At 53.8% G+C, this 55,868-nt stretch carries 63 protein-coding genes (1 of these 63 running past the window's edge); 32 read left to right on the top strand and 31 right to left on the bottom strand.

All coding sequences use genetic code 11. The features are described from left to right. Positions 1-52: 52 nt before the first annotated feature. The 8 genes from lnt to AC0VXT_RS20615 form a co-directional block, all read right to left on the bottom strand. A complete protein-coding gene (lnt, locus tag AC0VXT_RS20650) occupies positions 53-1,627 on the bottom strand; it encodes an apolipoprotein N-acyltransferase (RefSeq protein WP_475546904.1) in 1,575 nt (524 codons plus the stop codon). Then, positions 1,620-2,558 (bottom strand): hemolysin family protein, encoded by a 939-nt coding sequence (locus AC0VXT_RS20645; RefSeq protein WP_475548608.1) that lies wholly within the window; start codon positions 2,556-2,558, stop codon positions 1,620-1,622. The genes lnt and AC0VXT_RS20645 overlap by 8 nt, the downstream gene beginning before the upstream one ends. A gap of 76 nt (positions 2,559-2,634) precedes the next feature. Beyond that, positions 2,635-3,225, bottom strand: a complete 591-nt coding sequence (gene ybeY / locus AC0VXT_RS20640) for an rRNA maturation RNase YbeY (protein WP_475546903.1) — start codon at positions 3,223-3,225, stop codon at positions 2,635-2,637. Then, the gene (locus tag AC0VXT_RS20635; RefSeq protein WP_101301749.1) at positions 3,209-4,294 is read right to left on the bottom strand and encodes a PhoH family protein; all 1,086 of its coding nucleotides are present in this window, start codon (positions 4,292-4,294) and stop codon (positions 3,209-3,211) included. The genes ybeY and AC0VXT_RS20635 overlap by 17 nt, the downstream gene beginning before the upstream one ends. 50 nt (positions 4,295-4,344) lie before the next feature. Beyond that, the gene (gene miaB, locus AC0VXT_RS20630) at positions 4,345-5,742 is read right to left on the bottom strand and encodes a tRNA (N6-isopentenyl adenosine(37)-C2)-methylthiotransferase MiaB (RefSeq protein WP_475546902.1); all 1,398 of its coding nucleotides are present in this window, start codon (positions 5,740-5,742) and stop codon (positions 4,345-4,347) included. 310 nt (positions 5,743-6,052) lie between these two features. After that, positions 6,053-6,958, bottom strand: coding sequence for a lysophospholipid acyltransferase family protein (locus tag AC0VXT_RS20625; protein WP_475546901.1), 906 nt, complete (start codon positions 6,956-6,958; stop codon positions 6,053-6,055). After that, positions 6,955-7,749: a GNAT family N-acetyltransferase gene (locus AC0VXT_RS20620; RefSeq protein ID WP_475546900.1), complete on the bottom strand. Its 795-nt coding sequence runs from the start codon at positions 7,747-7,749 to the stop codon at positions 6,955-6,957. Before AC0VXT_RS20620 ends, AC0VXT_RS20625 begins: the two co-directional genes overlap by 4 nt. Before the next feature lie 162 nt (positions 7,750-7,911). Beyond that, complete coding sequence (locus AC0VXT_RS20615) at positions 7,912-8,334, bottom strand: Fur family transcriptional regulator (protein ID WP_022733735.1); 423 nt, start codon at positions 8,332-8,334, stop codon at positions 7,912-7,914. A 192-nt stretch (positions 8,335-8,526) separates the two neighbouring features. Here AC0VXT_RS20615 and AC0VXT_RS20610 point away from each other — a divergent pair, with 192 nt between their 5' ends. Beyond that, positions 8,527-8,772 carry a sulfurtransferase TusA family protein gene (locus AC0VXT_RS20610; RefSeq protein ID WP_475546899.1) on the top strand — a complete coding sequence of 82 codons (246 nt, stop codon included), beginning with the start codon at positions 8,527-8,529 and terminating at the stop codon, positions 8,770-8,772. Between the two features lie 263 nt (positions 8,773-9,035). Here the strand turns inward: AC0VXT_RS20610 and AC0VXT_RS20605 are convergent, their stop codons facing one another. Together AC0VXT_RS20605 and tsaB are read right to left on the bottom strand one after the other, a co-directional pair. Further along, positions 9,036-9,620 carry a GNAT family N-acetyltransferase gene (locus tag AC0VXT_RS20605; RefSeq protein ID WP_475546898.1) on the bottom strand — a complete coding sequence of 195 codons (585 nt, stop codon included), beginning with the start codon at positions 9,618-9,620 and terminating at the stop codon, positions 9,036-9,038. Beyond that, on the bottom strand, positions 9,617-10,417 hold the full coding sequence (tsaB, locus tag AC0VXT_RS20600) for a tRNA (adenosine(37)-N6)-threonylcarbamoyltransferase complex dimerization subunit type 1 TsaB (protein ID WP_475546897.1): 801 nt from the start codon (positions 10,415-10,417) through the stop codon (positions 9,617-9,619). Before tsaB ends, AC0VXT_RS20605 begins: the two co-directional genes overlap by 4 nt. A 19-nt stretch (positions 10,418-10,436) precedes the next feature. Here tsaB and ddpX point away from each other — a divergent pair, with 19 nt between their 5' ends. After that, positions 10,437-10,997, top strand: coding sequence for a D-alanyl-D-alanine dipeptidase (gene ddpX, locus AC0VXT_RS20595; protein WP_022733730.1), 561 nt, complete (start codon positions 10,437-10,439; stop codon positions 10,995-10,997). Positions 10,998-11,029: 32 nt separating this feature from the next. Here ddpX and AC0VXT_RS20590 read toward each other — a convergent pair whose 3' ends face one another. From AC0VXT_RS20590 to AC0VXT_RS20575, 4 genes are all read right to left on the bottom strand, one after another. Next, on the bottom strand, positions 11,030-12,109 hold the full coding sequence (locus AC0VXT_RS20590) for an ABC transporter ATP-binding protein (protein ID WP_475546896.1): 1,080 nt from the start codon (positions 12,107-12,109) through the stop codon (positions 11,030-11,032). A 5-nt stretch (positions 12,110-12,114) separates the two neighbouring features. After that, on the bottom strand, positions 12,115-12,969 hold the full coding sequence (locus AC0VXT_RS20585) for a carbohydrate ABC transporter permease (protein WP_051146036.1): 855 nt from the start codon (positions 12,967-12,969) through the stop codon (positions 12,115-12,117). Positions 12,970-12,971: 2 nt separating this feature from the next. After that, positions 12,972-13,928 (bottom strand): carbohydrate ABC transporter permease, encoded by a 957-nt coding sequence (locus AC0VXT_RS20580; protein ID WP_022733727.1) that lies wholly within the window; start codon positions 13,926-13,928, stop codon positions 12,972-12,974. 87 nt (positions 13,929-14,015) lie between these two features. After that, positions 14,016-15,260 (bottom strand): ABC transporter substrate-binding protein, encoded by a 1,245-nt coding sequence (locus AC0VXT_RS20575; protein WP_475546895.1) that lies wholly within the window; start codon positions 15,258-15,260, stop codon positions 14,016-14,018. Between the two features lie 230 nt (positions 15,261-15,490). Here AC0VXT_RS20575 and AC0VXT_RS20570 point away from each other — a divergent pair, with 230 nt between their 5' ends. Further along, the gene (locus AC0VXT_RS20570) at positions 15,491-16,822 is read left to right on the top strand and encodes a GH1 family beta-glucosidase (RefSeq protein WP_475546894.1); all 1,332 of its coding nucleotides are present in this window, start codon (positions 15,491-15,493) and stop codon (positions 16,820-16,822) included. A gap of 67 nt (positions 16,823-16,889) precedes the next feature. Further along, complete coding sequence (locus tag AC0VXT_RS20565; RefSeq protein ID WP_475546893.1) at positions 16,890-17,930, top strand: LacI family DNA-binding transcriptional regulator; 1,041 nt, start codon at positions 16,890-16,892, stop codon at positions 17,928-17,930. A gap of 24 nt (positions 17,931-17,954) precedes the next feature. Here AC0VXT_RS20565 and AC0VXT_RS20560 read toward each other — a convergent pair whose 3' ends face one another. Together AC0VXT_RS20560 and AC0VXT_RS20555 are read right to left on the bottom strand one after the other, a co-directional pair. After that, positions 17,955-18,470 (bottom strand): MgtC/SapB family protein, encoded by a 516-nt coding sequence (locus AC0VXT_RS20560; RefSeq protein WP_033369133.1) that lies wholly within the window; start codon positions 18,468-18,470, stop codon positions 17,955-17,957. A 91-nt stretch (positions 18,471-18,561) separates the two neighbouring features. Continuing rightward, entirely contained in the window at positions 18,562-19,506 is a 945-nt protein-coding gene (locus AC0VXT_RS20555) for a LysR substrate-binding domain-containing protein (RefSeq protein ID WP_475546892.1), read from the bottom strand. Positions 19,507-19,600: 94 nt separating this feature from the next. Between AC0VXT_RS20555 and AC0VXT_RS20550 the strand changes: the two genes are divergently transcribed. Continuing rightward, on the top strand, positions 19,601-20,302 hold the full coding sequence (locus AC0VXT_RS20550; protein WP_475546891.1) for a LysE family translocator: 702 nt from the start codon (positions 19,601-19,603) through the stop codon (positions 20,300-20,302). 2 nt (positions 20,303-20,304) lie between these two features. On the opposite strand, the gene AC0VXT_RS20545 is transcribed toward AC0VXT_RS20550, so the two are convergent. Together AC0VXT_RS20545 and AC0VXT_RS20540 are read right to left on the bottom strand one after the other, a co-directional pair. Further along, positions 20,305-20,736, bottom strand: coding sequence for a DsrE family protein (locus tag AC0VXT_RS20545; protein ID WP_022733719.1), 432 nt, complete (start codon positions 20,734-20,736; stop codon positions 20,305-20,307). Next, on the bottom strand, positions 20,726-21,529 hold the full coding sequence (locus AC0VXT_RS20540) for a HesA/MoeB/ThiF family protein (protein WP_475546890.1): 804 nt from the start codon (positions 21,527-21,529) through the stop codon (positions 20,726-20,728). Before AC0VXT_RS20540 ends, AC0VXT_RS20545 begins: the two co-directional genes overlap by 11 nt. Positions 21,530-21,591: 62 nt before the next feature. Here AC0VXT_RS20540 and AC0VXT_RS20535 point away from each other — a divergent pair, with 62 nt between their 5' ends. Continuing rightward, positions 21,592-22,095 (top strand): ArsR/SmtB family transcription factor, encoded by a 504-nt coding sequence (locus tag AC0VXT_RS20535; RefSeq protein ID WP_475546889.1) that lies wholly within the window; start codon positions 21,592-21,594, stop codon positions 22,093-22,095. Further along, positions 22,070-22,558: an SRPBCC family protein gene (locus AC0VXT_RS20530; RefSeq protein ID WP_475546888.1), complete on the top strand. Its 489-nt coding sequence runs from the start codon at positions 22,070-22,072 to the stop codon at positions 22,556-22,558. Before AC0VXT_RS20535 ends, AC0VXT_RS20530 begins: the two co-directional genes overlap by 26 nt. A gap of 106 nt (positions 22,559-22,664) precedes the next feature. On the opposite strand, the gene cysK is transcribed toward AC0VXT_RS20530, so the two are convergent. The 5 genes from cysK to AC0VXT_RS20505 all read right to left on the bottom strand — a co-directional run bounded on the left by cysK (position 22,665) and on the right by AC0VXT_RS20505 (position 27,454). Next, entirely contained in the window at positions 22,665-23,615 is a 951-nt protein-coding gene (gene cysK, locus AC0VXT_RS20525) for a cysteine synthase A (protein WP_475546887.1), read from the bottom strand. A gap of 202 nt (positions 23,616-23,817) precedes the next feature. Next, positions 23,818-24,273 carry an RrF2 family transcriptional regulator gene (locus tag AC0VXT_RS20520; RefSeq protein ID WP_022733714.1) on the bottom strand — a complete coding sequence of 152 codons (456 nt, stop codon included), beginning with the start codon at positions 24,271-24,273 and terminating at the stop codon, positions 23,818-23,820. Between the two features lie 105 nt (positions 24,274-24,378). Continuing rightward, entirely contained in the window at positions 24,379-24,846 is a 468-nt protein-coding gene (gene dut, locus AC0VXT_RS20515) for a dUTP diphosphatase (protein WP_101301339.1), read from the bottom strand. 79 nt (positions 24,847-24,925) lie between these two features. Continuing rightward, on the bottom strand, positions 24,926-26,152 hold the full coding sequence (coaBC, locus tag AC0VXT_RS20510) for a bifunctional phosphopantothenoylcysteine decarboxylase/phosphopantothenate--cysteine ligase CoaBC (RefSeq protein WP_475546886.1): 1,227 nt from the start codon (positions 26,150-26,152) through the stop codon (positions 24,926-24,928). Positions 26,153-26,299: 147 nt separating this feature from the next. Then, entirely contained in the window at positions 26,300-27,454 is a 1,155-nt protein-coding gene (locus AC0VXT_RS20505) for a polysaccharide deacetylase family protein (RefSeq protein ID WP_475546885.1), read from the bottom strand. Positions 27,455-27,758: 304 nt separating this feature from the next. Here AC0VXT_RS20505 and AC0VXT_RS20500 point away from each other — a divergent pair, with 304 nt between their 5' ends. After that, entirely contained in the window at positions 27,759-28,340 is a 582-nt protein-coding gene (locus AC0VXT_RS20500; RefSeq protein WP_475546884.1) for a malonic semialdehyde reductase, read from the top strand. 216 nt (positions 28,341-28,556) lie between these two features. Continuing rightward, positions 28,557-29,966, top strand: coding sequence for an ATP-binding protein (locus tag AC0VXT_RS20495; protein ID WP_022733709.1), 1,410 nt, complete (start codon positions 28,557-28,559; stop codon positions 29,964-29,966). A 71-nt stretch (positions 29,967-30,037) separates the two neighbouring features. Here the strand turns inward: AC0VXT_RS20495 and hslU are convergent, their stop codons facing one another. Both hslU and hslV read right to left on the bottom strand, forming a co-directional pair. After that, the gene (gene hslU, locus AC0VXT_RS20490; RefSeq protein WP_475546883.1) at positions 30,038-31,348 is read right to left on the bottom strand and encodes an ATP-dependent protease ATPase subunit HslU; all 1,311 of its coding nucleotides are present in this window, start codon (positions 31,346-31,348) and stop codon (positions 30,038-30,040) included. A gap of 61 nt (positions 31,349-31,409) precedes the next feature. Beyond that, entirely contained in the window at positions 31,410-31,964 is a 555-nt protein-coding gene (gene hslV, locus AC0VXT_RS20485; RefSeq protein ID WP_022733707.1) for an ATP-dependent protease subunit HslV, read from the bottom strand. Between the two features lie 207 nt (positions 31,965-32,171). On the opposite strand from hslV, the gene ade reads away from it, so the two are divergent. The 10 genes from ade (at position 32,172) to AC0VXT_RS20435 (ending at position 40,024) form a co-directional block, all read left to right on the top strand. Next, the gene (gene ade, locus AC0VXT_RS20480) at positions 32,172-33,902 is read left to right on the top strand and encodes an adenine deaminase (RefSeq protein WP_475546882.1); all 1,731 of its coding nucleotides are present in this window, start codon (positions 32,172-32,174) and stop codon (positions 33,900-33,902) included. A gap of 105 nt (positions 33,903-34,007) precedes the next feature. Continuing rightward, the gene (locus AC0VXT_RS20475) at positions 34,008-35,123 is read left to right on the top strand and encodes a Fic family protein (RefSeq protein WP_475546881.1); all 1,116 of its coding nucleotides are present in this window, start codon (positions 34,008-34,010) and stop codon (positions 35,121-35,123) included. Positions 35,124-35,232: 109 nt separating this feature from the next. Beyond that, positions 35,233-35,832 (top strand): imidazoleglycerol-phosphate dehydratase HisB, encoded by a 600-nt coding sequence (gene hisB, locus AC0VXT_RS20470; protein WP_475546880.1) that lies wholly within the window; start codon positions 35,233-35,235, stop codon positions 35,830-35,832. 81 nt (positions 35,833-35,913) lie between these two features. After that, positions 35,914-36,381, top strand: a complete 468-nt coding sequence (locus tag AC0VXT_RS20465; protein WP_475546879.1) for a DUF2628 domain-containing protein — start codon at positions 35,914-35,916, stop codon at positions 36,379-36,381. Next, positions 36,378-37,028 (top strand): imidazole glycerol phosphate synthase subunit HisH, encoded by a 651-nt coding sequence (hisH, locus tag AC0VXT_RS20460; RefSeq protein ID WP_475546878.1) that lies wholly within the window; start codon positions 36,378-36,380, stop codon positions 37,026-37,028. Before AC0VXT_RS20465 ends, hisH begins: the two co-directional genes overlap by 4 nt. Next, a complete protein-coding gene (locus AC0VXT_RS20455) occupies positions 37,025-37,579 on the top strand; it encodes a GNAT family N-acetyltransferase (RefSeq protein ID WP_430471600.1) in 555 nt (184 codons plus the stop codon). The genes hisH and AC0VXT_RS20455 overlap by 4 nt, the downstream gene beginning before the upstream one ends. Continuing rightward, on the top strand, positions 37,576-38,304 hold the full coding sequence (gene hisA / locus AC0VXT_RS20450; protein ID WP_475546877.1) for a 1-(5-phosphoribosyl)-5-[(5-phosphoribosylamino)methylideneamino]imidazole-4-carboxamide isomerase: 729 nt from the start codon (positions 37,576-37,578) through the stop codon (positions 38,302-38,304). Before AC0VXT_RS20455 ends, hisA begins: the two co-directional genes overlap by 4 nt. A 22-nt stretch (positions 38,305-38,326) precedes the next feature. Then, a complete protein-coding gene (gene hisF, locus AC0VXT_RS20445) occupies positions 38,327-39,088 on the top strand; it encodes an imidazole glycerol phosphate synthase subunit HisF (RefSeq protein ID WP_167445582.1) in 762 nt (253 codons plus the stop codon). Between the two features lie 9 nt (positions 39,089-39,097). Beyond that, positions 39,098-39,430, top strand: a complete 333-nt coding sequence (locus AC0VXT_RS20440) for a phosphoribosyl-ATP diphosphatase (protein WP_475546876.1) — start codon at positions 39,098-39,100, stop codon at positions 39,428-39,430. Positions 39,431-39,652: 222 nt separating this feature from the next. Then, positions 39,653-40,024: a histidine triad nucleotide-binding protein gene (locus AC0VXT_RS20435; protein WP_475546875.1), complete on the top strand. Its 372-nt coding sequence runs from the start codon at positions 39,653-39,655 to the stop codon at positions 40,022-40,024. Positions 40,025-40,084: 60 nt separating this feature from the next. Here the strand turns inward: AC0VXT_RS20435 and dcd are convergent, their stop codons facing one another. Genes dcd through AC0VXT_RS20415 form a run of 4 tightly spaced genes read right to left on the bottom strand, consistent with a single transcriptional unit; the run spans position 40,085 to position 42,990 of the window. Next, positions 40,085-40,681, bottom strand: coding sequence for a dCTP deaminase (gene dcd, locus AC0VXT_RS20430; RefSeq protein ID WP_475546874.1), 597 nt, complete (start codon positions 40,679-40,681; stop codon positions 40,085-40,087). 32 nt (positions 40,682-40,713) lie between these two features. Then, complete coding sequence (locus AC0VXT_RS20425; protein WP_475546873.1) at positions 40,714-42,120, bottom strand: hypothetical protein; 1,407 nt, start codon at positions 42,118-42,120, stop codon at positions 40,714-40,716. Further along, complete coding sequence (locus tag AC0VXT_RS20420) at positions 42,120-42,563, bottom strand: hypothetical protein (RefSeq protein WP_475546872.1); 444 nt, start codon at positions 42,561-42,563, stop codon at positions 42,120-42,122. The genes AC0VXT_RS20425 and AC0VXT_RS20420 overlap by 1 nt, the downstream gene beginning before the upstream one ends. A 49-nt stretch (positions 42,564-42,612) precedes the next feature. After that, positions 42,613-42,990, bottom strand: coding sequence for a MerR family transcriptional regulator (locus tag AC0VXT_RS20415; RefSeq protein ID WP_475548607.1), 378 nt, complete (start codon positions 42,988-42,990; stop codon positions 42,613-42,615). A 252-nt stretch (positions 42,991-43,242) separates the two neighbouring features. Between AC0VXT_RS20415 and AC0VXT_RS20410 the strand changes: the two genes are divergently transcribed. Continuing rightward, positions 43,243-43,707 carry a DUF6314 family protein gene (locus tag AC0VXT_RS20410; protein ID WP_475546871.1) on the top strand — a complete coding sequence of 155 codons (465 nt, stop codon included), beginning with the start codon at positions 43,243-43,245 and terminating at the stop codon, positions 43,705-43,707. Between the two features lie 29 nt (positions 43,708-43,736). Here the strand turns inward: AC0VXT_RS20410 and AC0VXT_RS20405 are convergent, their stop codons facing one another. Continuing rightward, positions 43,737-44,663: a LysR substrate-binding domain-containing protein gene (locus tag AC0VXT_RS20405; protein WP_475546870.1), complete on the bottom strand. Its 927-nt coding sequence runs from the start codon at positions 44,661-44,663 to the stop codon at positions 43,737-43,739. A gap of 110 nt (positions 44,664-44,773) precedes the next feature. On the opposite strand from AC0VXT_RS20405, the gene AC0VXT_RS20400 reads away from it, so the two are divergent. The 3 genes from AC0VXT_RS20400 to AC0VXT_RS20390 all read left to right on the top strand — a co-directional run bounded on the left by AC0VXT_RS20400 (position 44,774) and on the right by AC0VXT_RS20390 (position 46,921). Further along, entirely contained in the window at positions 44,774-45,193 is a 420-nt protein-coding gene (locus AC0VXT_RS20400) for a VOC family protein (RefSeq protein ID WP_475546869.1), read from the top strand. A 182-nt stretch (positions 45,194-45,375) separates the two neighbouring features. Then, a complete protein-coding gene (locus AC0VXT_RS20395) occupies positions 45,376-46,323 on the top strand; it encodes a 2-hydroxyacid dehydrogenase (protein ID WP_475546868.1) in 948 nt (315 codons plus the stop codon). 88 nt (positions 46,324-46,411) lie between these two features. Then, on the top strand, positions 46,412-46,921 hold the full coding sequence (locus AC0VXT_RS20390; protein ID WP_475546867.1) for an SRPBCC domain-containing protein: 510 nt from the start codon (positions 46,412-46,414) through the stop codon (positions 46,919-46,921). A gap of 10 nt (positions 46,922-46,931) precedes the next feature. Here the strand turns inward: AC0VXT_RS20390 and AC0VXT_RS20385 are convergent, their stop codons facing one another. Further along, positions 46,932-47,831: a LysR family transcriptional regulator gene (locus AC0VXT_RS20385; protein ID WP_475546866.1), complete on the bottom strand. Its 900-nt coding sequence runs from the start codon at positions 47,829-47,831 to the stop codon at positions 46,932-46,934. A 124-nt stretch (positions 47,832-47,955) separates the two neighbouring features. Between AC0VXT_RS20385 and AC0VXT_RS20380 the strand changes: the two genes are divergently transcribed. From AC0VXT_RS20380 to AC0VXT_RS20340, 9 genes are all read left to right on the top strand, one after another. Next, complete coding sequence (locus tag AC0VXT_RS20380) at positions 47,956-48,696, top strand: SDR family oxidoreductase (RefSeq protein WP_475546865.1); 741 nt, start codon at positions 47,956-47,958, stop codon at positions 48,694-48,696. A 281-nt stretch (positions 48,697-48,977) separates the two neighbouring features. Further along, a complete protein-coding gene (locus AC0VXT_RS20375) occupies positions 48,978-49,481 on the top strand; it encodes a GNAT family N-acetyltransferase (protein WP_475546864.1) in 504 nt (167 codons plus the stop codon). 110 nt (positions 49,482-49,591) lie between these two features. Then, a complete protein-coding gene (locus AC0VXT_RS20370; RefSeq protein WP_475546863.1) occupies positions 49,592-49,885 on the top strand; it encodes a phosphoribosylpyrophosphate synthetase in 294 nt (97 codons plus the stop codon). A gap of 68 nt (positions 49,886-49,953) precedes the next feature. Beyond that, entirely contained in the window at positions 49,954-50,259 is a 306-nt protein-coding gene (locus AC0VXT_RS20365) for a hypothetical protein (protein ID WP_022733686.1), read from the top strand. A gap of 436 nt (positions 50,260-50,695) precedes the next feature. Then, positions 50,696-51,283: a class I SAM-dependent methyltransferase gene (locus AC0VXT_RS20360; RefSeq protein WP_475546862.1), complete on the top strand. Its 588-nt coding sequence runs from the start codon at positions 50,696-50,698 to the stop codon at positions 51,281-51,283. Between the two features lie 176 nt (positions 51,284-51,459). Continuing rightward, the gene (locus tag AC0VXT_RS20355; protein WP_102783574.1) at positions 51,460-52,674 is read left to right on the top strand and encodes an ROK family transcriptional regulator; all 1,215 of its coding nucleotides are present in this window, start codon (positions 51,460-51,462) and stop codon (positions 52,672-52,674) included. After that, on the top strand, positions 52,671-53,945 hold the full coding sequence (locus AC0VXT_RS20350; RefSeq protein WP_475546861.1) for a M20 family metallopeptidase: 1,275 nt from the start codon (positions 52,671-52,673) through the stop codon (positions 53,943-53,945). Before AC0VXT_RS20355 ends, AC0VXT_RS20350 begins: the two co-directional genes overlap by 4 nt. A 66-nt stretch (positions 53,946-54,011) precedes the next feature. Next, complete coding sequence (locus AC0VXT_RS20345) at positions 54,012-55,073, top strand: substrate-binding domain-containing protein (RefSeq protein WP_475546860.1); 1,062 nt, start codon at positions 54,012-54,014, stop codon at positions 55,071-55,073. A 112-nt stretch (positions 55,074-55,185) separates the two neighbouring features. Continuing rightward, a protein-coding gene (locus AC0VXT_RS20340) for an ABC transporter permease (RefSeq protein WP_101301384.1) crosses the window boundary here: on the top strand, positions 55,186-55,868 show its 5' portion. 319 nt of this gene lie beyond the right edge of the window; only the first 683 of its 1,002 coding nucleotides appear in the window; the start codon lies at positions 55,186-55,188; the stop codon falls past the right edge of the window.

Below are 55,868 nucleotides of genomic sequence, written 5' to 3'. Positions count from 1 at the left end.
TCTTTATTTAGATGGGACAATCTCTAGACGGTTCGGTGCTTTAGACAGCCGCTTAAAGGGATTTTAAAAACCGATTATATCCCATAACGAGAACGGCGAGGAAGGCAACAATACCGTAAAATAGAATATCACGCCACAAAGAATATACTGTTGTATGGTTTTGATTGCTCAAAAGGGGGTGCACCAAGATATTACTTGTACTTAAGGGCAGTTCCGCAAGTTTTCGACCATAAGGATCATACATAATCGATACGCCAGTATAGGCCGCCCGGATCAGTGGCAGGCCTTCTTCGACGGATCTAAAGCGCGCTGCCGCCAGATGTTGATAGGGACCGGCACTCTTTCCGAACCAACCATCATTGGTGACATTCAAAAGCCATTCTGGGCGATTTGCATCATCCACAACCGCACCGGGGAAAATCACCTCATAACAAATCAAGGGTGAAAAACTCGGAATCCCCGGCACTTCGAGTGTTTTAGGCCCCGGACCAGCGGAGAAATCTGTCCGTCCAGCGGTTAATTTGGGAAATGGCAGGATGGACCGAAACGGCACATATTCGCCAAAGGGCACAAGGTGGAACTTATCGAAACTGGCTACGATCTCACCACTGGAATCAACAACCTGAACTGCGTTCCAGACCTTGTATTCGTCTGTATCGCGCGGATAGGTCCGCGGTGCACCGGTAATCAGGATATCATCCGGCCCCAAGACATCGGCCATTTGCGACCGTGCCACGGGTTGGTCTTCAACAAAAAATGTCGCCGCCGTTTCTGGCCAGATCACAATACGCTTTTGCGCCGGATCCATGCCTGCAGGCCTGCGTGACATATCAATTAGTTTGGTAAAATGCTGGCGCTGCAAATCAGACCGCCATTTATCGCGCTGCGCGATATTGGGCTGAACAATCTGAACCACCGGCACATTCGGATCAATCTGCGCTATTTTATCTGTTTGGGTAGGCCCGACCATTGAAAGACGTAAGGCACCACCACCCCAAAGGGCAACTGCAAGCAAAACCCCGGCAAGGGCGGCCAGTCTTCCGCGTTTTCCGGCAATGACAGCCGCAGGTAAAGTCGCAAAAAGCGCGGTTACCACCGATAGGCCATACACACCGATAATTGACGCAAATTGCATTGGTGCCGGATCGAACGCCCAAATATGCGCCAGCAGATTCCACGGAAAACCGGTCAGGATATGGCCGCGCAGATACTCCGCCACCGCCCAGAAAACGGCCAAAAGCACAGCACGGCGCACCAATCCGTCGGTCAAACGCCAACTGGCCCAAACAGCCAGCATCGGGAAAACCGCAAGCCCACCGCCAAGCCCCAACAGAGCAAACGGGATCATCCAGCCATAAATTTCCGGCTGAACCAGAAAGGCATGGCTGACCCAGTAAAAACCAGCAGCAAAATGCCCTGTTCCAAACCACCAACCCGCTGACAGTGCCCCCTTGTTGCACCGAACCCCTTCAAGGCTCCAGAGCAGCACGGCAAAACAAACCGGCAATACCGGGATCACAAAAAAGGGCGGCAGCGCCAATACCGCAACCGCCCCGGATATCAACCAGACAAAACGCCTGCGCCAGCCAGACAAGCCAGCAAGGCGTGCCGCCACAGTGTTAATCATCCGTTTTTTCCTGATTAGAAGTGCAATCACCGGGCACAAGCGTGTCACGACGCACCATATGAATGCGCAATCTGCGAATGCGGCGCGGATCAGCTTCAAGCACTTCGAACTGAATTCCAGTGGGATGTTCAATTAACTCGCCGCGCGCCGGAACCCGACCCGCCAGAGAGAACACAAGCCCGCCAAGGGTGTCGATATCTTCGTCTTCTTCATCATCAAGCAACCCGAAGCCCAGCTTTTCTTCAAGGTCTTCGACCTCAAACCGGGCATCGGCGATATAGCACCCGTCAGACAGGCGGATCAGCTTTGGCGCCTGATCAACGTCATGTTCATCATCAATCTCACCGACGATTTCTTCGACAAGGTCTTCAATCGTAATCAGGCCATCAATGCCGCCAAACTCGTCAACCACCAACGCCATATGCGTGCGCGACAGCCGCATTTCCGACAACAGATCAAGCACACGAATGGCGGGGGATACAAACAACACCCGACGGACGAGGGCATTCAGGCTGTATTCACGCCCAGCTGCAACACAGCCCAGCACATCCTTGATATGCACCATGCCGGCAATTTCATCGAGTGTATCGCCATAAACCGGCAGACGCGAATGCGCCTTTTTGACCATCACTTCAACCAGCGCATCAAGCGTGATGGTCTTCGATACGGCAACGATATCGGCACGCGGGATCATAACATCCTCGGCCGTCATATCGCGCAATGCGATGATATTTTCAAACAGGGACCGTTCATGAAGCGAGACGGGCTCGTCATCTTCTTCGGTCCGCTCGGCCAGCTCTTCGAGCGTATCGCTCAAAGATGCCTCGCCGTTGCGTGGCTTACGCTTCAACCCAAGGGCCGAGGCCACATTCCCCCACAAGGAGCCGCCGTCGGCTTCCTGACTGATCTCCTCGCCGATGCGAGGGCGCATACTCTCGTGGTCGTCGTCGCGTTGACTACTGTCGTTCATTGGTCGGGTTCGAAATCCTTTAAATCAAACAAGCTGTTCAAACAGGTTCATCTTCAATCGGTTCATAGGGATCATCAATGCCAAGTCGGGCAAGAATTTGACGTTCAAGTTCTTCCATCTCTTCGGCTTCATCATCAACCATATGATCGTAGCCGACAAGATGCAGCGTACCGTGAACGGCAAGATGAACCAGATGATTTTTCAGGGACTTTTTTTGCTCGATCGCTTCGCGCGCGCATGTTTCGCGCGCAATGACAATATCCCCAAGCAAAAGCGGCATATCAGGCGCCATCATAAACGCCGCCGCCTCATCCGCACTTTCAAGAGCAGCAAAGGACAAAACGTTGGTTGGCTTGTCCTTATCACGATAATCGCGGTTCAAAATACGCACTGCGGCATCATCGGACAGACGCACACCAATCTCTACCATCGAAGCAACCGACAATAAGGACGCCCCGTCGCCTTCATCGGGGGTACCATCCGTTGCAACGGCCTCATCGTCCCATAGCACACCATCGGCCAACGCCCCATCAAGGGCGGCAATAATCGCCGCTTCAATCGCGTCAATTTCGGCCTTTTCCCAAGCACCGGCCTCAACGTCGAGATCAAGATCAAGCGGTGCTGTCATTTTCCGCGCCCTTGTCTGCACCATCCTTGTTGCCGCGATAGCCTTTTTTCAGCCGGTCGCGCAGAGCATCCATCTCGTCATAGGCCTGGACGATCTTGGTCACCAGATGGTGGCGCACAACGTCGCGCTGATCGAACTTGATCGTCGCGACCCCTTTGACGTCACCAATGGTTTCAAGCGCATCACGCAAACCCGATTTTGTGCCATCAGGCAAATCGACCTGCGTCATATCACCGGTCACCACCATGCGCGATCCTTCACCCAAACGTGTCAGAAACATCTTCATCTGCATCGGGGTGGTGTTTTGTGCTTCGTCAAGAATGACAAAGGCATTCCCAAGTGTACGACCGCGCATAAAGGCCAGCGGAGCGACTTCAATCTCGCCACTTTCCATACGCTTGACCACAACATCGCCCGGAAGCGTGTCGTGCAAGGCGTCATACAGCGGACGCAGATACGGATCGACCTTGTCTTTCAAATCACCTGGTAAAAAGCCAAGACGTTCGCCCGCCTCAACTGCGGGACGCGACAAGATGATGCGATCCACCTGACCAAGGATAAAGGCCTGAACCGCCATCGCCACCGCCAGATAGGTCTTACCCGTACCGGCCGGACCGATGCCAAAGATCAGTTCGTTATCAAGGATCGCCTCGACATAGTCTTTCTGACGTTTCGACCGTGGTGAAATGCGGCGTTTCTTGGTCTGAATGGTCAGACGCGATCCGCCAAACATATCCTTTGTCTGGCCGTTCCACGGATCTGTATCATCAGGCTCGGACAAACGAATGGCACCATCGACGGTTTCAACATCAATCAAATCAACTTCCTTGTCGCGCAGACGGGCATACAGCTGAGCCAGCACCTTTTTGGCCTGAGCAACTTTTTGCGCGTCCCCGACCAGCGTCACGACCAAGCCACGGCTCGATACCTGCACCCCTGTACCTTCGGAAAGGCGGGTCAGGTTTTCTGCCTGTGATCCATAGAGCAACTGCGCAAGCGCGTTGTCTGAAAACTCAATCTGGTCCTGGTCTTTGGTCGGGGTCTTTTTGGGTGCCGCTTTTTTGGTCACCGTCTTTTTAGCTGCGACTTTAGGTTTGGTGGTTTTAGCCGAGGTGCCACTCACGCAACGTTCCTTTCAGAATCCTGATCTTTGCCCGTAACTGGGGTATCGACCAGCTCACCGCCCAGTGAATTGGGCCGTGCTTCAGTAATTTTCAATCGAACGATCTGGCCCAGTGCTGTCTCTGGCAAACCACTGACATGGACCGGCTGCATATAGGGGCTTTTGCCCACCAGCTGACCATCCAGCTTGCCAAACCGTTCCAGCAGAACGTCCATTTCCTTGCCAACACAGTTGTGGTTAAAGGCAAGTTGCTGTTCGGCCAGCAACGCCTGTAACCGCATGATGCGTTCGGTTTTGACCTTTTCAGGGACTTGCAATTCCATCGCCGATGCCGGGGTTCCCGGTCGTGGGCTGTATTTGAAACTGAAGGCCTGAATAAAGGTAATTTCGCGCACAATATCCATCGTGTCTTCGAAATCCTTGTCCGATTCGCCGGGGAATCCAACAATAAAGTCCGATGATAACGCCAAATCCGGGCAGGCGTCTTTGAGCCGCGCCACAACGTCGCGATAGTCGGCAACATCATGCTTGCGGTTCATGGCCTGCAACACGCGGTCCGATCCCGCCTGTACTGGCAAATGCAAGAACGGCATCACTTTTGGTAGATCACGGTGGGCCGAAATCAGGTCTTCATCAACATCACGCGGATGCGATGTGGTGTAGCGAATGCGATCAAGACCGTCGATGTCAGACAGTTCACGCAACAATCGCCCAAGTGTCCATTCCCCGCCATCGGGTGCGGCACCATGATAGGCGTTCACATTTTGGCCCAACAGCGTGATTTCACGTGTGCCTTGCGCCGCAATCTGGCGGGCTTCATTAATCACATCCATGCCCGGGCGCGAATATTCCGCCCCACGGGTATAGGGCACGACACAAAACGTGCAGAATTTATCGCAGCCTTCCTGAATGGCCAGAAATGCAGAATAGCCATGCTTGGAAACCTGTTCGGGCAGATGGTCAAACTTTTCCTCAGCCGGGAAATCGGTATCTATGATGCGATCGCGCCCCTTGGCACGGTTCGCACGTGCGACCATTTCGGGCAACCGATGATAAGTCTGCGGACCAAACACCATATCGACAATGGGTTCGCGGCGCATAAGCTCGGCCCCTTCGGCCTGCGCGACACAGCCCGCCACCGCGACAATCATCTTGTCGCCGCCATTGGCTTCCTTGGCTTCTTTGTGTTTGCGCACACGCCCCAGATCGGAAAAGACCTTTTCAGCCGCCTTTTCACGGATATGGCAGGTGTTGAGGATCACCATGTCGGCGTCCTTTGCACTGTCAACCGACTGGTATCCCAGTGGCGCCAAGACATCCTGCATGCGCTGACTGTCATAGACATTCATCTGACAGCCATAGGTTTTTACAAAAAGTTTCTTCGGTTCAGTCACGCCAGATCCGTTTCGCTCTCTCAAACGCCAAAAAGCGGCGTGACGAAGTCACACCGCAAAGGGTTCGGACTTGTTACCAAGACCGCAATGATAGATCAGATGTATTTAGAGACCCGACGCCAAATCGCAAGGTGCGTAAAATCAGTCCGTTCTGCGACACAGCAGGCCATGCCAGTCTGATCCATTAACGAACATTCGATACCACGGCGACATGCTGAGTCAAACACATCAAACAAACTCACCGTGTTTTTTAGAAGTTTTCTTAAATATTCCGGCAATATCGACGGCTATAGCCGCCTTGGCGAAACACTCAGGAACCAAACTGTCGGTCTGGACCAAACAGACGAAAATCTTCGCAAATAATCGCCAGCGGTGAAAACCCAACCAGCTCACCAGACAGATCACTGTCAATTAACTGGACCGGTACTCCTTGATGGATACCGCGCAATGCAGCCTGATGTCCTTGGGCAACCTTGGCTTCGCACATCCGGGCCAGTTCCTTGCGCGATCCGGCGGCATCTGCAAGCGTCACCGGCGGATGCACCACAATTTCAACCGTCACCTTGCCAAGAGCCATAAACTGCCACAGGTGCGGTGCCAGATCCATATCCCCATACCAGGAATAGAAAGCCCGTAAATCACGACCGATTGGCGCACCGTCAAGACGGGTTGCGGCGATTGAAACCGGTTGGAATTTTACCTGTGATCCATCCGGAAGAGTGCGCTCAGCCGCCGCAAACAAAGTGGATTTAAACGGCAGAACCCGGTTGCCATCATTGCTGGTTCCTTCGGGAAACAGGATCAGCTTATCGCCATTATTTAACCGTTCGCTGAGCTGGTCGTTCTGGTCACGTGATCGTACGGCCCGCCGTTCAACAAAGGTTGAGCGCGACAGTTTGGCCAACAGGCCAAATACCGGCCAGCTGGCCACTTCGGTTTTGGCAATGAAGCTTGCCCGGGTCAGGGCCCCCAAAACCGGGATATCAAGGTATGATGCATGGTTGGCAACAATCACGCCCGGCCCATCCATCAAATCACCGCCCGATACCCGAACCTCGATATGAAGGATTCTAAGGCACAGCGCGTGATAAAAGCGCGGCAATTGTTCTGCCAATCGCATGCTACATGCGATGGCCACCATCTGTACTGGCAGTAACACCAGTGTCAAAAGCACATAGGCCGTCAGCCGGATAGCGGCACACACATAGCAGTTCACGATACCCTCGCGGTGCGTTCGTAATGCTTGTAATAGCGATCGGTTACCTTTTCGGTTGGCAACACGATGCAGATGTCGGTGGTGTTGAACTGGTGATCAACGACTGCGCCGTCCCCAACGAAGCCGCCAAGACGCAGATACCCCTTGATCAACGGCGGCAAGTCACGCAGCGCCTGACGCTGATCGATACCACCGATTTCGGCACGCATCATCGTTTCATAACGTTCTTCAATCGCCCGGGGGCGCATGCCTTCAGGGGCGAGGTGATTGTGATGCAGATAGGTCAGCACATCGCTAAAGGCGTCCGGGTCGGTCCCGTGGAAGGATGCACAGCCAAACATCAATTTGATATCGTACTTAAACACATAGGCGGCAATGCCCTGCCAAAGAAGCTGCAACGTCGGCATAGTGCGGTAATCGGCCTCAACGCAAGATCTTCCCAGCTCCATGATTTCGCCGGCTTCCTTAACCGCATTGAGCATGCTTTCGATGTGGTATTCATCCGCACTGTAAAAACCGCCATGTTCGTTGGCAACCGACTGGCGCAACAAACGATACGTTCCAACAACCGCGTCAGTACCCGCACCACGACCATGATCAAGAACCAGCAGGTGATCGCACAACGGATCGTAATGATCAAAATCACGCTGTTGTGCTGCCATTTCATCGCTTGGCTGCGCACCGCGCTCTTCATAGAAAACCTTGTAACGAAGTTTCTGGCTGGCAAGAATTTCGTCTGCATTCTCGGCGAGGCGTACCTCAAGCCGCTGAGGCTGTCTTTCGTCGCGCATTGCAACACCCTTTCGTTCATCTGCGCGGATTTTGCGCAAGATTTGCGTGAAGGGCGAGTGAAGGGTTTGTGAATAAAGCGTAACAAAAATATGAAGGCCATCTGCTCGAATTGAACAGATGGCCAAAATTTTGTCTTTGTTAAGCGCAGTTGAACTTAACTTTTATTTATCGTCTTTCGAAGGAACACCATAAAGTTCAAGACGATGACCGACCAGTCGGTAGCCAAGCTCGTTGGCAATCTCTTCCTGAAGCTTTTCAATTTTGTCGTTCGAAAACTCGATAACATCACCCGACCGCATGTCGATCAGATGATCGTGATGCTCTTCGGTCAGTTCTTCATACCGCGCACGACCATCACCGAAATCATGTTTTTCGAGGATATTCGCCTCTTCAAAAAGACGAACGGTACGGTAAACAGTGGCAATCGAAATCTTCGGATCAATCTCGGTCGCACGGCGATAGACCAACTCCACATCGGGGTGGTCTTCGGACTCTGACAGCACACGGGCGATAACCCGGCGTTGGCCTGTCATTTTAAGGCCCGAGTCGATGCATTTTTGCTCGATGGTTGATTCTGCAAGCATTGTCTTGTTCTCGTTTCCGGTTCCGCCTGTCCCCAAGCCGGGATGTCCCAGCCTTTGCTCTCATTGGGCTAAATATCGAGAAAACTGTCATATATCGCAAGACGCAAATCGCGATATTTTGTTCTCTCCTGCTTGCCTCCTGCCCAATGAAACGCTACTTCACGTTTCCGGGGCCCGCTCAGGAGACAGCATATGGACGACTTAACGCCCGACCATAAGATCGACATCACCAATGATATCTGCCCAATGACGTTTGTTCGCACCCGGCTGAAACTTGAAACCATGACACAGGGTCAAATTCTCGAAGTAACGCTGGGCGCTGGCGAACCGCTTAAAAACGTTCCGCGTTCGGTCACCGAAATGGGCGACACTGTCATCAATCTGGTCGAACTTCCCAACGCGCCGGAAACATACTGCTTAACCATTCGGAAAAGCTGATGGTGATCCCACCCGTCGTCATCTGGGCTTAGACTATAACAGCTTGGCAGTCAAAACCACATTTTTGATGTGGATATAGCCAATTAGAATAAATCCAAAGTCTGTGTGCGATTTAATCAATAAAATAATGCTGAAACCGCCGGAATATGCACAAAACTTTCAGATAGTCGGCACTACTCCCAATCATGAGAACATGCAGCAGATGATCTTTGGTTCTACCGCCAGCTTCTTATCGTAAGGTCCAAAATCGATCAAAGCGTGTCTTAATCACCCCAGCCCAAAACACAGCGGCCAAGCTCGCGTTCCATGACAAGTGCATCGACCTCGCGACCAGACTTCCGACGATAATAATTTTTGCGTCGTCCTATTTCGATAAATCCGCAGTGCCGATACAACGCGATCGCCGGTGCATTATCTTCGGCAACTTCGAGCAAAACCCGACCGACCTCGCTTTCACGCAGTCGATCAAAAGTTGTCGTTAGAAGTTTTCTGGCAACACCACATTGGCGGGCCTGCCTGGCAACCACAATCGTATTGATTTCTGCCTCATCCAGAACGGTTTGCACCATCACAAACCCCATTGGGATGTCTGCGCGATTCTGCGCACAGTCACCAGGCTGGAATGCCAACAATCCAAATGCTCCCGGCACGTCGAGTAACCGCGTGATCGCATCCGCGTCCCAGCAATCATCAAACCCCTGTTTGTGCAAAGCCGCCGCAACCTGCGCAAAAGCACCGGTCAAAGCCACCAACTCGATGGCTTTTGGTTTTTTTGAGGGGGAGGAATTATTGGCATGATCCGATCCCGCACGACCCGGTGCTGGACCGTTTGGTGATGTGCGGGTCATTTCTTTTTCTGCGGTCCCTGATCTTCGATCCGGCGTGCATCGGGTGCGCGCAAATACATCGGAACGGGGGCAAGGTTTTCACCACTTTCCCAACGCGACGCGGCAATCAGTGCAACATTGCCTGCGCGCGGTAAACTATGGGCCGTGCAATCATAAAACGCATCTGGCGCATGGGCGGCGGCGGTTAACAAACGCGGTGTTGCGTCCCCGGCCAAAATCGTATCGCCGGGTGGTGCCATCATCAGGGCCTGACGCGGGGCAACGCATTCAGGCGTGCTCAACGGTCTTTTTTTGCCATCAAAGGCCTGCGCAAAAATCTCGTTCCGCTTGCTATCGAGCGCCACCAGAATATTGCGCCCCTGCTGATCACGTTCAGACACGCCGTATGCCACGGCTTCGAGCGAACTCACCCCGACCACGGGGATCTTGCGCGCAAGACCAAGGGCACGTGCGGTCGCCAGACCAATGCGCATTCCGGTAAAGGCGCCCGGACCAACCGTAACCGCGATGCCATCAACCGCGTCAAAGCCGATGCCCGCTTTTTCGAAGCTTTCGGCGATAAAGCTCATCAGGTGTTCTGCCTGTCCGCGCTCCATATTGGCAAAAAGTTCGCCTTTGACCTCACCATTGATCAAAACAGCCGTCGTCAGCGACGTTGAGGCAGTATCAATTGCCAAAAGCGTCGGGCCGGATTTCTCCGCTAATTGTGATGCGGTTTGCGATGCAGCGTGATCTGCGCTATCTGAAGAACGCGACTGACCCGTCAGCATCTTTTTTATGTAATCGGTGAACGACAAGAACAGGGGGCCTCCGGCGATGGCGCTGGTCGAAATTACGCCACAAGAATATGATGTCGAAATTGATATCGTCTATGCCACGGATCGCAATTTCACCGGGGCACCGATTTATACACGACCTGCCTGCTATCTTCATGCGGATGCGGCAAAATGCCTGAAAAAGGCATCGGCCATGGCACGTCGTCAGGGGTTGAAGCTTCGCATTCTTGATGCGTTCCGCCCTCAGGAAGCCCAACGCGCCCTGTGGAACCATTCGCCCAACCCCGATTTCGTCGCCAACCCGGATTTTGGATCGCCACATGGTCGTGGTGTTGCCATTGATCTAACCCTGATTGATCAAAACGGCAAGGAACTGGATATGGGGGCAGGGTTTGATGAAATGCATGACCGGTCCTATCACGGCTCGGATTTGATTTCCAAAACCGCCGAAGCCAACCGTTTTATCCTGCTGGGCATCATGGTCAGTGCCGGGTTCGAGTTTTATGACCACGAATGGTGGCACTATCAATTGCCCAACGCCGCATCGAAATACCCGGTGATGTCCGATAGCGCCCTTGGTAACCCCATGATGGCCCGCTAGGCCAATACAGGCGCGAAGTGCTTTCCGAGCGGTCAGGCCTGCAACAACGCCTGACCACTTTGTGGATCAAACAGCGACATCCGGGCCCCATCGATAAGAATTCTGGTATCCGAACCTGATCTGAAAACCTGTTCAGGACCGCATCTTGCCGTGATTTCCGATCCTGCAACGGCAAGTCGAACATACTGATCCGGCCCGGTCGGTTCGGCCAGCAGCACCCGCGATGCGATCCCGGCATCATCAAACAAAAGATGTTCGGGCCGGGCCCCCAGCGTTATTGGTTGCCCTATAAGGTTGCGTGCCTCGGTCGGGACGTCAACCAGCGGCAATTGGCCTGCTCCGCTGTCAAAGACGATATCCGAACCATCCTGTAACATTTTGCCAGAGATAAAATTCATCGTCGGAGCACCAACAAAGCTGGCGACAAAACGGTTGGCTGGTCGGCGATAGACGTTTTCAGGCGTGTCCGCCTGCTGAATTCTGCCCTTTTCAAGCACCACAACCTTGGTCGCAAGGGTCATCGCTTCGATCTGGTCGTGGGTGACATAGACAATCGTTCGTCCCAGTCGTTCATGCAGACGTTTCAGTTCAACGCGCATATCCGCACGCAGCTTGGCATCAAGGTTTGAAAGCGGCTCATCAAACAGAAACACCGACGGTTCGCGAACCAGTGCACGCCCGATCGCCACGCGCTGCTGCTGCCCGCCCGAAAGCTGAGATGGTTTGCGATCCAGAAGCGGCGTGATTTGAAGAAGTTCGCCAACATCGGCAACCCGCTTTTCAATTTCATCCTTGCGCATGCCGCCCATTTTAAGGCCAAAGCCGATATTCTTGCGCACCGACATGGTCGGATAAAGGGCATAGGACTGAAACACCATCGCGATATCGCGCTCATCCGGCTCCAGTTCGGTCACATTGCGCCCGCCAATATGAATTTCTCCACCCGTGGTCGGTTCCAACCCGGCAATCATGTTCAGCAATGTCGATTTGCCACACCCTGATGGCCCCAACAGCACCACAAAATCACCGTCCGTGATTTCAAGGTTGATGTTTTCCATCACCGTCAGTCCGGCATAGGCCTTGGTTACGTTGCGAAGTTCAACACCGTTCATTCTGGTTACCCTTTCACCGCACCTGCGGCAATTCCGCGCACAAACAGCCGCCCCGACAATAGATAAACCGCAAGCGTTGGTAGGGCTGTCAGCATGGTTGCAGCCATATCGACATTATATTCCTTCTCGCCGAACTGTGATCCGACAAGGTTGTTGAGTGCAACGGTCATCGGTTGACCCGATCGCCCGCCAAAGGTCAGACCCAACAGAAAATCATTCCAGATATAGGTGAACTGCAAAATCATCGCGACACCCAAAATAGGCAACGAAAGCGGCAACATCACGTGCCAGAACAATCGCCAGAATCCCGCCCCGTCGATCCGTGCTGCTTTCAGCAAATCCTCTGGAACGGTTTTAAAGAAGTTGCGAAACATCATGGTGGTAAAGGCAACCCCCCAGATGACATGCACCAATATCAATCCGGGTATGGACCCAAATATGCCAAGCTCGCGGATCATGATGATCAGGGGATAAAGGGTCACCTGCGGGGGAATGAACATACCAACCAGAAGGGCCGCAAACATCACATTGGCCCATTTCATTTTCCACGCCGCCAGCGCATAACCCGTAATGGCCCCAAGACCGACCGACAGGATCAAAGCCGGAATCACAATCTTGACCGAGGTAAGGAATGACGATGAAAGCCCGCCGCATTGATCACCAAGCGCCTGACTGCAATCGCCAAACCAAGCCTTGCCCCAAGCCGCAAATCCGGGATCGGCGGGCAGGGCGAAGATACTGCCATTACGGATCTCATCCATCGATTTTAACGACGTTGAAATCATGATGAAAACCGGCGCCATGATCATGATGGCGGCAAGAATGAGCAATCCATAAAGGGCAAGTCGATTATAACGCATGATCAATGCCCCCGCCCGCCGCGCTCTTTTTTGAGCTCGAAGTAAATATAGGGCGAAATAACCGCGATCACGGTACACAACAGGACAAACGCACCCGCCGCGCCAAGACCAAGTTCCTGCCGGTTAAGAATATGATCAACCACGAACCGCGCCGGCAAATCAGATGAAAATCCCGGCCCGCCACCGGTCAGGGCGACAACAAGATCAAACGCCTTCATGACAATCGCACTCATCAGGATAAATACCGTGAAGAAGACGGTGCGCAGCATCGGGGTAATGATGTGCAGATAGACCCGCCATACCGGAATGCCATCAACACGCGATGCCTTCCAGATGTTCGGATCGATATTTCGAAGCCCGGCAAGAAACAGTGCCATGCACAATCCAACCTGTTGCCAGATACCAGCAATCGCCAGCGTATAGATCGCGCGGTCCGGCCGGACGATCCAGTTGAACTCGAAACTGTCCCAACCCAACGCACGTACGGCTTCCTGCAAACCCAGTCCCGGGTTCATCACCCATTGCCAGATCACACCCGTCACGATGAATGACATCGAAAGAGGCAACATGAAAATGGTGCGGTACATGCCTTCGGCCTTGACCCGGCGATCAATCAAGATCGCCAGCAAATAGCCAAACACCATGCAGCCACCAATGAACAGAAACCCGTGGATCGCCAGATTCTGCATCGACGTCCACCAGCGTTCATTGGCAAACAATCGAACATATTGGTCAAACCCGGTAAATTTATAGACCGGCAACAAACGTGACCGCGTCAGCGAAATCACAAAAGTCCAGATAATGAATCCGTAAAAACAGACAATCGTAATGGTCATGGCAGGGATAAGCGCCATTCTGGCGGTCCATTGCGGACGCCAGCGCCGCCTGCCTGTCTTCTGGATCGCATCGTTCTCAACTGAACGCTGCAACACACCTTGTGCCGGATCGGCCATAAACATTCTCGCTTCTTTGTAAAGGTGCCGCTGCACCCGCCTTAGCGGTCACACAGCAGCACATCCCTGCAAAGTATTGCGCAGTCCCACACCTTACTTGGCGTAGGAAATTGCTTCGTGGAATTGTTCCTGACCCTCTTTCGGGCTCATGTCAGCACTGTTCCAGAAATTGGAGATGCTGTCATCAATCGCGCCCGAAACGGCACTTGGCACCCCGAAAAGACCGGTACTGACCAGATGGGTCTTTTTGTCCTGAAGGGTTTTGATGGCAGTTTGCGCACAAGAATCAAAGCTGTCTGAGGGCACATCCAGACGCGCAGGGATCGATCCCTTTTTCATGTTAAAGGCAATCTGCACATCTGGCTCCAGCATGACTTGCGCCATTTTTTCCTGTGCGGGGGTTGCGTCTTCGCCGTCCATTGCCGAAAAGGCAAAGGCATCCACAGTCATGATATAGGCGGTATCAACAGCAGGTGCGAAGGCGCAACCAACCGTGGTGCCCGGCTCGATCCCCGCGGCAATGATTTCGCCTTTGGCCCAGTCACCCATGAACTGGAAAGCCGCATCGCCCTTGATCACCATATTGGTTGCTTCGTTCCAATTCCGACCTGGACTTGATTCATCAACAAAGGGCTTCAGTGCGGCGAAGGTTTCAAACACCTGATGCATGGTATCGGATTCCAGAAGGTCATCATCAAGCGTGCTGTAAAGATCGGCATAGAATTCACGTCCGCCAACACCCAAAAGTACACTGTTGAACATGATGCGCTCCTGCCACGGCTGCCCACCCAGACCAATCGGTGTTACGCCAGCTGCCTTGAGTTTCTCGGCCGCCGCGATGAAGTCATCCCAGCTTGTCGGCACATCAATGCCGGCGTCTTCAAGCACAGCCTTGTTATAAAACATCCAGTTTTCACCATGGATGTTGATTGGGGCGGCGATGTAATTACCGTCATATTTTGCCGCCTTGACGATCAAAGGCGGCAATTTTTCATCCCAGTTTTCTTCATCGGCAATCTTGCCAACATTGGCCAGAAGGCCCTGATCGGCAAGTTCACGCAATTGTTGACCGATGGAGAACTGAAACACCGCAGCCGGATCACCGCCAAGCATACGGTTCACGGCTGCTGCACGGGCGTTACTGCCCCCGGCAATCGGGGTATCAACCCATGTGCCACCTTTGGCCTCAAACGCCTTGCGCACTTCGGCAAGGGCCGCCTGTTCACTGCCGGACGTCCACCAATGCAGGACTTCTGCCGTCTGGGCATGAATCGCACCGGCAGATACACCGACGCTCAGAAATGCCGCGCATGCTGCGGCTGTGGAAAATTTCTTCATAACGGATGTTCCTCCCTAATAGGGTACGTTCAATGCCGACTTCTTGATGGTCGAAAATTCGTAACGTTTCTATTTTTTTGATAAGCGCTTTATTCGCTCTTGTCAATCAACAAAACCAGCCCATAATAGGGACAAAATGAAACATCGGTATTTTTTTGCCGATTTTTTCGAAACGTTACGATTCTGGGCGTACTCAACAATGGCTCCCGGAACAGGGCAAGGAAGCGAACATGACCAAATCATTTCCCGACGGTTTCCGCTGGGGTGTCTCAACATCCAGTTATCAGATTGAAGGCGGTGCCAAAAATGACGGGCGCGGTGCCACCATCTGGGACACCTATTGCGCAACACCGGGCCGCGTTGCCAATGGCGACAACGGAAGCATTGCCTGCGATCATTATCATCGCTGGGCAGAGGACCTTGATCTGATCAAGGACCTTGGCGCCAAACATTACCGCTTTTCAGTCATGTGGCCGCGCGTCTTGCCCGAAGGAACCGGCAGGGTAAACGAAGCGGGCATTGATTTTTACAGCCGCCTGATTGACGGCATGCTTGAACGCGGCATTGAACCATGGTTGTGCCTGTATCACTGGGATCTACCCCAAGCGCTTCAGGACCGGGGCGGCTGGACAAACCGCGACATTGTTGACTGGTTTGGGGATTATACCGAACTTCTTGCATCCCGGCTCGGCGACCGGGTGAAATCCTGGGTAACATTTAATGAACCCAATGTGGTTGCCTGGGTCGGCCATGAAGAAGGTCGGCACGCACCGGGCATTGCCGACCCGCGCGCGGCCATGCGGACCGCTCATCATTTAAATTTATGCCATGCGCGCGCCACCAAGATCATCAAAGGCCATTTCCCCGAAGCCCCGGTTGGATTCGTTTTGCCGATGCATAAAGGCTATACATTGCCAGAGCGCCGGGAACAGGACGCACATTTGGTCGATCTGTTTGAAGCAAAATGGAACGGCGCGTTCCTTGATCCGGTCTATTATGGCCGTTACCCGGAGCTGATTTTGGACCGGATGGAACCCCACATTCGGGACGGCGACCTTGAAGCCATAAAAACCGAGATCGATTTTCAGGGCGTAAATCAGTATTTCCCAAGCTATATCGAAGCCGCAAGCGACAAGGCCTGGCCGTTTAAACATGCCGAACCACCAAAATATTTCCGTCGCACCGAAATGGGGTGGGCAATTGATGGCGATTGTTTTTATCGCACGCTGAAAATCTTGCAAAACGACTATGGTAACCCGCCGGTCTTTGTCACGGAAAATGGCGGGGCCTTTATCGACCTGCCTGACGCAAATGGTAAAATCGACGATCAGGATCGCATTGCCTATCACAATGAATACCTCTCGGCCGCTTTACGCGCCATGAAAGAAGGCGCCAATCTTCAGGGATATATGCCTTGGTCTTTGCTCGACAATTTCGAATGGGCGTATGGCTATCAAAAGCGGTTTGGCTTGGTGCATGTCGATTACACCACCCAAAAACGCACCCCAAAGGCGTCCTTTGAGTTCATGCGCAATGTGATCAAAAGCAACGCATTGCCTTAACCATGGCCGGGCGACTAGATTGTCCGCCACGATACCGCTCGCAACGACCACAAGAACGGACCTGCATATGCCCGCCTCGCGCCCGAACCTTCGCACGATTGCCGAACATCTTGGCCTGTCGGTTACGACAGTTTCACGTGCGCTCAAAGACGGGCCCGAGGTCAAACCCGGCACAGTGGCCAAGGTAAAGGCCGCAGCCGAACAAATCGGGTATCAGCCCGATGCGCGCGGCGTCATGCTGCGCACGGGCAAAACCATGCAGGTCTGTTCAATCCTGTATTCCCCGGAAGTTGGCGATTACGGCGATCCGGGGTTTCTGGCACAGGTCGAAAGCCTGGCGCAGGGGTTGGAGGCAGACCGCTATTCGCTGGTGGTTCTAGCGCAAACCAGTAACAAAGATCCGCTTGAACCCGTCATCCGCGTCCATACCCAACGCATGGCCGATGCGGTGGTCTTTTCGCGCACCACATCCCAAGACAGCCGGGCAAAATATTGCCTGCAACATGATTTTCCATTCGTCAGCTTTGGGCGGACCGAACTTTTAACCCCGCATGCCTTTGTCGATCACGATGATGAACACGCCGCCTATGACGCCGTCAAACGCCTGATCGCGGATGGCCACCGCAAAATCGGCATGATTGATCCACCGGAAAACCTGACCTTTTTTGGCTATCGCAAACAGGGGGCGCGCCGCGCAATGACAGAAGCCGGACTTGATCCCGAAAGCCTGATCTGGATGCGCTCCGATGTCTCGGTACGTGCCGCCCGCGATGCTACCACGGCGCTGTTTCGCACCCAACGCGACGCCACCGCAATTGTCTGTGCCAGCCAAATGACCATGATCGGCGCACTCGAAGCCCTGATGGAACTGAACATGGACACCATCCGCGATGGGATCGGGGTTGTCGGGTTTGGCGGCATGCCGTTCCGCATGCTGTCAAAACAAAAACTGGCCTACTACTACCAGCCACAACGGCATGTGGGTGAAGTCCTTGCGCGTCATTTACACGATCTGATGGTCGGTGTCCCCGCTCAGGAACTGCAAACACTTTTGCCTTATCGACGCATCGATGATCTTGCCGCCTTCCGCGAGGGGGAGGATTTTTAAAGTCCGGCGCCCGAACCATCCTCGCTAGTCGCGTGCGGCATCCTTGTCGCTGATCAGGCGCACCAGCATCCGTTCAACCGGTTTAAGCACAATCAGAACAAACAGGGCCAAGACCGTGGCGATGATCACAATGTGCCACGCAGCAAGCGCACAGGCAATGCCAAGGGCGGCGGTGATCCACACCGTTGCCGCCGTTGTCAGACCGGAAACCGTCATGCTTTTGGGCTGACGCATGATCACGCCGGCACCGATAAAGCCAATGCCGGTCAAAACCCCCTGCAACAAGCCCTGCACAACGCGTGAAAGCGCATCAGGATGGTCAATCAGATCCTGAAAATGAACCGCAACGACCGACACAACAGCCGCCCCCAGACTGACAAGTGCCAAGGTCCGCATGCCGGTCGGCTTGCCGTTCACATCGCGGTTAAGCCCGATGATCATGCCAATCACCGTCGCCGCACACAGCCGCAGCACCATATCGATGACGCCAATATCGAAATATTTCTCGGCCGTCGCAAAATAGGGAAGGTCGGTCAGCATAAAATGGGATCCGCACAGTTTCAGGAATTCCCAAAACGCGGCACGTTTGAACAATGTTCCGACCCCGCGCATATGGAGCCGGTGTTCAGAATCAGATTTTCTTACCCAGTCCCGTCATATCGTTGCCCGGCAAAGCACCGCCGTCCATGTCGCCTGCTTCTGCCATCAACCAGTCAAAGAACAGGGATATCCGCGGATCACGGTCGGGCGGATCAAGGGTAATCAACACATAATCGTAGCCAGTTGGGGCCATGCCAAGCGGGGCAATAAGACGCCCCGCTTTTAAATCGTCATACACCAGCGGCAAGGGACCAATCGCCGTACCAAGCCGGTTCACAGCCGCCTGAAGCGCAAAAAAGAAATGATCGAAATACTGTTCGCTGGCGGCGGTGGCTTCACTGCCACTGGCCCGTTTCCAAACCTCCCACGCATCCGGTCGGGTCCGGGCATGTAGCCAGCGGGCATTGGACAGATTTCCCGCAAGAATTGTTTCCCAGCAATCCGGATCACACACCGGCCCGGCATGTTCGGCCCAAAGACGGGTGGTGATGTACTGTTCTGAAATACCGTAATCGGCCCGCCGGATCGCCACGTCACAGCCATCGGCCAATAAATCCACCGGCCCACCGGCAAGGCGCAGGTCAATATTCAAGTCCGGGTTGGCTTCGCGAAATCCCCCCAAACGCGGCATCAGCCAGCGCATGGCAAGGCTGGGTTCGCACGATACTGTCAAGATCGGTGATGCCCCGTCATGACGGTGAATATCCTCAACCGCGCCATCAAGTCCGTTAAGGGCCGCACTGGTAGCCTTTAACAACCGCTCGCCCGCCGCGGTTAACCAGACCCGCCGGTTTCGCCGCACGAACAGCTCAACCCCCAATCGATCTTCGATCTGGGCCACCGCCCGACTGATTGCCCCATGGGTCAGATGCAATTCTTCTGCGGCGCGCGAAAAGCTTTGATGACGTGCAGCTGCCTCAAAGGCGGGCAGGGCGGCAAGCGGCGGCAGATGCCGTTTTCTGTGAATATTACTCACAATAAATCCCGGTATTTTTCGATTTTATGGCCTTTGAAACAGTTTGATACTGATTTCACGCACAGATCAAGCCCCATCAAAGGACCGTTCCGTCATGCCCGACATCACCGCCGATATCCGATCCATGGAAATCATCGCCGTTGGCATCATCACCGTGCTTGCCGTCATCAGCCCCGGCCCCGATTTTGCCATGGTCACCCGCATCGCCCTTACCCGTGGCAGGCGCGCCGGGGTTTTCTGTGCCATTGGGATTGGCAGCGGTGTTTCAGTTCATCTTGCCTATACCCTGATTGGTCTGGGGGTTCTGTTTGCCAGCAATATCTGGGTGCTTAACAGCCTGCGCTATCTGGGGGCGGCTTATTTGATCTGGCTTGGTTTATCGGCCCTGTGGCCTGATATCCGCAAACTTCTTGGCCGCGCCAAAGCCGCCAATACCATGGATGTTAGCGCTAACATATCAACTTCCCAGCCATCAGGAACGTCGGCACCGGGTACAGATCAAACCCGGAACGGGTCGGCCTTCTGGGTCGGTTTTGCCTGCAATGCGCTGAACCCCAAAACGATGCTGTTCATCGTTTCCCTGTTCAGTCAGGTGATTTCGCCCGACACACCCATCATCCAGGAAATCGGATACGGTATTTATATCGCGGTCTGCCACATGTTCTGGTTCGGGTTGGTCGCGGTCGCATTGACCTTACCCGCCGTGCAGGCCCGCATTTCTGCAATCAAAATCTGGATCGAACGGGCGGTTGGTTTGTGTCTGGCCGGGCTTGGTATCAAGCTTCTGGCAAGTTGAGATCAGATAAACAGCATCTCGCCATTTTGTTTGGCGTCGTTCAGAAATGTCACAACACCGCCGGTCTCAATCGAAAGCTCATCGCGGGTGGCTTGATCTTCAAGGCCCAATGCGCGCAATCCCATTTCACAAACCATGAATTTGCCATCCAATGATGCACAGGCGCTCAGCAATTCTTCGAATGTGCCGATCCCGCGCGTCGCATAGGACAAATCGATTGACGTCGCGGTGGCCCCTTGGGCATCCGTGCGCAAATGTCGCCATCCGGACGGGGCCAAAAGCGCACGGCTGGCTTCCATAGTGAAAAACAGCGTGACCTCGCGGCCTGTGGCAAGGGCAGACGATGCCATTACGAGTGCGTAATGAACTTTTTCAAAGCTGCCGGAAAATACCACCAGCGACAGTTTCTTTGGACTTTCGGTCTCAGTGTTCATGGATCGACAGGTCCTTGATCGTGGCGTTTTGTGAACAAAGCGGGCAGCCCGGATCGCGGGGCACCTTGATTTTACGATAGGCCGCCGACAGCGCATCGACAATCAACAACTGACCCGAAAGCCCATCACCAATGCCCATCAATTCTTTGAGAACTTCGGTGGCCTGCATCCCGCCGATCATACCAACCACCGATCCCAAAACGCCACCTTGCGCACAGGACGGAATGGCGTCCTCGGGCGGGGGCGCATGATAAATACAGCGATAACATGGATGGGGCGCACCCAGATGGGCCTTGAATGTCGAAACCTGCCCATCAAATCGCAATGCTGCGCCCGACACCAGCGTCTTGCCCGCCAAGTAGCAAGCGTCATTAAGCAAAAACCGCGTCTCGAAATTATCCGATCCGTCGGCAATCACGTCATAATCGGCAATCAAATCCATAACGTTGCCCGCATCAAGCCGGGTGTTATGGGCATGCACGGTGATTTCCGGGTTCATATCGGCCATGGTTGATTTTGCACTGTCAACCTTGGGCGTTCCGATATCGCGCATACCGTGCGCGATCTGGCGTTGCAGGTTGGATAGCTCCACCGTGTCGGCATCGACAATGCCAATCGTCCCAACCCCGGCTGCGGCCAAATACATCGCAAGCGGGGAGCCAAGCCCACCGGCCCCGACAATCAGCACACGCCCCCGTTTAAGCATCATCTGCCCGGTGCCACCGACCTCTTTAAGGACAATGTGGCGGGCATAGCGCTGCACTTCATTTTCGTTGAAGTCAAAATCAGTCACGCGGGCGGGTTTCCTGTCAGATCGAATGCAACAGAGTAAAATCTCTGACTTCTGGATATAGCGTGGCGATCCCATCACTCAAGCAAAAGATTTGTTTTTCCCTGAACCACTGTCTTTTTCACAACCTGTTTCAGGGCGACACACACCAATACTTAGGTATGTACCTAAATATTCTTGACGTAGCCCTGAAACTCAGTTTACTAAGGCACATGCCTTATCATTCAAACCCCCTTGATCTTGCGTTTCACGCCCTTAGCGACCCGACCCGCCGTGCGGTGGTCTCGCGTCTTGCCAGCGGCGAGGCGTCCGTAAGCGACTTGGCCGCGCCTTTCAACATGGCGCTACCGTCATTCACCCAGCATCTCAAAGTACTTGAGGAGTGCGGCCTGATCGCCAGTGAGAAGCGCGGGCGCAGCCGTTGGTGCCAACTGGTGCCAGAACGTTTCAACGAGGCGGCAGTCTGGATGGAGGCGGAGCGTCAACGCTGGGCTGAACGGCTGGATCGACTGGAACTTCATCTGGACCACAAGGAAGAAGAGGATGGACGATATGAAAAACCCGATTGAGACTTGGTCACTGGACCGCGAGATCGTGCTGGCAAAGCTGCTGAACCATCCACGCGACAAGGTCTTCGCTGCCTGGACGAACCCCGAGGCGCTGGCAAAATGGTATGGCCCGGAAGGCCTTGATATCGAAACCAAGGAGGCAGACATCCGCGAAGGCGGGGTGTGGCGGTTCGACATGGTCGGCACGTTCGAAGGCAAACCACAGCGCTTTGAAAACCATGTGCGCTTTCTGGAAATCGTGCCGAACGAACGGATCGTCATGGACTATGGCACACCCGATCCCAACGACCCCGAACGGTTCCGCATGACAGTGACTTTCGACGAGCAAAGCGACGGCAAAACTGTGGTGACGTTGCGCCAACTCCACCCGACCCGCGAACGACGCTTGGCGGTTATTGGCTTTGGCGCGGTGGAATACGGCTTGCAAACGCTCGACGGTCTTGCCGTCTGGCTCGACGGCTGAGCCTTGGTTGATCAGATTGGCGTGGTGTGCACAACACCCTCAATAAAGAAAGGCCCGGAGCATATGCTTCGGGCCTTTCTTCCGACTGTCATTTAAGACAAACCCCTTATTGCAGACCGTCAAACAGTGGGGTCAACAGATAACGCTCAGCAAAGCTTGGAATGATGATGACAATGCGTTTGCCAGCATTTTCCGGCTTCTGACCAAGTTCAATCGCTGCCGCAACTGCCGCACCTGATGAAATGCCGGTTGGCAGGCCTTCGATGGCGGCCAGTTTGCGCGCCGTGGCAAAGGCGGTTTCATTGCCAATGGTCATTACGGTATCGATAAGATCTTTATTCAGGTTGCCCGGAATGAACCCGGCGCCAATGCCCTGAATTTTATGCGGTCCCGGTGCACCACCGGAAATAACCGGGCTGTCTTCCGGTTCGACTGCAACGATCTGAATGTTCGGGTTATGCTTTTTCAATACGTCGGCAACACCGGTCAGCGTGCCGCCAGTACCCACACCCGAGACAAAGATATCAACGTTGCCGTCAGTATCTTTGAGAATTTCCTGCGCGGTGGTGTTGCGGTGAACTTCCGGGTTGGCCGGATTATCAAACTGCTGCAACATGATCGCACCATCAATCTCGGCCACCAGTTCTTCAGCACGGGCAACCGCACCTTTCATGCCCTTGGCCGCCGGGGTCAGATCAATCTTTGCCCCCAGAAGCATCAGCATCTTGCGCCGTTCAATCGACATGCTTTCAGGCATGGTCAGAATAAGGTTATAGCCCTTGGCCGCAGCAACAAATGCCAGCGCAATACCGGTATTGCCCGAGGTCGGCTCAACCAGGGTTGCACCCGGTTTGATCTTGCCAGACTTCTCGGCAGTTTCGATCATTGCCAGACCGATACGATCCTTGACCGATGCCAGCGGGTTGAAGAATTCAAGCTTGCCGATCAGATCCGCTTTTACGCCTTCTGCTTCTGCCAGACGTGAAAGGCGAACCAGCGGCGTTGCACCGATGGTGTCGATAATGCTGTCGTAAATCTTACCGCGAAACTCAGTCATGTTTTCCTCGCACTATTTTGTATTTTACCATCATGCACATCCTCAATTTGTATTTAAACCGCTATTGCCCCGTGTCAAATGGGCTTTGGCGATTTGTACAGGATATGGCGTTTGATGGCGTACCCGTTGCCTGTAGATTTTAGCGAACCGCAGCGGTTTCTTGTTGATTTAAGATACAATACACCCCCGTCAGTTCAGAAGACTAAATAATGAAATCGGGGGATTCTTCGATCCCGCTGCGCAAACCGGCATCCCGTGCCCGATTGCACAAATCCTCGACCGTGATTTTCGCCAGTTGTACCATCATTTCATCTTGCAACTCGCGCCATAATGGCCGGACGACTTCCTTGCCAAGCGGCGATCCTGCCGGATCTTCAATCGGGTCATCGGATGTTTCCATCGCACGGATCACCGACACAATATCAGAAAGCGTGATGCGACGGCGTTCGCGCGCCAATCGATATCCACCGCGCGGGCCCCGTACACCCACCAGAATGTCAGCCCGGACAAGCTGTTGCAATGTCTGTTCAAGATAGCGTTTCGGGATGCCCTGACGCGCGGTGATATCGCGGCTTTGAACCGGTTCACCTGCCGCGTTATAGGCAATATCGACAACCGCCTCGATCGCAAACAGCATTTTCTTAGAAAGCTTTAACATCTTTTCTCGCTACTCCCCTTGTGGCCCCGACATCCCCCCAGATGCCATCTGGACCTGATTTCGACAGAGCATTCCTTGCATTACCCGCTGGTTCCAGCGGACCGTTCACGCAGATACCGCACCCTTGGTACCAGTTGACCCAAATCCGCCCGATCCACGCGCCGTTTCATCCAGATCATCAACCGCTTGCCACGCCACCTGTGTCACCGGTGCAACAACAAGCTGGGCGATGCGCATGCCGCGTTCAATTTCAAATGCCGCATCCCCATGATTGATCAAAATGACTTTAATCTCACCACGGTAATCGGCATCAATCGTACCCGGGCTGTTGAGCACCGTGACACCATTTTTCGCCGCCAAGCCTGATCGCGGGCGGACTTGTGCTTCAAATCCGACAGGAAGCGCAATCGCAATACCGGTTTCAATCATTGCCCGTTTGCCCGGCGCAATCACCTGAACACCGTCAATCGCCGCCTGCAAATCGACGGCCGCCGACTGTGCCGTTGCATAATCGGGCAGCGGCAAATCCGCACCGTGAGGAAGTCGTTTCAAATTGACGGTCAAGCGCGTCATGGTTCTTCCTTGTCTTTTGTATCGCCGCCCCGAAAGAGTCTAGCGGCATGGTAGTAAGTTGATCACCTGTGCGTAAGCATCAGGCAAAATGGTCAATGATGCGCGCGGTCAGCGTCCGGGCAACGCCGGTTTTACTTTGACGTGGCCAGCGTTCATCAGCTTTTTCATCATCATCGGTAATCAGGCAGATTTCGTTCTGATCGCCACCAAAGGTCCCGGTATCGGGCGCAACATCGTTGGCCAAAATCCAGTCACAGCCCTTTCGCGTCCGTTTGGCGCGCGCATGCTCGGCAACATTTTGCGTTTCGGCCGCAAATCCGATCACAAGGGCCGGGCGGGTGGGGCCGGGCGCACTGATGGTTGCCAGAATATCAGGATTTTCCAAAAGCTTCAGATCAGCGATCACGCCTGATCCGTCTTTTTTCATCTTCTGATCCGCCGCATCTGCGGCACGCCAATCGGCAACGGCGGCAGCAAAAACCGCAATATCCGCCGGAAGCGCGTTTGTCACCGCCGCCAGCATCTCGCGTGCGGTTTCAACCCGCACCATCCTGACTCCAGCCGGATCGGGAAGCGAAACCGGGCCGGACACCAGCGTCACATCGGCCCCCGCCTGCGCCAGAGATTCGGCAATCGCATGCCCCTGTTTGCCCGATGACCGGTTGGCAATAAAGCGCACCGGGTCAATCGGCTCATGGGTCGGGCCACTGGTGACAATCGCCTTTTTGCCCAAAAGCGGCTTGGGCGCGTCAACCGCCTCAAGGAAATCTAGCACGCTGGCAATGATTTCGGCTGGTTCGGCCAGACGCCCGGACCCAAATTCGCCACACGCCAGATCACCAGAAGACGGCCCGACACGCAAAACACCCCGGCTTTCAAGGCTTGCAATATTGGCTTGTGTCGCAGGATGGTTCCACATTTCAACATTCATCGCCGGTGCAATCATCACCGGCTTATTGGTGGCAAGCAGGGCCGTGGTCGCCAGATCACCGGCCTGTCCGGTGGCCATTTTTGCCAGAATATCCGCACTTGCCGGGGCGACCAGAACAAGGTCCGCCTCACGCGACAATCGGATATGGCCCATTTCCGCCTCGTCGGTCAGGGAAAACAAATCCTGATAGACCTTGTTTTCCGTAAGCGCTGCGACCGACAACGGGGTGACAAACTGCGCACCGCCTTTTGTCAGGACCGCGCGAATGTTAATGTCGCGGTCACGCAACCGACGGATCACCTCAAGAACCTTATAGGCAGCAATACCGCCCGAGATGATCAGAAGGATATTCTTTCCTGTGAGAGCACGTGGCACTGTGGTTACCAACTATTTACGGTTAAGAAGTGTGGTTAACCTACATTGTCGCATGATCACGTGCAAGCACCCAAAAAACGCAATAAAAAACGCCGCAAATCCGTTTGAATCTGCGGCGTTAAAACGATGCGTTCGCGATGATGGCGTTTATGGGACGGTATAAAGCATCCCGAACCACTGCCACCGTGATTGCGCGCCAAGGGCAGTGCAATTAATCCGCCAGCGACCAGACGCCACCGGACCATCCATGCGAATTTCGATCCGCTCATCGCCAAGGCGGCTCATGGTTGCCTGCCCATCAGACGGATAGCATGACACGTTTGGCGCAGGCTCCTTTAACGTAAAGCCAAAGGCCGGCGGGTTTCGTGTCAGGGTATAGTCGCCCGGTGTCACGTCGCTCACCCGCAACGGCAAAGAATTTGCCGCCAGGCTAAAGCGTTCCATCGCACCATAATGCTCGTTAAGGGCAAAACGCGGCAGATACATGAAATCTGACTCGTCGCTCATCGCACCACTTTGCTGACCAAACGCGGACTTGTACCCGGCATCCGTGACAGCCTTGATCACCGCGTCATTTGCCTCACCGTAAGGATAAGCAAAGATTTCCGGGACAAAGCCGAGTTCTTCCTTAAACCGCTCTGCCGAATGGGCAAGTTCGGCTTTGACTTCATCAATCGGAAGGTCGGGCAAATGGGAATGATGCTGGCTATGCCCGCCAATCGTCGCCCCGTCGCGCACCATTTCGCGCACCATGTCCCAGGTCATATAATTGGAATAACCTGCGTCGATCTGCTCGCTTGAAACAAACACGGTAAATGGCATGTTATTTTTACGAAAAACCGGCCATGCCAGCTCATAGACAGAACGATAGGCATCATCAATCGTGATCCCGATTGTCCGGTCGGGCAATCCGCCGTCGCCTTGAAGTGCGGCCACAATCTCGGGCACACCCAGCACGGTGTAATTGCCGTTGGTCAGTTCCTTGATCTGGGCGTCGAACTGCTCGGTGGTGATGTTGGTCAACGGGTAATCATTTTCGCCAAAGCGATGATACATGAAAACCACGGCCGATTTCGCATCCCCGGTCGGTACTTTGGCCGTCATTGCGTCGTTGGTCGTTGTCGCCGCGGCATCATTTACATCAGCATTCGCCTGATCGGTCGTCACAGTTTCGGTCGGCACCGACTCCGTGCTAGAATTTGTTGTCTGATCGTCAGCTGATTGCGCCAGTACATGACCGGCACCAAATATCAGTCCGACGGCGAATGAAAGACCAACCACCACACTGCGCAGCATGGACATGGAAGTCATCCGTGTCAACGCGGTGGCCAATGCGTGCCCTTTGGCGTCAAATGTCATTTCTATTTCCAGTATTCTGCGAACCACTCCTCGTGGCGGACACCTGGTTCATGGCACCTCGCCCCAACATTGTGACCTCCGGCCACAGAAAGCGTCCCGTTTTTCGAGATCATCTTTCATATGAAAATACCAGTGAACCACTTGTTTTTCCACATTTCATATGGATAGGGCATGCACGGTTGCGAATTGTCCCTGTATGCTTAACTTTATGAAAGAGTCCTAACCCCCATCCAAATTGAGAGGTTCCATGCTTGATTCCACTGCACTTGATCTTCTGTTTCACGGCGCGCGCACCCATACCCAATGGCTGGACCGCGATGTTGATACCGACCTTCTCAAACAGGCGTGGGATCTAGCCGTGATGGGACCAACCAGTGCCAATTGCGAACCGATGCGGGTCAGTTTTGTAAAATCCCCCGACGCCAAGGCACGACTTAAACCCTGCCTTGCTGCCGGTAATGTTGATAAAACCATGGCCGCACCGGTCACCGCCATCATTGCCCATGACATGGAATTTTATGAAAAACTGCCCGATCTGTTCCCCCATACCGATGCCCGGTCATGGTTTGCCGGAAAGGATGATGCGATTAAAACAACGGCGTTTCGCAATGGTTCGCTACAGGCAGGCTATTTCATTCTGGCTTTGCGTGGCCTTGGGCTTGATTGCGGCCCGATGTCAGGGTTTGACAATGCAAAACTGGACACGGAATTTTTTGCCAATACCCCGGTTAAAAGCAATTTCCTGATCAATATCGGTTACGGCGATGCAGCCAAACTGCATGAACGCAGCCCGCGTCTAAGCTTCGATCAGGGTGCTCGTATCCTTTAAGGACACAGCGACACGTCACATCGGGCAATCGTTGCCATCCGTTCCTGCGTCTGCGGTCTTTTTCGGGATCGCAGACGTTTTTTTTCAATTGCTTCATGACCTTGAAAACTGTCATCAAACTTTTATTTGATCTTTACCAGCGTATAACCATTTTAGGTCCACTTTTAGACCTGCGTACAGCAACAGGTCATCATACCTTCTCAACAGGAGCGTCAATTGGGTTTCAGCCAATTGTTACTTACGGCTTTGGCCGTTGCCTTTCCAGCAGGCATTGTATTCGTCGTCCTTGCGGCGATGGAACTGCTTGGCTGGGGCACGGCGGTCGTCGCCGCGACGCTTTCCTGGTTGGGAATTGCTGCGATACTGCGCATCTATTTTGGCGATTTGCGCCGGGTTGCCCGCTATGCCACCGATCTGCGCGACCGGTTCCGGGGAACACCGCCACAGCATCTTTCCTTTAGCGCGGCGTCTGAACTCTCATCGCTTTATACCCAGATCGCCAGTACGTTTCGCGAACGTATTTCACATCTGGAAACCCAGACCAGCACCGATGCCGAAATCCTTGATCACCTGCCCAATCCGGTGGTGATGGTCAACCGGCACCGGGTTGTCACCGGGTTCAATCAGGCCGCACGGGGATTGTTTCACAACCTTGAAACAGGACGCGATCTGACGCGGTTTATCCGTGATCCGATCCTTCTGGATGCGTTTGATGATGTTGCCAACGAACGCGAAACCATGAAGCATGCCGAGTTTATTCTGGCCAGCGACGCGCACCGTCATTTTGATGTGCTGACCGCACGCCTGCCCGCAGCAACCGGCGACCGAAATTTTGTTCTCAGCTTTTCCGATCTGACCGAGCTTCGCAAACTTGAACAGATGCGTGCTGATTTCGCCACCGATGCCGGTCATGAATTACGCACCCCGCTTTCAGTACTGCTGGGCTTTATCGAAACGCTTGAAGGTCCGGCCAAAGATGATCCGGATGCCCTTGCACAATTCCTGCCGGTAATGCGCGATCAGGGCCTGCGCATGCAGCATCTGATCGAAGATTTGCTGTCGCTGGCGCGGATCGAGTTGAACGAACATACCCCGCCGTCCGAGGATTGCGACGTTGGTAAAATCATTGGCAAGGTTGCTGAAACCCTTGCGATGAAGGCCGATGCCAAGGGCATGAAGATCCGCGTTGATCATGCGCTTGATAACACCGAAATCGTCGGCGACGAAAAGGAACTGACACAGGTGTTTGTCAATCTGGTCGAAAACGCCATCAAATACGGTCATCCCGATACCGATGTCGAAGTTTCGATTACCTTGGCCAAAACCCCACCCGGTGCGCTGGCCCGGTTCCGCCATGACCGTATCATGGCCGTCGCCATCCGCGACCATTCTGACGGCATCGCACGCGAACACCTGCCGCGCCTGACCGAACGGTTCTACCGGGTTGATACCGCCCGCTCACGCGCGGTTGGCGGAACGGGCCTTGGACTGGCCATTGTTAAACATCTGGTACAACGCCACCGCGGCACCATGATCATCGACAGCGAACAGGGCGTTGGGTCGGTCTTTACCGTCTATCTGCCCGCCAAGGCCGACAACAATATCCGCAAATTGCACAGCGCCTGACCCGTTCAGACAAAAAGGCCAGCACCGAAATGCTGGCCTTTTGGCAATCTGCGTCGAAGATATCGTTTCGGTTACAAAATAAACTTCGAAAGATCAGTATCCTTCGACAGTTCTTCGACCTGCTCACGGACATAGGCGCCATCGACTTTGAACGTCTCGCCCGCCCGGTCGGTCGCGGTAAAGCTGATGTCATCCAGAAGCTTTTCAAGCACCGTATGCAGGCGGCGTGCGCCGATATTTTCGACCGCCTCATTCACACTGGCCGAAATGCGGGCAATTTCATCAATCGCATCATCGCTAAAGTCCAGTGTGACGTCTTCGGTCTTCATCAGGGCAATATACTGCTTGATCAGGGAGGCTTCCGGCTCCATCAGGATTTGGCGGAAATCGCCTTCGGTAAGCGCCTTGAGCTCCACCCGGATCGGCAAACGGCCCTGCAATTCCGGCAGAAGGTCCGATGGTTTGGCCAGATGGAATGCGCCCGAACAGATAAACAGGATATGGTCGGTTTTGACCGTCCCGTGTTTGGTTGAAACGTTGGTGCCTTCGATCAGTGGCAGTAAATCACGCTGCACGCCTTCGCGCGAGACATCACCACCGCGTTCCGACCGCGCGGTGATTTTATCGATCTCGTCTAAGAACACGATGCCGTTCTGCTCGACATTATCAATCGCCTCGGCAGTAACCTTGTCATTATCAAGCAGCTTGTCGCCTTCTTCATCAATCAGGCGCTCAAAGGCTTCTGTGACGGTCATGCGTTTGGGCTTGGTATTGCCGCCAAAGGCCTTACCGAACATGTCATTCAAGTTCATCATACCCATCTGGGCACCGGGCATGCCCGGAATATCGATGGTCGGCATCGAGGACGAACTGCTTTCCTGAACGTTGATTTCGATTTCCTTGTCCTGCAACTCGCCTTCACGCAGCATCTTGCGGAATTTCTGGCGGGTATCGGCGGACGCGTTTTCCCCTACCAGTCCATCAAGAATACGTTCCTCGGCCTGCATTTCTGCCTTGGCCCGGACCTTTTTGCGCATGGCCTCACGGGTCAGATCAAGCGACACTTCAACCAGATCACGCACGATCTGTTCAACATCACGTCCGACATAGCCCACTTCGGTGAATTTGGTGGCTTCGATCTTGATGAACGGCGCATCGGCAAGCTTTGCCAGACGGCGCGCAATTTCGGTTTTACCCACCCCGGTCGGGCCGATCATCAGGATGTTTTTGGGCAGAACTTCATTGCGCATAGTGTCGTCAAGCTGCTGACGACGCCAGCGATTGCGCATCGCAATGGCAACCGCGCGTTTGGCTTCTTTCTGACCGATAATGTGGCGATCCAGTTCGGAAACCGTCTCGCGCGGGCTGTAATTCTGGGTCATTTTGGTGTTCCGTTTTGTTATTGCGACGGATGCGTGATCAGGGCCCGAAACGGCACCCTGCCTATTTCGCATCCTCGATTTTTTCGAGCGTGACGCTGCCATTGGTATAGACGCAAATCTCACCGGCAATCTTCATGGCCTTGCGGGCGATTTCCTCGGCTGTCATGTCCTGATCCATCAGGGCACGGGCAGCAGACAAGGCGTAGTTTCCGCCCGATCCGATGGCGATAATGCCGTCTTCAGGTTCCAAAACATCACCCTGACCAGTCAAAACCAGCGAAATGTCGCGATCAGCAACCGCCATCATGGCTTCAAGCTTGCGCAAATAGCGATCTGTGCGCCAATCCTTGGCCAGTTCAACACAGGCACGCATGGTTTGGCCCGGATGACGGTCCAGTTTGGCTTCAAGACGCTCAAGCAGGGTAAAGGCATCTGCCGTCGCCCCGGCGAAACCGACAATGATGTCACCTTTCTGACCAATCCGGCGGACCTTGCGGGCATTGCCCTTGATCACGGTCTGGCCCAGCGACACCTGACCATCACCGGCCACCACGACTTCATTCCCCTTGCGCACAGACAGGATCGTCGTGCCGTGCCAGCTTTGTTGTTCGCTCATGAATTATCCTTGAATATCATCCAATGCTTCGACCAAGAGTTAGCACGCACAACCGCCCGGTCAAGGGCCAAGGCCGATCATGGGGTTTTGTCGAATGGCAAATACTGTTTCAACGCCAAGACCCATAAAAAATTCAAGGCACAGTGCGCTAACTTGCTTTAGGCTTGAGCCACAAAAGAATTTCAAAGAACGCTAGGACCCAAACCCATGAGCAGCACCGATCTGACCCAATCCCATCTTGGCAAATGCATCCTTGCGGGGCAGGGTAAAATCAAGGCGGATCTGGTCCTGCGCAATATCGGGTTGCTCGATGTCATCACCGGTAACGTCACTGTGACCGACATCGCAATCGTTGGCGACCGCATCGTCGGTACCCATGGCAGTTATGCTGGCGAGACCGAGATCGACTGCACCGGAAAATTCGCCGTTCCGGGCTTTATCGATACCCATCTGCATATCGAAAGCTCATTGGTCACCCCGCTTGAATTTGATCGCTGTGTCTTGCCCCACGGTGTGACAACAGTTCTGTGTGATCCCCATGAAATTGCCAATGTTCTGGGGGCGGACGGCATTCAGTACTTCCTTGAATGTGCTGAACAGTCGGTGATGGACATTCGGGTCAACCTGTCATCCTGCGTTCCGGCCACCGCCTTTGAAACGGCGGGCGCACGGCTTGAAATCGAAGACCTCCTGCCGTTCCGCGATCATGAAAAGGTCGTCGGGCTGGCTGAAATGATGAATTATCCCGGCGTGCTGAACCTTGATCCGGGCATCATGGCCAAGCTCGAAGCGTTTCAGGACGGGCATATTGATGGCCATGCGCCACTGGTACGCGGGCTTGATTTGAACGGCTATATGGCCGCTGGCATTCGCACCGACCATGAAGCCACCTCAGCTGACGAAGCCCGTGAAAAACTCGCCAAGGGCATGGCGATCCTGATCCGCGAAGGATCGGTCTCCAAGGACCTCGAAGCACTGGCTGAAATCTTAGACGAAAACAGCTCCAGCTTCGTGGCCCTGTGTACCGATGACCGCAATCCGCTTGATATCGGTGAAGAAGGCCATCTTGATAGTCTGGTACGTCGCCTGATTGGGCATCTGAAAGCCCGCAATTGCCCGATCCATCATGCCTATCGCGCCGCGTCCCACTCGGCCGCCCGCATTTTCGGCCTGCGTGATCGCGGTTTGATCGGGCCGGGCTGGCGGGCCGATATCGCCATTCTCGATGATCTTGATACCTGCGATGTTAGCGCTGTCATCGCCGCGGGCCGTCTTGTCACCAATGATCTGTTTGCCAAACGCAAAACCATCGATCCGGTCGGGCTGTCATCGATGAAGGCCACCCCGGTTGATGCAGCGGCCTTTGCCTGCGATCCCAAACCGGGCCAAAACCAGACCCCGGTGATTAAGGTCAAACCGGGCTTGATCCTGACCTTCCGCGACGAAGCCACCCTTGAAATTGGCGAAAACGGCCTCAAACCAGACCTTGCCAACGATGTGATCAAAGTGGCCGTCGTCGAACGCCACGGCATCAATGGCAATATCGGCAGAAGTTTCGTGCGCGGCTTTGGGCTCAAACGCGGCGCGATTGCTTCCTCCGTCGGACATGACAGCCATAATATTACCGTGGTTGGTGCAAATGATGCTGACATGGCGGCTGCGGTCAATCGCCTGATTGAAATGGGCGGCGGTTTTGCCGTTGCTGATAACGGAAAAGTCACGGCGGAACTGCCGTTACCCGTCGCCGGCCTGATGAGCCTTGAGCCGTTCGAAGCGGTCGAAAAAGACCTGATTACGCTGCGCGCCGCGGCCAAGGATTTAGGCTGTGTTTTGCCCGAACCGTTCCTTCAGGTCGCATTCCTCGCCCTTCCGGTCATCCCGCACCTGAAAATGACCGATCGCGGCCTGTTTGATGTCGATAAGTTCGATTTTGTTTGAGGGTTTTGCGGTGAAGACAATCCTAATCACCGCAAATTATGCGATAAATAAACTTGCTATTCACCGCAAATACCCGGCATAATCACCGCAAATGGAGCGGTGATTATGCCCTGGATTTATCAAAACAGCCAATGGCCCAAACTCACCTGGAACGATAATGCCCTTATCATTGCACTTGCTGATTGCCGCTTTCAGCAGGGAAAACTGCTCGGCAAAATGGCAGCACTTGGCTTTAATCTGCAACAGGAAGCAAGCCTTGATACCCTAACGAACGACATTATCAAATCATCGGAAATCGAGGGCGAACGCCTTAACCGCGGCGAGGTTCGATCATCTGTCGCGCGCCGTTTGGGCATGGACATGGCCGGTATGGTCTCCACCAATCGCAATGTTGACGGCGTCGTTGAAATGATGCTTGATGCCACCCAGAATTACCACGAAAAGCTTACAGCAAACCGGTTGTTTGACTGGCACGCGGCCCTGTTTCCCACCGGACGCAGCGGCATGCACAAAATCGCAACCGGCACTTGGCGCACGGATCAAAATGGCCCGATGCAGGTTGTCTCCGGTCCCTTTGGCCACGAAACCGTTCATTTCGAAGCCCCGGCGGCATCGATGCTCGCCGATGAAATGTCGGTTTTTATCGATTGGTTTGAGGATTCATCGCCAATCGACCCGATCATTAAAGCAGCAATCGCGCATTTCTGGTTTGTCACCATCCATCCGTTTGACGACGGCAATGGACGTATTGCACGTGCAATTGCCGATATGGCCCTTGCCCGTGCCGATAACAGTGCAACCCGTTTTTACAGCATGTTGACCCGGATCGAGACTGAACGACGTGACTATTACACCCAACTTGAACGTCAACAACGCGCAACGCCCGACATTACCGAATGGGTTGGCTGGTTCATTGCCTGCCTTGGGCGCGCCATTGAAAATGCCGACGACACACTGGAAACCGTTTTACAAAAAGCACGCATCTGGGATACCGCAAACAAAGCGGGGATCAATGCGCGGCAAACCGTGATCCTCAACCGCATGCTTGACGGGTTCAAGGGATATATGAACACGTCAAAATACGCCAAAATTGCCAAATGTTCGAATGACACAGCACTGCGCGATCTTCAGGCGTTGGTCGATGCGAACATATTACAAAAAAATGCCTCTGGCGGCCGCAGCACCAGTTATCGGCTCGCTGATATCCCGGTTAAAGAGTAGCCGGGGCATTTTACGGCCATAACCTGGCCGGTTAAACTGGCTTTTGCGCGACTTTGTTGCTAAATACGTCCCAACATATGCATCCCTATCTGCAGGAAAGGAGCTTTGCATGCGCAAGGCCCGCGTTGAGCGTAATACAAACGAAACCCAGATCACGGTTGAGCTGAACCTTGACGGTACCGGCGTTTATGACGTCGAAACCGGCGTTGGCTTCCTTGATCACATGCTCGAACAGCTTTCACGCCACAGCCTGATGGACCTGAAGGTCCGGGCCAAGGGCGACCTGCATATTGATTTCCATCACACCACCGAAGATGCCGGGATTGCCATTGGCGAAGCCTTTGCCAAGGCACTTGGCGATAAAAAGGGCATCAACCGGTATGGCAGTTGCCTGTTGCCGATGGATGAGGCGCTGACCCGTGTCGCGCTTGATATTTCAAGCCGCCCGTATCTGATCTGGAATGTCGATTTTAACCGCGACAAAATCGGCGACATGGATACCGAGCTGTTTCGCGAATGGTTCCAGGGCTTCGCCCAGGCCGGCGGCATTACGCTGCATGTCGAGAACCTGTATGGCGAGAACAATCACCATATCGTCGAAAGTGCCTTTAAGGCGCTGGCACGGTCGCTGCGTGTGGCAATTGAAATTGATCCGCGCAAATCCGATGCCATTCCGTTGACCAAGGGCACACTTGGTGGATCACTTTGATCTGACGTGATCTGATCACATAAAGATCGGGAGTATACCGGTGGGACATTGGTGCCACCGGGACCAGAAAATCGGTTTTCGATGCAGGTTTACACAGTCCATATCCATCCCGGCGATGCCGACCCGATGGAAAACGCCATCCTGATCCGCGAAGGGTTCAATTTCTGGGCCTTTCTGCTGTCGGGGCTTTGGGCGTTGTATCATCGCCTGTGGCTTGGCTTTTTCGCAATTGTCGCGGTGTCGTTGGCGTCCGGCCTCTTGGTCCGGCTGTTTAACGGCGGGCCGGAAATGGACTTTGCGTTGGCCCTTCTGACCGGGATCGGCTTTGGCCTGATTGGCAATGACCTCAGGCGCCGCAAGCTTGCCGCCAAGGGCTGGAAAATGGTCGATATCGTGGCTGGTAAAACCTACTCTGATGCCGAATATCGCTGCTTTGCCAATCTTGGCAGCCAACGGATCAGAACAGCCCACCTTGGCATCACGCAATTGGCATCACCGCCGCAAACTGTTGTCTCCACCCCCTCAACCGGGAGCCCATCCTACCCATGAGTGTTGCGATTATTGATTACGGTTCAGGCAACTTGCGTTCGGCTGCCAAGGCATTTGAGCGCGCCGCCCGTGAAACCGGATTTTCCGACGATATCATTGTCACCAATGACCCCGAAAAAGTCCGCAGCGCCAGCCATATCGTGCTTCCGGGTGTTGGCGCCTATGCCGATTGCCGGGCCGGGCTTGATGCGGTGACCGGCATGGTCGATGTGCTGAGCGAACAGGTGATCAAGGGCGGCAAGCCGTTCTTTGGCATCTGTGTTGGCATGCAGTTGATGTCGTCTGTCGGGCGCGAATTTGTCACGACCGACGGCCTTGACTGGATCAAGGGCGAAGTGGTTGCGATCACCCCAAACGACCCGACCCTTAAAATCCCGCACATGGGCTGGAACGAGCTGGTGCTTGATCCCGCCGGGAAGGCACACCCGGTGATGAACGGAATTTCAGACGGCGATCATGCCTATTTCGTGCACAGCTATCACATGCATGTCGCCAACCCGGCCGAACGGCTGGCATCGGTGTCCTATGGCGGCGATTTAACCGCAATGATTGGACGTGACAATATGGTCGGCACCCAGTTCCACCCGGAAAAAAGCCAGCAAACCGGCCTTACCATCATTGGGAATTTCCTGGGGTGGAAACCATGATCGCACCAAGTGATACCATTCAGGATGGCGTCATGGCCGAACATGTCACCCAGCTTTCGGCGGGGGATTTGTCCGACATCGTTGATGCCTGCACGCAGGCCATTGTCGAAGGCGGCGGGTTTGGCTGGCTGACCCCGCCAGATCGCCCGGATATGGAAAAATACTGGCGTGGCGTTTTGCTGATGCCCGGGCGCAACTTGTTTGTTTCGCGCGTTGATGGCGTGATTTCCGGCGCGGCACAACTGATCGAAACCCCGGCCAACCTCGAAGCACAGCGCCATTCTGCCCAGATTTCCGGCCATTTCGTTGCCCCATGGGCACGCGGGCGCGGCAATGGCAAGGCGATTGTGCGCGGTATCGAATATTTCGCCCGCGAAGCAGGCTACAGCGTTTTGAAACTCGACCTTCGCGAAACCCAGACTGCCGCCATCGCGCTTTATAATGGGCTGGGATACGTCCGTTGGGGGATCAATCCCTATTACGCGATGATCGATGGCAAGATGGTCGAAGGCTATTACTACACCAAGAAAATACAGGACACCGAGCAGTGAATCTTTATCCCGCAATTGACCTCAAAGACGGTGCCTGCGTTCGCCTTTTGCGCGGCGACATGGACAAGGCAACCGTGTTTAACGATAACCCCGGTGCACAGGCCGGTGAATTTGTCGCCGCCGGGTGTCACTGGGTCCATATTGTTGATCTAAACGGTGCCTTTGCTGGCGAACCGGTCAATGGCGCTGCGGTTGATTCCATCCTGGCTGCGGTCGATGGCAAAGCCCAAACCCAGCTTGGTGGCGGTATCCGCACCATGGAAACCGTGGATTATTGGCTGAACAAAGGCATTACCCGCGTCATTCTGGGCACGGTCGCGCTGCGCAATCCGGACTTTGTCAAACAGGCCTGCGCCAAATGGCCGGGTCGGGTGGCGGTGGGCATTGATGCCCGTGATGGCTATGTCGCGGTTGAAGGCTGGGCGGAAACATCCGAAGTCACCGCCCTTGAATTGGCCAAGAAATTTGAAGATTGCGGTGTTGCCGCGATCATCTTTACCGACATTGACCGGGATGGCGCGATGGGCGGGCCAAATATTGAGTCCACCGTTGCACTGGCGTCTGAAATCTCGACACCCGTAATTGTCTCGGGCGGTGTGTCATCGCTTGAGGATCTGATTGCAGTCAAGGCCCATACAGATGCGGGTATTGATGGCGCGATTTCCGGGCGGGCACTTTATGATGGCCGCATTGACCTTACCGCTGCCATCGCGGCATTGGCCTAACGCTTAAAACAGGAAACCGACCATGCTGAAAACCCGTGTCATTCCCTGTCTTGACGTCAAGGACGGCCGCGTCGTCAAAGGGGTCAATTTCGTTGATCTGATTGATGCCGGTGATCCGGTCGAACAGGCGCGTATTTACGACGCCGAAGGCGCGGACGAGCTGTGTTTCCTTGATATCACGGCATCCAGTGACAACCGCGACACCATTTTTGACGTGGTCGCGCGCACCGCAGAAGCCTGCTTTATGCCGGTCACCGTCGGCGGCGGCGTACGCACCCTTGAAGATATTCGCAAATTGCTGCTGGCCGGTGCGGACAAGGTTTCGATCAATACCGCCGCGGTCAAAAACCCCGATTTCGTCCGCGAAGCCGCGCGCAAGTTCGGATCGCAATGCATTGTTGTTTCCATCGATGCCAAATCAACCGGCCCCGACAAATTTGAAATCTTTACCCATGGCGGGCGCGAACCGACCGGGATTGATGCCGTTTCGTTTGCAAAACAAATGGTCGAATATGGTGCGGGTGAGCTTCTTGTCACCTCGATGGACCGCGATGGCACGCAATCGGGCTTTAACATCCCGCTGACCAAAACCATTGCCGATAGTGTCCATGTGCCGGTGATTGCATCGGGCGGGGTCGGGACCCTTGATCATATGGTCGAAGGGGTGCGTGACGCGCACGCATCGGCGGTTTTGGCCGCATCGATCTTCCATTTTGGCACCTATCGCATCCGTGAAGTCAAAGACCACATGAAGGCCGCGGGCATCCCCGTGCGCGAGGAATAAGGGCCCGTCATGACCGATCAATCCAAACATATCCTTGATGCGCTTTATGCAACCGTGGCCGCGCGCAAAGGGGCCGCCCCATCAACCAGCTACACCGCCAAGCTGTTCTCAAAGGGTACGGCCAAAATCGCCCAGAAAGTCGGCGAGGAAGGTGTTGAAACCGTCATTGCCGCCCTCGCCGAAACCCCCGATAAGGTCGCGTCCGAAAGTGCCGATCTGCTGTATCATTTAATGGTGCTGTGGGCCGATCAGGGTGTCAAACCGCAGGACGTCTGGAACATTCTGGCCGAACGCCAAGGCATTTCCGGTATTGCCGAAAAGGCATCGCGCACCGACGACTAACCGGTATCAAGCCACTATCCGAACCCATCATACCCGCGAAGGCGGGCATCCAGCCCTGTCCGCATACGCCCCCACAAACAGGCGCAACGCCGGGCCAACATGCCCAAAGCGCAAAACCAGTCACACTATTTTCCAAAATCCAAATTGCGTCTGCTGCCAAGCCTGTCCAATATGGCGGCCATACATCACATCTATCGACATTTAGCGATCAGGAGCCCCACAATGGCCGTCAAACCCTATGACCCGGAAAACATCTTCGCCAAAATCCTGCGCGGCGACATCCCGTGCAGCAAGGTCTTTGAAGACGACCATGTGCTGGCCTTTAACGACATCGCCCCACAGGCCCCGACCCATGTTCTGGTGATCCCCAAAGGCGCCTACACATCCTATGACGACTTTGCGCTCAATGCCTCAGACGCCGAAATCATCGCCTATACCCGCGCCATTGGTAAAATCTCCAAGGCTGCTGGCGTGATTGAAGACGGCTACCGCCTGATCGCCAACACCCGCGACCACGGCCGCCAAGACGTCCCGCACCTTCATGTTCATATCCTGGGCGGTGAGAAGCTCCCGCGGATGCTGCCAACGGCATAACTTTATCCACAGGCTAACTTCCCACCCTGATCATGTTTAATACTTCAGCCTATCCAGCTATTACGTTGACAGGGTTTGGAACTTTTCTCGCAGTTTTCTTAGTTTATCTGCAGTTTGAGCAGAGGAGATGCGTTGAGGTATCATATCAACGGTTCCACCATACTGGCCTGAAGTTGCCGCATCCCCAGTCTGCTCAATTTCGTGGAAGAACAGCTGTGCAATCGTTTGTCCAGGATACAAAGTTAATGGAGTTTCCCCCAAATTACGGAGCTCGAGAGTTAAACTCCCAGCGAAATATGGGTGAATGCCAACGGCTGTAGCAACAATTAGCCCAAGTCGTCCCCAAGTGGACCTACCGACTACATAAGCTATTAAGTCACTTGGCAACCGAATATATTCTAAACTGGTTGCAAGTATAAATTGATGTGGATGTATGACTATACTACTTCCAAACGGAACATATTCTCGACGATATAAATGTTCAAAACTTGGGTTCGCATTTTCGTCGAGTTCATCAATACTTCTAAATGCCGAAGGCGTAACCAAAGCAAACTCAAATCCAAGCCTTAAATCAACTGACGCCTGACTATCTTTTACTTGTTCGTCAATATTTAAAAGAGGACTTACAATCAAACGCTGATCGAGTTCGCTACTCATACGACTCTTTATTGCGTAAGCATTTAGGCAAGTCATGTAACCTCCTCCCATGAACGGCGCGCTTCTGATAGCTCAGAAGCTTTCACTAAGAGTGTATGAAGTCGTTCCATCCTCCAAGAATCTTCATTTCCAAATTTGTCTGGTTGAACTTTTATTTTATCTAGTTGAGTTAATAGAGCGACCCAACCTACGTTAAGCACGGTAGAGAGGGATGTCGCCACAGACTTGCCAGAAGAGTCTGGCTCTTCAATAGGTGGTATCAACAAACACAATTTATCCAGATGATTATTTAAATCACGATCAAATATTTCTGGCGTGTAAATCAAATTACTGCAATTATTTTTTAAATAACCCAGTGACTTATCGTATATTGTATCGTATATTTCCTCAAGAAAACCTATAGATTCAACCATAGTTGCGGCAATATGAATTTCATATCCACTCATACTTATTAGATCATTAAATAATTTGTCAGAAGCAGGACACTTTAAAAGCGCAGGACTATTTATATCTTCATCGAAATCTTTAGATGTTCTATTATTAAAAACTTCCACGTACGATAGTGATCTATCATTCCTTTTCTTCATTTGAGAAAACAACAACTTCCTACGCAAATCACTTGGTGGATGACTCATACCCATTCCGAAACCAGGATTTGTTATTTGGATAAAGCCGGTGGAAGAAAAATAAAATGCAGGGCCAGCAATATGATGTGCAACTGCATCTGCTGCCAATTCTTCGATCCATGAACTAAGAATCTTACGCACATCAATGGACTGCTTTTGAGTGAGTTGGGCTCCCACCCTAGTTTCAATTGACACCTGAAGCTGCTTTAGTTCGGTCGGTCTCTCAAGGTTGATATCTAGAGATAAGTCTCTGTAGATAGCGTGCCCAGCTTCATGAGCAACCAATGCAAAGTAGGGGAACATCCCCAAAGCACGACTTGGAACCGTGATTCTAAAGAATGGCCAATTTATATATTTAATAGCTTCAGTTAATGAACTTGCTGGACTGCTAATTTGCTGAAAGTATTGCTTCGAATAAGATGCCAATTCGTAGTTAGCAAGATGCTCCGCTCTAAAAAAGCTTGTTTGCTTGATTCCTAAATCATCCAACCAGCGCTTTAATGGCCTCACAACTGCATGTGGTAGCTCCGATGCCTCAGCACCCTGCAAACAAGTTAAACAGTCAAAAGATAGTTGGGCAAGCCTGGCTGACTTATTAATCAAATCAATTTGGGAATCTTTATCTAAGCTGGAATCTTTTTCGGACCGATCTAAATAGCCATTCGCCGTATCAATAACCCCCCGAATGAGAGCCAACCAGCGGTATGGTCCCGGCAACCGCCCAGGAAACACCTGACCTTGCAGCACTTCAGCTTGTTTTTCCAATCGCGCCAAAAATAGGCGATCAGCCCTTCGAGCCGCATTTAAATCCATCACAAATAACTCGAAAAGACCAACGGGCTATTTGGCTTGCTCAGCGCTCTCTTTAACCTCAGTGCTTCCAAAAAGGATTGGAGAAATTCAGAACAACGAACTCTCTTATCCTCGGAAACAACAACATTATTTTTCAAATTTTCGAAAACATCTCGGGTTTCGGAGATACGACCTGCGAGGCTCTCCCCATATTCAGAGTGAAGATATTTGAAAATCATTTCAAACGTGTCACATGCCGGTTTCTGATCCGCCCGAATAAATAACGAGTTGCGCCCAACAAGTTCAGAACCTTCGGTTGCGGCATCAAATATCGCCAGCACGCCCTCCAATACAACCTCTTTTCTAGAAGCGTTGCTGTCTGCCTCTACCGCAAGAGCTAACCCATCTTCAAGTACATGCTCCAACCCGACTTCGGAAATAGTATCATCATTTATCATCATCACGATTTTTCTCCCAAAGTTACCGACAAAAAACCCTAACCAAACATAACTTCTAAGAAGCAGCTCGAAGCCGAATTAGCTCACTATTTACTTCTTCCAGAAGTCGAGCTACCTCAATAACAAATCCAAAAGCTAGCTGTCCTGTGGCCAGAGTTTCGAGAACTTCATCACTTCTTCGCAAAAACACATCTCTACCATCTGTGACGATATAAGGAGTTGGGAGAGAGGTCGAAATAATCTCAGGATGATGTTTTCTTAGATTATTTAAGGCCCTACCCAATCTACTTACACCGACCCCTGCATCGAGAAGCTTAGCAATTCCACGGAGAATTACCACGTCCGTGAATGTATACATCCTCTTTCGACCCCGGCCTCTTTCAACCGGATAACTTGGTACCGCTATATTGGTCCTGCACAGATAGTCGATCATTGTAACAGGTAGCCCACTCAAAATCGCGGCTTGTCTCGTATCAAACGCTTCTTCCAAATGAGCACCCTCGCACAAATGATTTATTCATAGTCTAGCTCTGAACTATGAATTAGTCCACATTATATCCTCAGAGTTATCCACAGAACATCAATTTTTGGTAGAATATTATATAAAAATAATCACCTATAAAGGTGTATATATTGAGCGCAATCAAGGATTTACTTGACTGATATTTGACTAACAAGGCCAATCATGATCACTAACGTTCCCGAACAAAAAATCTTTTCTTACTTGGCAGGCAACTGGACGCTAGTGCGTGATCTGGGTGAAGCTGGACAGTTTACCGGCGATGTCACGTTCCATGCCGCCGATCCGGATAAACCCAATGTCCTGCGCTACCGCGAAGAAGGGTTTCTGACCCGCCCGGATGGCGCGCAATTTGACGGCTACCGCGAATATGATTTCGTGCTGCATGAAGATCCGGCTGCAATTGAGCTTCTATTTCGCGATCCCTTAAGTTTTGGCAATCGCTATGTGATGCTGCAATTTGGCGAAGATGCCGATGAGGGGCTATGTGCGCGTGACATTCATCCATGCGGGGACGATTTTTATCATCACTGCATGATCTGGCACGATCAAGATCATTTCGAAACCAAGATAAAAGTCACCGGCCCGAAAAAAGATCATCTGCTTCACAGCGTTTATCGTCGTACATAAAGACCAGATAAATACATTATATCAGCTGGTTAGTGGTTTTGATCCGTACCCGCTTCGCGTAATACCCAATCACGAAACGCGCTGACTTCCGGGCTCTCCACACGGTTTTCCGGGGTGATCAGGTAATAGGCCCCGGCACTTTGCACCGTCGCATCGCAGACGATTTCCAGACTACCGTCAAGAAGCGGTCCTTCGATCAACACACGCGGCAAAAGGGCAATGCCCACGCCCGCCTTGGCCGCCTCGATCAGCATAAAGAAATGCTCAAACCCCGGTCCGGGTGCCCCGGTGATGGCAACCCCATGCGCCAATCCCCAATCATGCCACGCCTTGGGCCGGGTGGTATGGACCAGCCGTGGATGATCGGCAATCAGGGCGGTAAGGTCGTCTTTCCGATCCGGCGCGACATATCCCGGTTTGGCGACAACCACCTGAATTTCATCAAGAATCTTATCGGATTTCAGCCCCGGCCACGTCCCATTGCCAAAATACAGCCCAACATCCAAAAGCCGACTACCAAGCTCGGGGCTGCGGTCCGGGGTGGCGAAATTAAGCGCCAGGGTTTCGATCACCGGGCGGATATCCGGATATTCGTTTTGAAAGCGGTTTAATCTCGGGATCAGCCACGCACTGGCGATGGTATGCAATGCCCCGATCACCAGTTTACGTTCCCCCGTCCCATGGGTGACCAGATCAAGGGTTGCGGCTTCAATCTCATCGAGCGCGCGGCGCAATGTCGGCAAATAGGCCCGTCCGGCGTCCCGCAAAGTAAGTTTCGGCCCATTACGATCAAACAGCGCCATGCCAAGGCTGGCCTCAAGGTTGGCGACCTGCTGACTGACAGCCCCGGCTGTCACCGATAATTCATGCGCCGCCCGGGCAAAACTGCCCAACCGGGCGGCTGCCTCAAACGCGCGCAGGGCATTGAGCGGCGGGGTGGTCGGGCGCAGCGCCATAGCAATAGATTTCCTGATGCTAAATGCAGAACTTCTGATTTTACCGGCAGTATTATGCTGGTTTAGACTGGTTCAAACAACACAGCATTAGATAATCTTAGGAGAATCCCATGTCCTTACCCCCGTTCCATCTGGCCTTCCCGATCAAATCCATCGCCGACACCCGCGCGTTCTACATTGATATTCTGGGCTGTGACGAAGGTCGCTCGACCGAGGCGTGGATTGATTTTGATTTCTTTGGTCATCAGCTGTCCGCCCATGTCCGGTCTGAGGCCGGGCAAAACGCCGGGTCGGGCACGGTCGATGGCGATGCGGTGCCAATTCCGCATTTTGGCGCGGTTCTGGAATGGGACATCTGGCATGGTCTGGCCGAGCGCCTGAAAAACGCCGGGGTAACATTCCTGCTGGAACCGAAAATCCGCTTTGCCGGTGAACCGGGCGAGCAGGGGACGTTTTTTGTTGAGGACCCGGCGGGAAATGGCGTGGAATTCAAGACATTCCGCGACCCGGCGATGATCTTTGCCCATTGATCGAAGGTCAGGGCGCAATCTTCGAGGCATCCCCACGCCGAACGATTGACCAACGCCCTTAACTGCTGTCATCAATAGACGCGCCAGAAAATGCACCGGAACGCTTTGCGATCTGGCGCGTTTATATTGATGGCCCCCCAAAACCGGCACCCTCATCTGTCACCGCATCAGGAGAAAGCCCCATGCCAACCAATACTGCCGCGCCCAATATCCTTATTTCCGCCGCGGGCGAAGACGCCGATTGGAAAAAGGCGCTGGTTGAACGGCTGCCTGATGCCAATATCGTCACCGGCGACGACAATTACGATCCCGCAACGATTGACTTTGCCCTGTTCTGGAAACAGCCGCAGGGACTGATCAAAAACCTGACCAACCTTAAAGCGATCTTTTCGCTGGGGGCCGGGGTCGATCATGTTGTCTCATCGCCAAGTCTGCCGAAAAACATCCCGGTCATCCGGCTTGAAGATGCGGGGATGGCCGATCAGATGGTGCAATATCACCTCTATGCAGCCCTTCATTTCATGCGTGATTTTGATGTCTATAGCGCCCAGCAGGCCAAGGCCAACTGGACCCAGCATGACGTCGCACGTATTTCAAAATGCCGGGTTGGTGTGATGGGGCTGGGCGCCCTGGGTGCGGCCGTTGCCACCGCGCTTTCGAACCTTGGCTTTACCGTTTCAGGTTGGAGCCGCTCGATGAAGGCGATTGAGGGCATCACCACCTTTGCCGGTGAAGATGCCTTTGACGAATTTCTGGGCGAGGCCGATATTCTGATCTGCCTTCTGCCGCGCACGCCGGAAACAGAAGGATTGCTTAACAGCGAAACCCTGTCGCATCTGCCAAAGGGGGCTGCGATCATTAATGCCGCACGCGGTGCGATGATCAATGAGGCCGATTTGCTGCGTGCGATTGATACAGGGCATCTGCGCGGGGCGTTTCTTGATGTTGCCGTTACCGAGCCGCTGCCTGAAAGTCATCCGTTCTGGGATCATCCGAAAATCCGCATCACCCCGCATATTGCCGCGGCCACCCGGGTTGAGGAATTGGCCGATCAGATTGCGCAAAACATTGATCGCATGGCACGTGGTGAAACGCCAACCGGCCTTGTCGATCGTCAAAGCGGCTACTAAACGCGCGGATAGATGAATTGACTTGCCGGGCGGGGTGCTTTCTGGGAAGAAACAGCACCCCGCCCGTTTTGTTTTCAAAGGACTTTCGATGTCGGCCAAAACCTTTGTCGCCCTTCGTGTTGATTGCGATGCCCAGACGGCTTTTGACGTGTTCACCAACGAGATTGATCTTTGGTGGAAGCAAGGCCCGCGCAACCGGCTGATTGGCAATCGCCCCGGCGTCATGCAATTTGGCGAACGCGATAATGGCACGCGGTTTTTACAGGAAGTCGATAAACGTCGCCCCGATTTCGTGGTCGAGGCGGGCAAAGTGACCCATTGGGACCCGGCCAAACGGCTGGCATTTGAATGGCGCTGGCCAACAGCAGACCGCAAAGAACCCGTCACCCATGTTGATATCCGCTTTGCGCAATCTGGTGACGCCACGCGCCTGACCCTGACCCATAGCGGGCTTGAGGCATTATCCGCGGCCCATCCGGCGCGCAATGGCCTGAATGATAACCGGTTCAAACCAATGATGACCCATTACTGGCAAGCCCATCTGGTTTCATTGCGAAACCGGATTAAACAGCTTTCCGCCCATGAAGGCCCGGCGTAATCTTTGTGGGTTAGATATCCGCCTCGGCCAGAATATTGGCCACCCAATCGACGAACACCCGCACCCTGACTGAAAGCTGACGGTTTTGCGGATACAGGATGCTGACCGGCATCGGATCGGGCGGAAATTCGGGCAGGATATCCACCAACCGCCCGGCTTTAAGATCATCAGCAACCCGATAGCGCGGCACCTGAACCAAACCAAGCCCGGCATAGGCGCATGCCGCATAGCTATCCGCGCCGGTCACCGAAATGCTGGCCGGAAGCATGATCTGGCGCACCGTGCCATTGACTGTGAAATCAAGCGGGATCGGCTTGTCATCGGCGCCTGACAGGAAGCTCACCATCGTATGGCCCTGGGTTTTCAGGTCTTCAAGCGTTTCGGGCATGCCCGTGCGGGCGATATAATCCGGGCTGGCAACGGTTGCCTCACGCAAGATGGCGAGCCGTCGTGCAATCATTGACGAATCTGACAATCCGCCACTGCGCACCACGCAATCAAATCCCTCATGCACCAGATCGACAAACCGGTCCCCGTCACTAATCATCAGATCGATACAGGGATAGCGTTCCAGAAACTCCGGCAGACGCGGAATGATAAATTTGCGCGCCAGCGTGCCTTGTAAATTGACCCGCAAAAGCCCGCGCGGATCCGTCCGGCGAAAGATACCATCGGCTTCTTCAAGCTCGGCCAGAATATCGACACACCGCCGGTAATAGGCCTCGCCATCGAGTGTCGGCACCACGGTGCGCGTCGTACGATCAAGCAACCGGGTCCGCAGGCGCGCTTCAAGTCGCTGGATAGAATTGGTCATGGTCGCACGCGGGATCAAAAGGTCCCCGGCCGCCTTGGTAAAGCTTTTGCGCTCCACCACCCGGACGAAATTGCGCATTTCCTCAAACCGGTCCATCGCCATGTCTCATTGTTATCAAAATTCGAACAGTCAATTCGAATATAGCGCAATTATCCCAAATGTCATCTCGGTCATAGTGAGCCCATCGCGCTTACATGCACATCCACCAAGGAGAAATTTCATGTCTGCCATGGAAAACAGAACCGCCATCATCACCGGCGCATCACGCGGCATTGGTGTCGCCCTTGCCAAACGATTGGCCACAGATGGCTTTGCTGTGGTGATCAATTACGCCAATTCTGCCGCCGCCGCCGAAGAATTGGCCGAAAGCCTGAAATCTGATGGGCACAAGGCCCTCGCGGTGAAGGCCGATATTGCGCGTCCCGATGCGGTCACCGCCCTGTTTGACAAAACCATCGCCGAATTTGGCGGTGTCGACGTCATTGTCAATAATGCTGGTGTGATGACCACACAGCCGATTGCCGAGATGAGTGACGCCACCTTTGATGCGATGATGGACATCAATGTGCGCGGCACATTCAACATGCTGCGCGAAGGGGCGAAACACCTGCGCGATCATGGCCGGGTGATCAATTTTTCAACCACGGCCCTGCATCTGAAATTGCCGGGCTATGCGGTCTATAACGCCACCAAGGCGGCGGTCGAGGCCATGACAGCGGTCTATGCCAAGGAACTGCGCGGCCGTCAGATCACGGTCAATGCCGTGGCCCCGGGCCCGGTTGCAACCGAGCTGTTCCTGAATGGCAAAACCGATGAGCAAATCGCCCAGTTTTCCAAAATGCCCCCACTTGAACGCCTGGGGCAGCCCGACGACATCGCCGGGGTCGTGTCCTTCCTTGCCGGGACGGACTCTGGCTGGGTTGATGGCCAAACCCTGCGCGCCAATGGTGGGTTGGCGTAACCCAAACATCGCCCACTCCTGAAACCGGTCTGGCATCAGGCTATCGCTGGTGATTTCCCCCACCCCCGCACCTGCGTTTGGTCCGATGCCCGATTTGGTTGAATGCTGGGCCGTTATGATGCCGCCGCGTGGTTTCACCGGCGGCATCATTGCTGTTTTCACCAAGCCCCCATCGCGAAAAACGATATCAAATATCCTGTTGTATCTGTCCATTGACCGGGTTTTGCAGCATGATGGCCCGCAAACACCCGCACCAGACGCCACCACCCAAGAGAACGCCGATGATCAACAGCCCCACACCGACCGAAATCACTTTCCGCCCAGCCACCCGCGATGATTTGCCCGCCGTCGTTGCGCTTCTGGCCGATGATGAAAAGGGCAAAACCCGCGAAGAATGCACCGATCCTTTGCCCGATGCCTATTACGCCGCCTTTGACGCCATGGCATCGCAATCGACTGCGGCCCTGCCCAACCAATATCTTCTGGCCTGCCAAGGCGAGGATATTGTCGGATGTCTGCAACTGACCCTGATTGCCGGATTATCCCGGCGCGGGCAATTGCGCGCGCAGATCGAAGGGGTGCGGGTATCAAGCCGCCATCGCGGCCAAAAAATCGGTGAAAAGCTGATTTTAGAATCTATTTCGGTATCGAAATTACTTGGCGCTGTCCTGATACAGTTCACCACCGATAAAACCCGCAAGGATGCCCATCGATTTTATGAACGGCTTGGCTTTGTTGCCAGCCACGAAGGCATGAAAATGGCGCTCGACCCAGCGTCATCATAAAAATATCATCCCAAAACTGATCGGTTTTGCCTTTGTCCAACCATGTTGTTGGTCAAATCTGGTAGTCTGACCATGACGATCTTGGCAAAACACACAGACGGAGGTTCACCATGAATTTATCCGACTTGCAGGAAATGGCCCGTAGTCGCGGATTTTCCCATGTTTTCAGTGCATCGGGCACCCTTGTGACATGTGACGGGAAACAGGCGAAGTATCATGCCGATGACCTGACCATCATCGATTCCAGATCCGTCGATGCCGGCACCGATCCCGGTGATGATGCCACCCTTTACATGATCGAGGCCAATGACGGCACACGCGGCATGCTGATTGTCCCTGACAGCTTCCATACCGATGCCGACAAGGCGGATCTGATCGATCATTTACGGCGAAAGCATTCCTGATCTCTGGAACAAGTTGTCTGGTCCGGCGTTTTCCCTATATCGAGAAAATTGCGATTCAGGAGGAACAAATGACCTTGGCTGATCTTCAGGCAAATGCCAAAGAACACGGTTTCGAACACCATTTCATGTGTGAAGACGATGGTGCGCGCAGCGACGGCACCGGCCATCTTTACCAACCTCATGAATTGCGTCTGGTGCATTCCAACAGCACCGATAACGGCACCGATCCCGGCGATGACGCCACCCTTTACATGATCGAGGCCAATGACGGCACCAAAGGGGTGATGATCATCCCCAACAGCTTCCACGCTGATCCGCAAGAAGCCCGTTTGATTGATGTTCTGCGTAAAAATCGACAGGAAAATGCCTCGTAACCTTAAGAAATGGTCACAAGGCTCACGATCTTGTGTCACCGCGACGGCGTGCAATTTCGCAAAATGAACACAAATAAACACCTGTCGCGACATAAAAGGTCAATAGCTTAGGCTCAGGACCTAGACTAGGGTCTGAACCCAATTGAATGCTTGAAATGGTCGCGAGGAATTTGTGCGGATATCAGGAGCATTACCGCAGCAAGGCTCGTTGCCTTGCAAGGTGATGCGACGTAATAGCCCGTGCAAATTCCTCCGATCCGAAGGACATCAGGACATCAGGACACTCTGCGACCTGCTGCGTCAATCCCCTTGCCCGGGGCAATACCCCGCGCGGCGGAGATTTCCTTGCATGTCTTGCTTGTTCTGATGCCATTTTAAACATTCAATTGGGTTCAGACCCTAACCATAAACACACCGTATCGAGGCAGACACGCACATGTCGGATCTTTTGCCGTTTTTTCGGGCCTGGGTAACCGATCCCAGACGGGTTTCGGCCATTTCGCCATCCAGCCCCGCACTGGCGCAGTTGATCACATCCGAAGTCATCCCCGGTCAGGGCCCGGTTCTTGAACTGGGGCCGGGCACCGGGGTCTTTACCCGTGCGCTGCTTAAACGCGGACTGCCCGAAAATGATCTGACCCTGATCGAAGCGGGACCGTATTTTTCCCGTCTGTTGTCGGACCGTCATCCCGATGCCCGCATCTTACAAATGGATGCCACCCGGCTGGCAAAGGCCGGTCTTTATGCCCCTAGCACGCTTGCCACCGTCATTAGCGGCCTGCCGCTTTTGTCGATGAAACCGCGCCAGATCATGGGAATCCTGACCGGCACTTTTGGCTATTTGCGCGATGATGGTGCGTTTTACCAGTTCACTTATGGCCCGCGCTGTCCCGTTCCCTCGGCCATTCTCGGCCGTCTTGGTTTGCGCGCCACGCGCATTGGCACCACCGTGCGCAACATGCCGCCCTCATCAGTTTACAAGATTGAACGGCTTCAGCGCGCCCGCGCCTTGCAATCTGCATAAGCGTTATATTTCATTCACTTAACAATCAAAAACGCCCCAGAACCCAACGGGTTTAACATCGGGTGGCGCATTTTGCGCGCATATCACCCTTGACAGAGCTTCTTCTGATATAGATAGTTCGGTAACTGAACGAATTAAATAAACCAAACAATAATCAGATCAATCAGGAGAGGTCGGTGAGCGAATCCTTGCGCATTTCCCGGAAGTTTTCCCAACGTGCCGTGATGGAGGTCATCGTCCAAAATGGCCCGATTTCACGCGCATCCATCGCCAAACAAACCGGGCTTTCCAAACAAACGATTTCGGAAATCGTCCGTCAGCTTGAAGAAGCCGGCTGGGTACAGGAAACCGGGCGCACCACCGGCCATGTCGGACGCACTGCCGTTACCTATGAATTGATCCCCGATGCGGCCTTTATCGCCGCTGTGGACCTTGGCGGGACAAAGGTCCAGGTCGCCATTGCCGATCTCGCCTGTCAGGTTTTTGCCGAACAAGTCGCCCCAACCGATCCGCGTGGCGGACAGCATCTGATTGATCAGATTACCGAGCTTTGCTGGCAGGCCGCCGATTCCCAGAAGATCGATCGCAACCGCATTCGCCTTGCGGTCATTGGCGTGCCAGGTGCCCCCGACCCCAAGAGTGGCAAGGTGTTGCTCGCCCCCAATATTGCCGGGTTTGAGGACATGGATGTCTTTAGCGCCTTTGAAAAGGCGTTCGGCTTTGATGTCATGCTTGAAAATGACGTCAATCTGGCGGTTCTTGGTGAAAACTGGCTCGGCGAAGGTCAGGGGATTGATAACCTGGCCTTTATCGCGCTTGGCACCGGTATTGGCAGTGGCCTGATGGTCAATGGTGAACTGGTACGTGGGGCCGGCAACGCCGCCGGTGAACTGGGTTTCCTGCCATTTGGCGCCGATCCGTTCGATACGGAATCCATTCGGGCGGGGGCCTATGAACGCATTGTTGCCTCTGTCGGCATGATGCAGCGTTACACGGCCCTGACCGGGCGAGATGTCAAAGTCCCGGCGATCTTTGATGCCGCCAATGACGGCGAAGATGCTGCAAATCAGGTTCTTGATGAAACGGCGCGCTACCTTGCATTCGGGGTCGGTGCGATCACAGCCATCGCCAACCCGGAAAAAATCATCATTGGCGGATCAATTGGCAACCGCCCGGAAATGATTGCCCGCACGCAAAAATTCCTGCCGCAAATCATGCCCCAACCCATCACCATCGTGCCCAGCAGCCTGCATCAGCGTGCGGCCATCGTCGGTGCCGCCGCCATCGGACTTGGTCATCTGCATAACACCTTTTTCGGCGCGGATGCCCCCGACGGGCGCATTTCCCTGCCACCTGCCAGCAGTGTTTCCCTTAAGGGGGCAAGCACATGACCAAAACCAACGATCTGCACAGCAAGCTGGCGGCTTTGCTGGACCGCGAAGATGCGCTTGATCTGTTTCGCGGCGCCATTGGTGCGCAAAGCATTACCGGCAACGAAGCCAATTTCGTCGCCTATCTGTCCAAACAGATGACCAACCGCGGGGTTGAAGCCATCACCACCGCCGAATTTGAACCCGGCCGCCCAAACATCTGGGGCGAACGCAAAGGTGTTGGCGAAGAAAATACTTCGAAATCGAAACGACTTTTGTTCATCGGCCATACGGATACGGTTCATGTCGATGGCTGGTGCGATCACTGGAAGGGGACTGAGCGCGAAGATCCCTTTGGTGCGCCGTTGATTGATGGAGAAATCTGGGGCCGGGGATCTGGCGACCTTAAGGCCGGGATTTGCGCATCGCTTGCCGCACTCAGTCTGCTGGATGCGGCGGGCATCAAGCTTGAAAACGATCTGGCTTTTGCCTACGTCGGCGATGAAGAAAGCGGCCAGCCCGGATCGGGTATTTCCGCCGGGATCAAGGATTACACTCACCGCATTGCCACAGGTGAAATCGCCAAACCCGACTTTACCGTCTATGTTGAACCAACCCGTCTGGCGGTCTATCCGGCCCAGATCGGCTTTTACATTGCCGATATCAAGATCACCGGTAAATCGGCCTATTTTGGTGTGCCGGAACTGGGCAAGGACGCACTCAAAGCCGCCCATTCCGTGATGTCCGCCCTTTGGGCCCATTCCGATGAACTGAAATCACGCGGCCATCATGACCTGATCGGCGAAGGCTTCCTTCTGATCACCGGATTGACCGGTGGCGGGTTCATTGCGGTACCGGAAGAATGCAAACTTTCGCTGATCCGTAAATTACTGCCCGGCGAAAGCCTTGATGACGCAGCGCGTGAAATGGAACAGGTCATTCGCGGCGCGATTGCTGATCCCGAAATCACAGTTGCCATTTCCTATCCGGCGGGCCGCGACCATGCGCTGGGCGGATCGGCGGCTGAGATTGACCCGAACTTGCCAGAAGTCCGCGAATTGTCAAACGCCGTTGCCACCGCCATGGCCGGGCGCGGTGAGATCGAAGGCGCGCCGTTCTGGTCGGAAACCCCGTTTTTTGTCAATGAGTTGGGAACCCCGGCGGTCTATTGCGCGCCGGGTGATATCCGAAACTGCCACACATTCGAAGAACGCGTCGATATCGAAGAGTATTTTGCAGGCATCGTCGCCTTTGCCTGCTTTATGGCCCGTTACTCAGGGATCGCAGACTAACCGTCCGGCGACACGAAACAACGAAACCACAAAACAAAAACACACCATCTATCAGAGGAATGGCTCATGTTGATTAAGGGATTGCTTAAAACCGGTCTTATTGCCGGATTCATGATGAGCAGCACTGCTGCCTTTGCACAAACCATTGGTCCGAACGGCGAAACCGCCACCCCCAGTGCAGAAATCACCCTTTCGGATGCCGAATTTTCCAGCTTAAAGGAAAAAGGCCTTAAGGCGGCCTTGCTGTGGCATACATCATCGGATTTCATCAATGCGGTATCTGCTGGTGCAACCGATGAATTCGCCAAAGCCGGGGTCAAGATTGCTGTCACCACCGATGCCGGTTTTGATGCCGCACGTCAGCGCAGCGACATCGAAACGGCCCTGACTGCAGAACCTGATATCATTCTGGCCTTGCCGCTTGATCCGGTGACATCTGCTGCGGCTTTCCGCGAAGCCGTTGAAAACGATACCAAACTGGTGTTCCTGTCCAACCTGCCGTCTGACTATAAACATGGTACCGATTATGCCGCCATCGTCACCGATGACCTGTTTGCCATGGGCAAACAAGCGGCTGATGCGCTGGCCACAGAAATCGGTGGCAAAGGCAAGGTCGGCTGGATTTTCCATGACGCGACCTATTACGTCACCAACCAGCGTGACAATGCGTTTAAAACCACGATTGAAAATAACTATCCGGACATCGAAATCGTCGCTGAGCAAGGCATCACCGACCCGGCCCGCGCCGAAGAACTGGCAAATGCCATGCTGCTTCAGAATCCCGATCTTGATGGCATCTATGTCACATGGGCCGAACCGGCTGATGGCGTTTTGGCGGCCCTACGTGCCAATGGCAACAAACACACCAAAATCGTCACCCTTGATCTATCCGAACCGGTCGCAATTGACATGGTCCGTGATGGAAATGTGACGGCAATTGTCGCCGACAAGGCCTATGAGTTGGGCCGTGCCATGGCGGCAACCGGCCTTAAGGCTATTTTGGGCGAAGAAACCCCGCCCTTTATCGTTGCCCCGGCCTTAACGGTGAAAAAAGAAAACGTTCTGGATGGCTGGAAAGAGTCGCTCAACCGCGATGCACCGGACTCCATCATCAAAATGATGAACTGATCATCTGTTTTCCGGGCGGTACCTCATCGCCCGGCAAACGGACATCGATAATGTTTTCTGACCATCCATGACACCCTTTGCTTTGCCGTTCCGCCCAAGGAAGTGACCGATCATGTCCCAATCAAAACCCGGCAACCCGACATCTGCCAACGCCGCCGCCAGCAGATCACTGCGCCAGATTGTTGGCCGGATCAATCTGCAGCAATATGTCGTTTATTTTGGCTTTCTTGCCATCTTCCTGTTCTTTGCCATCACACTGGGCGACAACGGGTTTTTAAGCATCCGCAATCTGTCAAACATCGTGCTGCAAACCGCCCCGGCGACGATCCTTGCGATTGGTCTGGTGTTTGTGTTGTCGGCGGGTGAAATCGACCTGTCGTTTGGCTCCATCGTTGCCGTTTCCGCATTGGCTGCCGCCGTGGTCATGAATGAATACGGGATGGTGGCCGGCATTGCTGCTGGCATGGGGGCTGGTCTGCTGGCCGGGGCAATCAACGGAACGGTTGTCGCCTTTGTCCGTCTGCCATCATTTCTGGTGACCTTGGCAACCATGGGATTGTTTGCCGGGATTGCCCGATCAATGACCAATCTGCGCTCCATCCCGGTTCTGGATGGCGATTTTGCCGGTTTCTTTGGATCGGGCAGCTTTTTAGGCATTCCTTCGTTGATCTGGTGGACGGTTCTGGCCGTTGCAGTTGGTCATTTCATTTACCGCGAAACCCGGTTTGGCGCCCATGTCCTTGCCACCGGCGACAACCCACAGGCTGCCAGTGTGTCGGGCATCAAGGTTGCGCG

Source organism: Thalassospira sp. Z349TD_5 (assembly GCF_056173045.1).
The sequence above is the reverse complement of the archived record's forward strand: the minus strand, read 5'-3'. Positions and strand labels throughout refer to the sequence as shown.

Coding starts and splice junctions, on each gene's coding strand:
- lnt (WP_475546904.1), bottom strand. CDS start 1,627: ATGATTAACACTGTGGCGGCACGCCTTGCTGGCTTGTCTGGCTGGCGC.
- AC0VXT_RS20645 (WP_475548608.1), bottom strand. CDS start 2,558: ATGCGCCCTCGCATCGGCGAGGAGATCAGTCAGGAAGCCGACGGCGGC.
- ybeY (WP_475546903.1), bottom strand. CDS start 3,225: ATGACAGCACCGCTTGATCTTGATCTCGACGTTGAGGCCGGTGCTTGG.
- AC0VXT_RS20620 (WP_475546900.1), bottom strand. CDS start 7,749: ATGCGCGACGAAAGACAGCCTCAGCGGCTTGAGGTACGCCTCGCCGAG.
- AC0VXT_RS20615 (WP_022733735.1), bottom strand. CDS start 8,334: ATGCTTGCAGAATCAACCATCGAGCAAAAATGCATCGACTCGGGCCTT.
- AC0VXT_RS20610 (WP_475546899.1), top strand. CDS start 8,527: ATGGACGACTTAACGCCCGACCATAAGATCGACATCACCAATGATATC.
- AC0VXT_RS20605 (WP_475546898.1), bottom strand. CDS start 9,620: ATGACCCGCACATCACCAAACGGTCCAGCACCGGGTCGTGCGGGATCG.
- ddpX (WP_022733730.1), top strand. CDS start 10,437: ATGGCGCTGGTCGAAATTACGCCACAAGAATATGATGTCGAAATTGAT.
- AC0VXT_RS20590 (WP_475546896.1), bottom strand. CDS start 12,109: ATGAACGGTGTTGAACTTCGCAACGTAACCAAGGCCTATGCCGGACTG.
- AC0VXT_RS20585 (WP_051146036.1), bottom strand. CDS start 12,969: ATGCGTTATAATCGACTTGCCCTTTATGGATTGCTCATTCTTGCCGCC.
- AC0VXT_RS20580 (WP_022733727.1), bottom strand. CDS start 13,928: ATGTTTATGGCCGATCCGGCACAAGGTGTGTTGCAGCGTTCAGTTGAG.
- AC0VXT_RS20575 (WP_475546895.1), bottom strand. CDS start 15,260: ATGAAGAAATTTTCCACAGCCGCAGCATGCGCGGCATTTCTGAGCGTC.
- AC0VXT_RS20570 (WP_475546894.1), top strand. CDS start 15,491: ATGACCAAATCATTTCCCGACGGTTTCCGCTGGGGTGTCTCAACATCC.
- AC0VXT_RS20565 (WP_475546893.1), top strand. CDS start 16,890: ATGCCCGCCTCGCGCCCGAACCTTCGCACGATTGCCGAACATCTTGGC.
- AC0VXT_RS20560 (WP_033369133.1), bottom strand. CDS start 18,470: ATGCTGACCGACCTTCCCTATTTTGCGACGGCCGAGAAATATTTCGAT.
- AC0VXT_RS20550 (WP_475546891.1), top strand. CDS start 19,601: ATGCCCGACATCACCGCCGATATCCGATCCATGGAAATCATCGCCGTT.
- AC0VXT_RS20545 (WP_022733719.1), bottom strand. CDS start 20,736: ATGAACACTGAGACCGAAAGTCCAAAGAAACTGTCGCTGGTGGTATTT.
- AC0VXT_RS20530 (WP_475546888.1), top strand. CDS start 22,070: ATGGACGATATGAAAAACCCGATTGAGACTTGGTCACTGGACCGCGAG.
- cysK (WP_475546887.1), bottom strand. CDS start 23,615: ATGACTGAGTTTCGCGGTAAGATTTACGACAGCATTATCGACACCATC.
- AC0VXT_RS20520 (WP_022733714.1), bottom strand. CDS start 24,273: ATGTTAAAGCTTTCTAAGAAAATGCTGTTTGCGATCGAGGCGGTTGTC.
- dut (WP_101301339.1), bottom strand. CDS start 24,846: ATGACGCGCTTGACCGTCAATTTGAAACGACTTCCTCACGGTGCGGAT.
- AC0VXT_RS20505 (WP_475546885.1), bottom strand. CDS start 27,454: ATGTCCATGCTGCGCAGTGTGGTGGTTGGTCTTTCATTCGCCGTCGGA.
- AC0VXT_RS20500 (WP_475546884.1), top strand. CDS start 27,759: ATGCTTGATTCCACTGCACTTGATCTTCTGTTTCACGGCGCGCGCACC.
- hslU (WP_475546883.1), bottom strand. CDS start 31,348: ATGACCCAGAATTACAGCCCGCGCGAGACGGTTTCCGAACTGGATCGC.
- hslV (WP_022733707.1), bottom strand. CDS start 31,964: ATGAGCGAACAACAAAGCTGGCACGGCACGACGATCCTGTCTGTGCGC.
- ade (WP_475546882.1), top strand. CDS start 32,172: ATGAGCAGCACCGATCTGACCCAATCCCATCTTGGCAAATGCATCCTT.
- AC0VXT_RS20475 (WP_475546881.1), top strand. CDS start 34,008: ATGCCCTGGATTTATCAAAACAGCCAATGGCCCAAACTCACCTGGAAC.
- hisB (WP_475546880.1), top strand. CDS start 35,233: ATGCGCAAGGCCCGCGTTGAGCGTAATACAAACGAAACCCAGATCACG.
- AC0VXT_RS20465 (WP_475546879.1), top strand. CDS start 35,914: ATGCAGGTTTACACAGTCCATATCCATCCCGGCGATGCCGACCCGATG.
- hisH (WP_475546878.1), top strand. CDS start 36,378: ATGAGTGTTGCGATTATTGATTACGGTTCAGGCAACTTGCGTTCGGCT.
- AC0VXT_RS20455 (WP_430471600.1), top strand. CDS start 37,025: ATGATCGCACCAAGTGATACCATTCAGGATGGCGTCATGGCCGAACAT.
- hisF (WP_167445582.1), top strand. CDS start 38,327: ATGCTGAAAACCCGTGTCATTCCCTGTCTTGACGTCAAGGACGGCCGC.
- AC0VXT_RS20440 (WP_475546876.1), top strand. CDS start 39,098: ATGACCGATCAATCCAAACATATCCTTGATGCGCTTTATGCAACCGTG.
- AC0VXT_RS20435 (WP_475546875.1), top strand. CDS start 39,653: ATGGCCGTCAAACCCTATGACCCGGAAAACATCTTCGCCAAAATCCTG.
- dcd (WP_475546874.1), bottom strand. CDS start 40,681: ATGAGTAGCGAACTCGATCAGCGTTTGATTGTAAGTCCTCTTTTAAAT.
- AC0VXT_RS20425 (WP_475546873.1), bottom strand. CDS start 42,120: ATGGATTTAAATGCGGCTCGAAGGGCTGATCGCCTATTTTTGGCGCGA.
- AC0VXT_RS20415 (WP_475548607.1), bottom strand. CDS start 42,990: ATGATCGACTATCTGTGCAGGACCAATATAGCGGTACCAAGTTATCCG.
- AC0VXT_RS20410 (WP_475546871.1), top strand. CDS start 43,243: ATGATCACTAACGTTCCCGAACAAAAAATCTTTTCTTACTTGGCAGGC.
- AC0VXT_RS20405 (WP_475546870.1), bottom strand. CDS start 44,663: ATGGCGCTGCGCCCGACCACCCCGCCGCTCAATGCCCTGCGCGCGTTT.
- AC0VXT_RS20400 (WP_475546869.1), top strand. CDS start 44,774: ATGTCCTTACCCCCGTTCCATCTGGCCTTCCCGATCAAATCCATCGCC.
- AC0VXT_RS20395 (WP_475546868.1), top strand. CDS start 45,376: ATGCCAACCAATACTGCCGCGCCCAATATCCTTATTTCCGCCGCGGGC.
- AC0VXT_RS20390 (WP_475546867.1), top strand. CDS start 46,412: ATGTCGGCCAAAACCTTTGTCGCCCTTCGTGTTGATTGCGATGCCCAG.
- AC0VXT_RS20385 (WP_475546866.1), bottom strand. CDS start 47,831: ATGGACCGGTTTGAGGAAATGCGCAATTTCGTCCGGGTGGTGGAGCGC.
- AC0VXT_RS20380 (WP_475546865.1), top strand. CDS start 47,956: ATGTCTGCCATGGAAAACAGAACCGCCATCATCACCGGCGCATCACGC.
- AC0VXT_RS20375 (WP_475546864.1), top strand. CDS start 48,978: ATGATCAACAGCCCCACACCGACCGAAATCACTTTCCGCCCAGCCACC.
- AC0VXT_RS20370 (WP_475546863.1), top strand. CDS start 49,592: ATGAATTTATCCGACTTGCAGGAAATGGCCCGTAGTCGCGGATTTTCC.
- AC0VXT_RS20365 (WP_022733686.1), top strand. CDS start 49,954: ATGACCTTGGCTGATCTTCAGGCAAATGCCAAAGAACACGGTTTCGAA.
- AC0VXT_RS20360 (WP_475546862.1), top strand. CDS start 50,696: ATGTCGGATCTTTTGCCGTTTTTTCGGGCCTGGGTAACCGATCCCAGA.
- AC0VXT_RS20350 (WP_475546861.1), top strand. CDS start 52,671: ATGACCAAAACCAACGATCTGCACAGCAAGCTGGCGGCTTTGCTGGAC.
- AC0VXT_RS20345 (WP_475546860.1), top strand. CDS start 54,012: ATGTTGATTAAGGGATTGCTTAAAACCGGTCTTATTGCCGGATTCATG.